The sequence below is a fragment of the Lysinibacillus sp. FW301-JW8 genome, assembly GCF_058788755.1.
Genome location: NZ_JBYTBB010000033.1, coordinates 1 through 56,450 on the forward strand (window position 1 = coordinate 1; position 56,450 = coordinate 56,450).

The 56,450-nt window shown below is 36.2% G+C and carries 50 protein-coding genes and 1 riboswitch; of the genes, 38 read left to right on the top strand and 12 right to left on the bottom strand.

Annotated elements, in window-relative coordinates; translation table 11 throughout:
• The first annotated feature begins 236 nt into the window (after positions 1 to 236).
• The gene (locus AC3WOM_RS14185; protein ID WP_427549340.1) at positions 237 to 1,592 is read left to right on the top strand and encodes a TrkH family potassium uptake protein; all 1,356 of its coding nucleotides are present in this window, start codon (positions 237 to 239) and stop codon (positions 1,590 to 1,592) included.
• 394 nt (positions 1,593 to 1,986) lie between these two features.
• Here AC3WOM_RS14185 and AC3WOM_RS14190 read toward each other — a convergent pair whose 3' ends face one another.
• A complete protein-coding gene (locus tag AC3WOM_RS14190) occupies positions 1,987 to 3,726 on the bottom strand; it encodes a B12-binding domain-containing radical SAM protein (protein ID WP_492447317.1) in 1,740 nt (579 codons plus the stop codon).
• A 211-nt stretch (positions 3,727 to 3,937) separates the two neighbouring features.
• On the opposite strand from AC3WOM_RS14190, the gene AC3WOM_RS14195 reads away from it, so the two are divergent.
• Both AC3WOM_RS14195 and AC3WOM_RS14200 read left to right on the top strand, forming a co-directional pair.
• Positions 3,938 to 5,401: a PAS domain-containing sensor histidine kinase gene (locus AC3WOM_RS14195; RefSeq protein WP_427545009.1), complete on the top strand. Its 1,464-nt coding sequence runs from the start codon at positions 3,938 to 3,940 to the stop codon at positions 5,399 to 5,401.
• A 120-nt stretch (positions 5,402 to 5,521) separates the two neighbouring features.
• Positions 5,522 to 5,968, top strand: a complete 447-nt coding sequence (locus AC3WOM_RS14200) for a MarR family winged helix-turn-helix transcriptional regulator (protein ID WP_427544995.1) — start codon at positions 5,522 to 5,524, stop codon at positions 5,966 to 5,968.
• A 122-nt stretch (positions 5,969 to 6,090) separates the two neighbouring features.
• Here the strand turns inward: AC3WOM_RS14200 and AC3WOM_RS14205 are convergent, their stop codons facing one another.
• From AC3WOM_RS14205 to AC3WOM_RS14215, 3 genes are all read right to left on the bottom strand, one after another.
• Positions 6,091 to 6,768: a DUF8580 domain-containing lipoprotein gene (locus tag AC3WOM_RS14205; RefSeq protein WP_492447318.1), complete on the bottom strand. Its 678-nt coding sequence runs from the start codon at positions 6,766 to 6,768 to the stop codon at positions 6,091 to 6,093.
• A gap of 61 nt (positions 6,769 to 6,829) precedes the next feature.
• Positions 6,830 to 7,447, bottom strand: a complete 618-nt coding sequence (locus tag AC3WOM_RS14210; protein WP_492447319.1) for a CPBP family intramembrane glutamic endopeptidase — start codon at positions 7,445 to 7,447, stop codon at positions 6,830 to 6,832.
• A gap of 80 nt (positions 7,448 to 7,527) precedes the next feature.
• On the bottom strand, positions 7,528 to 7,716 hold the full coding sequence (locus AC3WOM_RS14215) for a YkvS family protein (protein ID WP_427544989.1): 189 nt from the start codon (positions 7,714 to 7,716) through the stop codon (positions 7,528 to 7,530).
• Between the two features lie 125 nt (positions 7,717 to 7,841).
• Between AC3WOM_RS14215 and ykzS the strand changes: the two genes are divergently transcribed.
• From ykzS to AC3WOM_RS14230, 3 genes are all read left to right on the top strand, one after another.
• Complete coding sequence (ykzS, locus tag AC3WOM_RS14220) at positions 7,842 to 8,030, top strand: protein YkzS (RefSeq protein ID WP_427544987.1); 189 nt, start codon at positions 7,842 to 7,844, stop codon at positions 8,028 to 8,030.
• Positions 8,031 to 8,122: 92 nt separating this feature from the next.
• The gene (locus AC3WOM_RS14225; protein ID WP_427544985.1) at positions 8,123 to 8,299 is read left to right on the top strand and encodes an aspartyl-phosphate phosphatase Spo0E family protein; all 177 of its coding nucleotides are present in this window, start codon (positions 8,123 to 8,125) and stop codon (positions 8,297 to 8,299) included.
• A gap of 298 nt (positions 8,300 to 8,597) precedes the next feature.
• Complete coding sequence (locus AC3WOM_RS14230) at positions 8,598 to 9,464, top strand: NAD(P)-dependent oxidoreductase (protein WP_492447320.1); 867 nt, start codon at positions 8,598 to 8,600, stop codon at positions 9,462 to 9,464.
• A gap of 100 nt (positions 9,465 to 9,564) precedes the next feature.
• Here the strand turns inward: AC3WOM_RS14230 and AC3WOM_RS14235 are convergent, their stop codons facing one another.
• Positions 9,565 to 9,957 (bottom strand): DoxX family protein, encoded by a 393-nt coding sequence (locus tag AC3WOM_RS14235; RefSeq protein ID WP_492447321.1) that lies wholly within the window; start codon positions 9,955 to 9,957, stop codon positions 9,565 to 9,567.
• Between the two features lie 150 nt (positions 9,958 to 10,107).
• Between AC3WOM_RS14235 and AC3WOM_RS14240 the strand changes: the two genes are divergently transcribed.
• The 8 genes from AC3WOM_RS14240 (at position 10,108) to AC3WOM_RS14275 (ending at position 19,620) form a co-directional block, all read left to right on the top strand.
• Positions 10,108 to 10,425, top strand: coding sequence for a winged helix-turn-helix transcriptional regulator (locus AC3WOM_RS14240; protein ID WP_427544979.1), 318 nt, complete (start codon positions 10,108 to 10,110; stop codon positions 10,423 to 10,425).
• Between the two features lie 114 nt (positions 10,426 to 10,539).
• Positions 10,540 to 10,707, top strand: a complete 168-nt coding sequence (locus tag AC3WOM_RS14245) for a hypothetical protein (RefSeq protein ID WP_492447322.1) — start codon at positions 10,540 to 10,542, stop codon at positions 10,705 to 10,707.
• 365 nt (positions 10,708 to 11,072) lie between these two features.
• Positions 11,073 to 12,395: an MFS transporter gene (locus AC3WOM_RS14250; protein WP_492447323.1), complete on the top strand. Its 1,323-nt coding sequence runs from the start codon at positions 11,073 to 11,075 to the stop codon at positions 12,393 to 12,395.
• Between the two features lie 68 nt (positions 12,396 to 12,463).
• Positions 12,464 to 13,366, top strand: a complete 903-nt coding sequence (locus AC3WOM_RS14255; RefSeq protein ID WP_427544975.1) for a chemotaxis protein — start codon at positions 12,464 to 12,466, stop codon at positions 13,364 to 13,366.
• Between the two features lie 189 nt (positions 13,367 to 13,555).
• On the top strand, positions 13,556 to 15,109 hold the full coding sequence (locus AC3WOM_RS14260) for a Ppx/GppA phosphatase family protein (RefSeq protein ID WP_492447324.1): 1,554 nt from the start codon (positions 13,556 to 13,558) through the stop codon (positions 15,107 to 15,109).
• A complete protein-coding gene (locus AC3WOM_RS14265; protein WP_427545007.1) occupies positions 15,099 to 17,252 on the top strand; it encodes an RNA degradosome polyphosphate kinase in 2,154 nt (717 codons plus the stop codon). The genes AC3WOM_RS14260 and AC3WOM_RS14265 overlap by 11 nt, the downstream gene beginning before the upstream one ends.
• Before the next feature lie 29 nt (positions 17,253 to 17,281).
• Positions 17,282 to 19,288 carry a putative bifunctional diguanylate cyclase/phosphodiesterase gene (locus tag AC3WOM_RS14270; RefSeq protein WP_492447325.1) on the top strand — a complete coding sequence of 669 codons (2,007 nt, stop codon included), beginning with the start codon at positions 17,282 to 17,284 and terminating at the stop codon, positions 19,286 to 19,288.
• A gap of 161 nt (positions 19,289 to 19,449) precedes the next feature.
• Complete coding sequence (locus tag AC3WOM_RS14275) at positions 19,450 to 19,620, top strand: hypothetical protein (RefSeq protein ID WP_492447326.1); 171 nt, start codon at positions 19,450 to 19,452, stop codon at positions 19,618 to 19,620.
• Between the two features lie 44 nt (positions 19,621 to 19,664).
• Here the strand turns inward: AC3WOM_RS14275 and AC3WOM_RS14280 are convergent, their stop codons facing one another.
• Positions 19,665 to 20,279, bottom strand: a complete 615-nt coding sequence (locus tag AC3WOM_RS14280) for a TetR/AcrR family transcriptional regulator (protein WP_427544969.1) — start codon at positions 20,277 to 20,279, stop codon at positions 19,665 to 19,667.
• Between the two features lie 428 nt (positions 20,280 to 20,707).
• Here AC3WOM_RS14280 and AC3WOM_RS14285 point away from each other — a divergent pair, with 428 nt between their 5' ends.
• The 6 genes from AC3WOM_RS14285 to cbpB all read left to right on the top strand — a co-directional run bounded on the left by AC3WOM_RS14285 (position 20,708) and on the right by cbpB (position 26,204).
• Positions 20,708 to 22,228 (top strand): CoA-acylating methylmalonate-semialdehyde dehydrogenase, encoded by a 1,521-nt coding sequence (locus tag AC3WOM_RS14285; RefSeq protein ID WP_492447327.1) that lies wholly within the window; start codon positions 20,708 to 20,710, stop codon positions 22,226 to 22,228.
• A gap of 23 nt (positions 22,229 to 22,251) precedes the next feature.
• Complete coding sequence (locus AC3WOM_RS14290) at positions 22,252 to 23,013, top strand: 3-hydroxybutyrate dehydrogenase (RefSeq protein ID WP_492447328.1); 762 nt, start codon at positions 22,252 to 22,254, stop codon at positions 23,011 to 23,013.
• Positions 23,014 to 23,030: 17 nt separating this feature from the next.
• Positions 23,031 to 24,215: an iron-containing alcohol dehydrogenase gene (locus tag AC3WOM_RS14295; RefSeq protein ID WP_492447329.1), complete on the top strand. Its 1,185-nt coding sequence runs from the start codon at positions 23,031 to 23,033 to the stop codon at positions 24,213 to 24,215.
• A 253-nt stretch (positions 24,216 to 24,468) separates the two neighbouring features.
• Positions 24,469 to 25,236 (top strand): 2,4-dienoyl-CoA reductase, encoded by a 768-nt coding sequence (gene fadH / locus AC3WOM_RS14300; RefSeq protein WP_427544961.1) that lies wholly within the window; start codon positions 24,469 to 24,471, stop codon positions 25,234 to 25,236.
• 67 nt (positions 25,237 to 25,303) lie between these two features.
• On the top strand, positions 25,304 to 25,543 hold the full coding sequence (locus tag AC3WOM_RS14305; protein WP_492447330.1) for a short-chain dehydrogenase: 240 nt from the start codon (positions 25,304 to 25,306) through the stop codon (positions 25,541 to 25,543).
• 220 nt (positions 25,544 to 25,763) lie between these two features.
• The gene (gene cbpB / locus AC3WOM_RS14310) at positions 25,764 to 26,204 is read left to right on the top strand and encodes a cyclic-di-AMP-binding protein CbpB (RefSeq protein ID WP_427544957.1); all 441 of its coding nucleotides are present in this window, start codon (positions 25,764 to 25,766) and stop codon (positions 26,202 to 26,204) included.
• 183 nt (positions 26,205 to 26,387) lie between these two features.
• On the opposite strand, the gene AC3WOM_RS14315 is transcribed toward cbpB, so the two are convergent.
• Positions 26,388 to 27,623, bottom strand: a complete 1,236-nt coding sequence (locus AC3WOM_RS14315; protein ID WP_492447331.1) for an IS110 family RNA-guided transposase — start codon at positions 27,621 to 27,623, stop codon at positions 26,388 to 26,390.
• A gap of 646 nt (positions 27,624 to 28,269) precedes the next feature.
• Here AC3WOM_RS14315 and ccpC point away from each other — a divergent pair.
• The 9 genes from ccpC (at position 28,270) to AC3WOM_RS14360 (ending at position 41,124) form a co-directional block, all read left to right on the top strand.
• The gene (gene ccpC / locus AC3WOM_RS14320; RefSeq protein ID WP_427545005.1) at positions 28,270 to 29,157 is read left to right on the top strand and encodes a transcriptional regulator CcpC; all 888 of its coding nucleotides are present in this window, start codon (positions 28,270 to 28,272) and stop codon (positions 29,155 to 29,157) included.
• 169 nt (positions 29,158 to 29,326) lie between these two features.
• Positions 29,327 to 31,720 (top strand): DUF8725 domain-containing protein, encoded by a 2,394-nt coding sequence (locus AC3WOM_RS14325; RefSeq protein WP_492447332.1) that lies wholly within the window; start codon positions 29,327 to 29,329, stop codon positions 31,718 to 31,720.
• Positions 31,720 to 32,655 (top strand): ABC transporter ATP-binding protein, encoded by a 936-nt coding sequence (locus tag AC3WOM_RS14330; RefSeq protein ID WP_427544953.1) that lies wholly within the window; start codon positions 31,720 to 31,722, stop codon positions 32,653 to 32,655. The genes AC3WOM_RS14325 and AC3WOM_RS14330 overlap by 1 nt, the downstream gene beginning before the upstream one ends.
• Positions 32,652 to 33,497, top strand: coding sequence for an ABC transporter permease (locus AC3WOM_RS14335; protein ID WP_427544951.1), 846 nt, complete (start codon positions 32,652 to 32,654; stop codon positions 33,495 to 33,497). The genes AC3WOM_RS14330 and AC3WOM_RS14335 overlap by 4 nt, the downstream gene beginning before the upstream one ends.
• 12 nt (positions 33,498 to 33,509) lie before the next feature.
• Positions 33,510 to 34,910 carry a DUF8809 domain-containing protein gene (locus tag AC3WOM_RS14340; RefSeq protein WP_492447333.1) on the top strand — a complete coding sequence of 467 codons (1,401 nt, stop codon included), beginning with the start codon at positions 33,510 to 33,512 and terminating at the stop codon, positions 34,908 to 34,910.
• 11 nt (positions 34,911 to 34,921) lie between these two features.
• Complete coding sequence (locus tag AC3WOM_RS14345) at positions 34,922 to 35,917, top strand: AAA family ATPase (RefSeq protein WP_492447334.1); 996 nt, start codon at positions 34,922 to 34,924, stop codon at positions 35,915 to 35,917.
• Positions 35,914 to 36,789 carry a DUF58 domain-containing protein gene (locus AC3WOM_RS14350; RefSeq protein WP_427544945.1) on the top strand — a complete coding sequence of 292 codons (876 nt, stop codon included), beginning with the start codon at positions 35,914 to 35,916 and terminating at the stop codon, positions 36,787 to 36,789. Before AC3WOM_RS14345 ends, AC3WOM_RS14350 begins: the two co-directional genes overlap by 4 nt.
• Before the next feature lie 11 nt (positions 36,790 to 36,800).
• Positions 36,801 to 38,546, top strand: a complete 1,746-nt coding sequence (locus AC3WOM_RS14355) for a vWA domain-containing protein (RefSeq protein WP_492447335.1) — start codon at positions 36,801 to 36,803, stop codon at positions 38,544 to 38,546.
• Positions 38,530 to 41,124, top strand: coding sequence for a VWA domain-containing protein (locus AC3WOM_RS14360; protein ID WP_492447336.1), 2,595 nt, complete (start codon positions 38,530 to 38,532; stop codon positions 41,122 to 41,124). The genes AC3WOM_RS14355 and AC3WOM_RS14360 overlap by 17 nt, the downstream gene beginning before the upstream one ends.
• A gap of 164 nt (positions 41,125 to 41,288) precedes the next feature.
• Here AC3WOM_RS14360 and thiW read toward each other — a convergent pair whose 3' ends face one another.
• The gene (gene thiW / locus AC3WOM_RS14365; RefSeq protein WP_492447337.1) at positions 41,289 to 41,777 is read right to left on the bottom strand and encodes an energy coupling factor transporter S component ThiW; all 489 of its coding nucleotides are present in this window, start codon (positions 41,775 to 41,777) and stop codon (positions 41,289 to 41,291) included.
• A gap of 114 nt (positions 41,778 to 41,891) precedes the next feature.
• A riboswitch (TPP riboswitch) is annotated at positions 41,892 to 41,999 on the bottom strand.
• A gap of 75 nt (positions 42,000 to 42,074) precedes the next feature.
• Positions 42,075 to 43,271: an MFS transporter gene (locus tag AC3WOM_RS14370; protein ID WP_427544937.1), complete on the bottom strand. Its 1,197-nt coding sequence runs from the start codon at positions 43,269 to 43,271 to the stop codon at positions 42,075 to 42,077.
• 400 nt (positions 43,272 to 43,671) lie between these two features.
• Here AC3WOM_RS14370 and AC3WOM_RS14375 point away from each other — a divergent pair, with 400 nt between their 5' ends.
• The 8 genes from AC3WOM_RS14375 (at position 43,672) to AC3WOM_RS14410 (ending at position 52,060) form a co-directional block, all read left to right on the top strand.
• Positions 43,672 to 44,850, top strand: a complete 1,179-nt coding sequence (locus tag AC3WOM_RS14375) for a LuxE/PaaK family acyltransferase (protein ID WP_427544935.1) — start codon at positions 43,672 to 43,674, stop codon at positions 44,848 to 44,850.
• 15 nt (positions 44,851 to 44,865) lie between these two features.
• On the top strand, positions 44,866 to 45,219 hold the full coding sequence (locus tag AC3WOM_RS14380) for an iron-sulfur cluster assembly scaffold protein (protein ID WP_427544933.1): 354 nt from the start codon (positions 44,866 to 44,868) through the stop codon (positions 45,217 to 45,219).
• Between the two features lie 9 nt (positions 45,220 to 45,228).
• Complete coding sequence (locus tag AC3WOM_RS14385) at positions 45,229 to 46,398, top strand: cysteine desulfurase family protein (protein ID WP_427544931.1); 1,170 nt, start codon at positions 45,229 to 45,231, stop codon at positions 46,396 to 46,398.
• Positions 46,399 to 46,413: 15 nt separating this feature from the next.
• Positions 46,414 to 47,370, top strand: a complete 957-nt coding sequence (locus AC3WOM_RS14390; protein ID WP_492447338.1) for a peptidase U32 family protein — start codon at positions 46,414 to 46,416, stop codon at positions 47,368 to 47,370.
• Between the two features lie 11 nt (positions 47,371 to 47,381).
• Positions 47,382 to 48,257, top strand: a complete 876-nt coding sequence (locus AC3WOM_RS14395) for a hypothetical protein (protein ID WP_492447339.1) — start codon at positions 47,382 to 47,384, stop codon at positions 48,255 to 48,257.
• Complete coding sequence (locus AC3WOM_RS14400) at positions 48,254 to 49,414, top strand: acyl-CoA dehydrogenase family protein (protein WP_492447340.1); 1,161 nt, start codon at positions 48,254 to 48,256, stop codon at positions 49,412 to 49,414. The genes AC3WOM_RS14395 and AC3WOM_RS14400 overlap by 4 nt, the downstream gene beginning before the upstream one ends.
• Before the next feature lie 30 nt (positions 49,415 to 49,444).
• Complete coding sequence (locus AC3WOM_RS14405) at positions 49,445 to 51,160, top strand: MFS transporter (RefSeq protein ID WP_492447341.1); 1,716 nt, start codon at positions 49,445 to 49,447, stop codon at positions 51,158 to 51,160.
• A 204-nt stretch (positions 51,161 to 51,364) separates the two neighbouring features.
• The gene (locus AC3WOM_RS14410) at positions 51,365 to 52,060 is read left to right on the top strand and encodes a transglutaminase-like domain-containing protein (protein ID WP_427544921.1); all 696 of its coding nucleotides are present in this window, start codon (positions 51,365 to 51,367) and stop codon (positions 52,058 to 52,060) included.
• 49 nt (positions 52,061 to 52,109) lie between these two features.
• Here AC3WOM_RS14410 and AC3WOM_RS14415 read toward each other — a convergent pair whose 3' ends face one another.
• From AC3WOM_RS14415 to AC3WOM_RS14425, 3 genes are read right to left on the bottom strand one after another with little or no spacing between them, the layout of a single operon-like run.
• Positions 52,110 to 53,051 (bottom strand): polyprenyl synthetase family protein, encoded by a 942-nt coding sequence (locus tag AC3WOM_RS14415; RefSeq protein ID WP_492447342.1) that lies wholly within the window; start codon positions 53,049 to 53,051, stop codon positions 52,110 to 52,112.
• Positions 53,052 to 53,087: 36 nt separating this feature from the next.
• A complete protein-coding gene (locus AC3WOM_RS14420; RefSeq protein ID WP_492447343.1) occupies positions 53,088 to 53,726 on the bottom strand; it encodes a response regulator in 639 nt (212 codons plus the stop codon).
• Between the two features lie 5 nt (positions 53,727 to 53,731).
• Entirely contained in the window at positions 53,732 to 56,035 is a 2,304-nt protein-coding gene (locus AC3WOM_RS14425; RefSeq protein WP_492447344.1) for a sensor histidine kinase, read from the bottom strand.
• A 110-nt stretch (positions 56,036 to 56,145) separates the two neighbouring features.
• On the opposite strand from AC3WOM_RS14425, the gene AC3WOM_RS14430 reads away from it, so the two are divergent.
• Positions 56,146 to 56,325, top strand: coding sequence for a hypothetical protein (locus AC3WOM_RS14430; RefSeq protein WP_427544913.1), 180 nt, complete (start codon positions 56,146 to 56,148; stop codon positions 56,323 to 56,325).
• Positions 56,326 to 56,450 lie beyond the last annotated feature (125 nt).

Genomic DNA, 56,450 nt, shown 5'->3' on the forward strand with positions numbered 1-56,450 from the left:
CTCGTCGCTCGCCCACTGGAAGCCTTGCTCTGCGCGAAAGCGAAGCGTCAGCGGCAAAGCGAGTAGCCTGGAACGGAGATCATCTTCATTTGACTTAGGAGTGTTCACAAAGAGTACCTTGACCATTTAGTTTTTCAACACTATGAGGAATAGTCATATCTATTCCTCTTTCTTTTTTGACGTATTTTTTCTATACTAATATCTATCGAGTTTAGAGTATGGAAGGAGTTATGAAAGTGCCTTGGAAAAAAACTTCGAATAGGCTTGTAACGCCGTTTCAGGTACTAGTATCTTATTATTTTATAGCCATAGCGATTTCCTTCCTGTTACTACGACTTCCGGGCGTTCATCAAGAAGGTGTGAAAGTTTCGTTATTAGATAGCTTGTTTACAGCAGTAAGTGCAGTAAGTGTAACGGGTTTAACAACATTTAATATATCAGAGACATATACAACCTTTGGGCTCGTGATGGTGCTTGTAATTCTGCAGCTAGGAGCCATTGGCATTATGTCACTCGGTACCTTTGTTTGGTTACTGGTTGGGAAAAAAATAGGGATGCGTGAGCGTCAATTAATTATGATAGACCATAACCAATATAATTTATCTGGCGTTGTTCAATTAATACGAGAAATACTAAAAATCTTAATTGGTATTGAAGTTGTAGGTGCATTTATACTAACATTACACTTTACTAATTATTTCGATACGTTAGAGGAAGCGTTTCTACATGGTGTCTTTGCTTCTATTTCTGCGACTACTAATGGTGGTTTCGATATTACAGGAATGAGCTTGCTCCCGTTTCATAATGATTATTTTGTCCAATTGATAACGATGGTACTAATTGTCCTTGGCGCTATAGGCTTCCCAGTACTAATAGAAGTAAAAACTTTTTTGATGAATCGCCATGCAAATTTCCGATTCAGTTTATTTACAAAAATTACTACCTCCACATATGCAATTTTATTTGTAGTTGGTGCAATCGTAATTTTTCTACTTGAATCATTTCATTCCTTTAAGGGAATGGTTTGGCATGAGGCGCTATTTTCTGCCATGTTTCATTCAGTTTCGACACGCTCAGCTGGACTTACAACATATGATGTAACAACATTTAGTGAAGCAACAGATATTTTTATGAGTTTCCTCATGTTTATTGGTTCTTCACCTAGCTCAGTTGGTGGTGGGATACGTACAACAACATTCGCCATGGCTATCCTATTTTTAATTACCTTCGCACGAGGAAGAGAGGATATTCAAGTATTTGGACGAGAAATACATTTAATTGATGTCTTCCGCTCGTTTGTTGTAATTTTACTGGCTTTCTTTATGGTCTTAGTTGCGACAATTATTTTACTCATTACTGAACCGCATGCATCACTAATACAAATCATTTTTGAAATTACTTCAGCATTCGGTACATGTGGAATGTCATTAGGAATCACTTCTGATTTATCAATCGTTGGCAAAATCATTATTATTATTCTGATGTTTGTTGGTCGTGTCGGCTTAATTTCCTTCCTGTACACCCTTGGCGGCGGGGGAAGAGGCAAAAAGTCAAGCTATCACTATCCGAAGGAACGTGTAATTATAGGGTAATAAAAGCGCTTTAGCATTTTTATCATAACCTGACTATACGTTAAACTAAGTTTTACCGTATAGTCAGGTTTCTTTCAACTAGGCAAAAACAATAGGAAATACACTTTTTCATTAAATTGTCAAAAAATTTAAAATTATTTGTCCCGAATTATACAACATTGAAATGGGTATTATTTACAAGATAAAGATAGTTTTATGTTAAGAGTTTAGCACTAAGAATTCTTGGGTTATTTATGCTACCATAACTAAAATAATTACAGTAGTGAACTTCTAGGTTTGACACTAATTAGAGATAAATATTGTAGCTTTTAAAGATGTTAGTTAGATTCAAGAATTCTTTAAGAGTAGAAAAACGCCAATCCTATTTTTGATTTTATAGGATTAGCGTTTTCAATTATATGGAATGGATTGACGCAAAGTATGGGGCTTGTCCTTGACGGAAATATGTGAATAGATACCCGTTTTTTTGTACAATTTTGCCTTTTGTGAAATTTTGGAAATCTATATTATGTGGAACAACAAGTGTATGCTTAAACAATTCTTTTTCAGATAAATTGAAATTAGCGAATTCTTCTCCCGCTATTGAAGGGTTTTCACGCAAAGCATTGTAAATTGCTTTTAGTTGCTCTTCTGTTGGACGTTCCTTCCACCATAGCTTGCGTGGTTGGAATTGCTGTACCATCAAATAATCTAGCTGCATTAAGCTTTTAACAATATTTATATTAACACCCTCAATCGTTTCTAAAAACATTAATAAACGACGGAATAAATCCTCAAGTTGATGGCCAATTCGGGACCATCCCTCTGTTTCCCAATAAGTTCCGAAACTTTGGAAGAAATCGAAAGGTGTTTCAAAAACTTCTGTTACTAGATATTCAACTGTATGGTCCATACGATGATCATTCCAATATTTTTCAAGTACATCCTCTGCGTGTTTAATACGGACAATATCATCGAAATTTAAGACATTATTAGAGAAAATCTCATAGGGTGCTAAATCCACATAAGTATAGCCGAATTTTTCAGCTTCAAGACGAAGCCCTGTTCCGCGCAACAGCTTAAGGAATCCAAGCTGTAATTCCTCAGGTCTCATTGCAAAAACATCATTAAAAGTTTGTCTGAAGCTGCCATAATCCTCTTCAGGCAGACCGGCAATTAAATCTAAATGCTGATCAATTTTTCGACCATCTTTAACCATCGTTACCGTACGCTTTAGCTTTTCAAAATTTTGACGGCGTTGAACCAGTGTATTTGTTAAATCGTTTGTAGATTGTACGCCTATTTCAAAACGGAATAAACCTTTTGGTGCGTTATCATTTAAAAATTGGATGACCTCAGGACGCATAATATCTGCGGTAATCTCAAATTGAAATACAACGCCCGGCTTATGCTCATCGATTAAAAATTGAAACATTTCCATAGCATAGCTACGACTAATATTAAAAGTACGGTCTACAAATTTAATTGTACGCGCACCATTATTCATTAGGAATCGAATGTCTTCTTTTATTTTTTCCCGGTTAAAATAACGGACCCCTACTTCAATTGAAGATAAGCAAAATTGACAGCTAAACGGACATCCTCTACTTGTTTCAATATACTGAATTCGTTTGCTCAGATGTGAGATATCCTCCTCAAAACGAAATGGGCTCGGTAATTCTCGTAAGTCTATTTTAGGTGGCTGAGCATGAATTCTTACTTTACCATCCTCTAGATAACATATCCCTGGTACATCATCTAACGAAATTTCTCCATGTAAATAGTGCAGTAATTGTTTGAAAGATGTCTCGCCTTCGCCCATAATAATAAAATCAATTTCCTCAACTCTACGTAACCAATAGTGGGCATCATAAGAAACTTCAGGTCCTCCCAGCAAAATTTTAACATCGGGACAGACAGTTTTTAACATTTTAATAACGTGAATAGTTTCTTCAATATTCCAAATGTAGCAACTAAATCCTACAATATCAGGTTTTTTTTGAAATAAATCTGATACAATATTAAAAGCAGGATCTTTAATTGTGTATTCTGCAATAATTGAATTAAACTCTGGTAAAGCAGCTCCTTTTAAATAACGCAATGCTAAATTTGTGTGAATATACTTTGCGTTTAAAGTAGTTAAAATAGTATTCATACAATAATCTTCCTTTCAACATCTAATTGTAACAGTCAAGTAGCTATCATACAATATAATCCTTTTTACCTATTTATTTTGTGAACGGTTCGTGAAATAATTTTAAATACTTAAATTTACTAAATTTTGTAATAATAGAATCGTACAGTCATAAAGTATAGTAAAGACTCAAAATTCAATTTAGAGGTTTTTTACTCTTTTGAAAGGTTCGGTGAGAAAGTTGAAGCAAAATGATATTAATCAATGTTTTGGAAATCTTATGAAAAGTACTTCGTCACCAACACTTATTCTGAATAAAGCAGGAAAAATTTTAAACGTTAATGAAGCTGCTATAAAACTTTTTAACCTGAATTTAACGTATATTGGCTATTTAGCAATGGACGAGCCATCCAATTTAAAATGGGCGAAGTTTGTCAAACAACTACAAAACGACCTGAGATCTGAAGAAATCTTTAATATTCGTATTGTTGGTAACGAATTTGAGATGATGTCCTTCAAATGCTTTTATGATTCAAACACGGAGGAAATCGTTGCCCAAATTTCAACATTAAATAATGATGTTGCCCATAAGTTATATGTTAGTCAGGAGCAGGAAAGATCACAGTCTTTCAATGCGTACGATCACTTACCATATGCTGTCATAGTAAGTGATGCTAGCGGGATAATTCTTGGGCTCAATAAGTATGCAGAAATGTATTTAAAAATAGAAAAAGCGCAGCTTCTTCATAAAGCACATCAGCATATCTTTGACTCATTTACAATGAAAAAAGGGCAAATTACATCCTATCTTTCAAAATTGATGGGTGAGAAACATGCAAGTATTCATGTTGTTGATGAAACGCAAGTAAGCAGAACTTGTTATTATGAAATCTCTAGTGTTTTTGACGAATACAACAATATTATTATCACAGTTATTAATGATGAAACAGAAAAGAAACAACTTCAACATAAAGTTGAGCATCAGCAGGCATTAAATGTTGTTGGTCAAATGGCTGCAAGCATTGCCCATGAAATTCGTAATCCATTGACTTCACTCAAAGGCTTTACGGAATTATTAAAGCTGAACGCTGATGAAGAATCAAGAATGTATTTATCTGTCATTGATAGTGAGCTACAACGGATGGAACAAATTTTATCCGAACTTTTAGTATTGTCCAAGCCAACAAGTATGAAGGTGGAATTATTAGATTTAGACAATATTGTAAAGCAAGTGATTGAATTTATGCTTCCAGATGCATTGATGAAAAATATTATGATTCAATATATTTCTTCTGCTAATCAAGCATATATTGGCGGCAATGAAAATCGTTTAAAGCAAGTTTTCATGAATCTCATCAAAAATGCGATGGAGTCCATGAATAATGGTGGAACGATCACGATAGAAATGAATGTCATTGACTGTACGATTGAACTAATGATTAAAGACGAAGGCGTCGGTATGGATAATAGTACCCTTCAAAACTTATTCCAGCCTTTTTACACGACCAAATCAACAGGGACAGGACTAGGCCTTGCTTTCGTGAAAAAAGTGATAGAAGAGCATGAAGGGCTAATAGGTGTGAATAGTGAATTACAGAAGGGGACATGCTTCCACATGCAATTCCCAATTTACACATTTAATCAAATGGATGCAGTAGATGTATCGACGAAGGACTCTGCGTATTTAGTAACATAAGGAAAGTAAAAATGGTTGCATAAATGTTTTAAGTGCATAAATATAGATATTGCTTTTGACAATGCTTTTCTAAAATCGCTATAATGGCATGTATAAAGAGCGAATTGAGAGGAAAAGGATATGACGTCAGAAGATTTAAAGCAATCTTTAAAATTATATATTGTATTATCACGTGCACATAAAGCGATTAATGAGACAACCCATTCATTTTTCCAAGAGAATGGATTAAATCCTACTGAATTTGCTGTACTAGAACTTCTTTATCATAAAGGAAGACAACCCTTACAGCAAATTGGCAATAAAATTTTGCTAGCCAGTGGGTCTATTACGTATGTCATTGACAAACTTGAAAAAAGAGGATATTTATTGCGAGTCTCTTGTCCAGCAGATCGCCGGGTTACCTATGCAGAAATTACTGATAAGGGTGAGGCGTTTATGAGTGAGCTATTTCCAAAGCATGAGCGTCATTTACATGAGCTAGTGAGTGTGTTATCTGTGGAAGAAAAAGATCAAGCTATCACTTTGTTGAAAAAGTTAGGGTTGTCCATTAAAGATTTGTCTTATTAAAAAGAGAAACAAGCTGTACCCCTAAAGTTAGAGTGAATTATCTAACTTTAGGGGGTGTTTTTTATAGACAAAAAAGACTGTAGGCAAACATTTTAGTTTGACTACAGTCTTTTTTTCAATATTTATTGTTTTGAAATTGTTGCTGCCATATTAAGCATAGCATCTGTTAAATCTAATTCATCATTATCATGGATTATTAGTTTTGTAATTAAGCCATCTTTTTCAAAAACAACCCCAACTACTTTTTCCGTATCGAAATCAACTACATAGCCTTCGATGTTTGTTACATTCTTAAATGCAGCAAGCTCCTCAGAAGTTAACGCTACTGGTTCTCCAACAGCATTCATATGATCTTGCAGAGAAGTTTTAACATCATTATAGTTTGCTTGAGAAGCATCTACAGTTTCAATACGCATAAATACTTCATCATTTTCATTTGAGACTAACATGTCTTTACCTGGTTCTTCTTGAGTAAGTGTGAATCCAGGTAGCTGTTGCATTTTATAGCCCTGTTCAGCACTTTTAGATTCACTTGCCTTTTCAGTTTTATCTACACCTTTTTGAATGTATTTAACCTCTTGCTGTGGACTAGTAGAGGTATCTGTGTTTGAATCATTTGATGTAGGCGTTTCTTGCACTTCACCTGCAGTGTTATCCTCAGATGGTTTTTGTTCATTGGAAGTATTTGATGGCTCATTATTTTGAGCATCAGAATTCTCTGATTTGTCAGTAGTATTACATCCTACAACTAAAACAGCTGTTAGTAATAATGCAAGTAATGGGAATAATTTTTTTTGCATGAAAAGCCCTCCTTTTCTAAATTAAACGTTGGTAAAGATAAAATGTTTCCAATTTTTAATGTTATGATGTTAAAGGTAACACTAAAAATAATAATAGTACAAAAACTACATGGGCTACAATAACAAGTGGCATACTTTTACGCCATTCATATAAAAAGCCCCAAATAAGGCTTGCTATGAGTGCAGCAACCATACCAAGCATAAAGCCACTTAATGCAATGGAGATGGCGCATAAAATAGCTGTTACAATAACAGCAACAGCAGGGCGCATAAAGCGTTTTAACTGTTGTTGAATATATCCGCGCCAAAATAGTTCTTCACCAATAGCTATAATGAATACAAGTAAAATATAGTGCCAAATATTTTGTGGTCCATAGTTTGTTAAAAAATTTTGAACAGATTGTACTAACGAATCATTGATGTATGGTGCAAGCCAATAACCAAAGCGAATGATACCATATGTGATTGTACCGTATCCAATACCAAAGAGTAGAAATTGCCATGTAGGTAATTGATCTTCGATTTTACCAGCCAAGATGGAGATTGCAATACATACAAGCAAAATAAATGCATACAAGTACCAAAATACAGCTTGATTAGCAAAGGTAAAAGCTAGCATGCCATAAACGAATAATAAAGAAAGGAGAAATAATATTGTTTGTTTCGAATTTGTAAGCATAATTCGACCTCCATGCTTTAATTTTATCAAAAAAAAAGTCCCATATCATCTATAAAGACAAATAGGGACTATTCAGACTATTAAGCTTCATTAGTATATAAAATTTTGTATCGTTTATGATTGACAACTGTTTTCTCTTCAATCTCTAAAGTATCGAAGTTCTCCATGTATGTTAAATCTACAATTACCGAATTTTCATTAACCTTTTCAACAATACCTTGCAGACCATTTTTAAACTCGATAATATTTCCAACTTCAGCTATTTTCACAGACAGTCAGCTCCTTCATCGACTAATAATATACAGTTTGCATTAAAAAAAGGGAAACGTAAAGCTTTTTTTGAATAATTCATAATTTAATACACAAAATGATTAAGAAGAAAGGAATGTAATAAATGGAAAAATACGAAAATATGCTTAAACAATTACAGAATGGGGAAATTAACAGTATAGAAATTGATAAGGAACAATTTTATGAATTTCGAGAAGTGCTGGTAAAACATCCTTTATTCAAACATTTTCGTGGTGAGGCCAAACAAAATGGGCTAGTGATTTATACTTATCAGGAAATTCCTAGAAGTTAATTTGTCGAACATTGTCGGAAGTTAATGCTGTAAGAAATGAAATATAAATGTATAATAATGGTATGATTATTTGTATGTGGAGGGTTGTATGAATGGTCAATCTACTCTTGAAACAAATGGAACAAACTCGTGAGATGATGATTCGCTCAGGTGTAGAAAACGGGTTACAAAATGCAAAAACCATTCAACTGAGTCGCAGATTAGATCAGTTAATGAACACTTATTATAGACAGACAGTATTTGAGGAAGAAGAAGATCAAGAAGAATAAAAGAATGTTCTAGTATTCAGAGTATAAACTTTAAAAATGATGTTTAAAAAACATTTACTGGGGAATACTTAAATTGAACACAGCAACATTCTCATTTCCCCCTTTAGAGCAGTGATACCCCATCACTTGCTCTCTTTTTTATTTATTCGTATATATGCTCAACCATGACTTTTTAGTACAAGTCATAAGAAGAGTTTGAATTATTGAACTTATTCCACTACACTGAAAAGATAATAATAAGTGCTAATCATTGGTTTTCAATTGGTGACTAGCATAGATAATAAAGGAGTCGCTATATATGGGAAAAGAACGTATTGCATTTATTGGTACAGGCGTTATGGGCGCTAGTATTGTTAAGCATTTATTACACAATGGTCATGAAGTAACGGTTTACACTCGAACTAAAGAAAAAGCTGAACCACTTGTAGCATTGGGCGCAACTTGGGCAAGCTCTCCAACAGAGGCATTTAAAAATAAGGATATAGCTTTCACAATGGTTGGATATCCTTCAGATGTAGAGGAAGTTTATTTTGGAGACAATGGATTATTTCAATCTGCTGAAACAGGCAATATCTTGATTGATATGACTACTTCAGAGCCCACTTTAGCCAAGAAGATTTTTAATCATGCCCAAGGTCTTGGGGTAGAAGCGTTAGATGCACCTGTTTCTGGAGGAGATATCGGTGCTCAAAATGGTACACTATCCATTATGGTTGGCGGAAGCAAGGTTACATTCGATAAAGTATTAGCAGTTATGAAACATTTTGGTGAGAATATTGTTTATCAAGGTGAAGCAGGTGCAGGACAGCATGCTAAAATGTGTAATCAGATCGTTATTGCTTCAGGGATGATTGGGGTGTGTGAGTCATTAGCTTACGGTTTAAAAGCTGGACTTGATTTACCAACAGTATTACAATCGATTGCGTCTGGTGCTGCTGGATCTTGGTCTTTAAGTAATTTAGCACCACGTATGATTAAAGACGATTATGCACCAGGTTTTTATATTAAACATTTTGTCAAAGACATGAAAATTGCTTTAGATGAATCTAAAAAAATGGGGATATCCTTACCAGGTTTAACACTTGCCTTTGAAATGTATGAGAAGCTTATTGAAGAGGGCTATGGCGAGAATGGTACGCAAGCGCTTTTAAAAGCTTATCTATAATATAGAACCCGAAGTATAACCTTATAGTAAGGAATACTTCGGGTTTTCTTCTTATAATGCTGCTCACTACCACACAGAAAATAGAAAGCTGCGGATAACATTACTCTTTTTCAAAAAGCTTTGCATCTAAAGAGAAGCTAGAAGCCCCAGCAAGAGCAAAGTATAAAGCAATGGCACCTAAAGCTAAGTCTAATTCATAACCTGCCAATCCATTCTCTCCGATAAAACCAACACTAAGCTTCGCTGTAAAAATAGCAACTACCATTGTTGCAGTCAATAAAGCTCCAAAAAGTCTTGTACCCAAGCCTAAAATAATCGCAGCACCACCAACTAATTCGATGATAGCTACAACATAAGCCATAAAGCCAGGGATTCCAAGAGAACTAAAATAATCAGCTGTAAAGCTAATACCACCCTGAAATTTTTGATATCCATGAACTGCAAAAATAATACCAAGTACGACACGTAAAATAGTTGATCCAATATTTTGCATTTTTAATTATCTCCTTTCGCTTACATTTCGTAACTTAGTTTATTTTTAAAAATAACTTTTGTCAAGTAACTAAGTTTTATTTTTTATAACTGATTTTTGAAAAAATGATATACTGTTAAATAAGAAATAATGACGATGGAGGCAGGTAGATTGGAGCAAAAAAAAATTTGTCCACGCTTTGAAAAAGCGCTAACCATATTGAATCATCGCTGGAACACCTTGCTTATTTATCAGTTATTAGAAGGTCCTAAAAGGTACTCAGCTATCAAAAATCAGCTGGGCATTAGCAGTAGGGTGTTAACAGAACGATTAAAAGAATTAGAGATTGAACAAATTGTGACACGGACAGTTATTCCTTCAACACCAGTAGTTATTGAGTATGAGTTAACGGAAAAAGGACATGCACTTGCGCCTGTTCTTCAGGCAATTGAACAATGGTCTTCCATGTGGGTTAATATCGAAGAATAGTGAAAAGAATTATCCAAGCGAGGGGGCTTGGATATTTTTTTGCTAGTTGATAGGATTTTGCATGTGATTTGTAAATCATATTTTATGAGAGTACGAGGGAGGAGGTAATCGTATATGAAACAAACTATTATAGTGATTACTACTCATGTTATTGTGCAACTTTTAATTTATGGAACGTTATCGTACTTTCATTTATTGTTATTCCTAATTACACGTGTAATTCGAACTCCACCAAACACGCTAGAAATGGTATGTATGCATAGTGCAAGGTGTTATAGCTAATCTGGTAATAGCAGGGCTTTTTAGTGTTTTTTGGCGTCACACATGGCGCTTGAATATGGTTTGTGTTATCGTGAATTTAATGTTTATTATCATTTATAGTGTTGTAATTTGGCATATGTACTATAGTTAGAAAAGTCACTTGGATGGGAATTGCACCGAGTTTCGACTCTCAATCTTTATGGAAGTCCTTACAGATATTGACTATTTTCTAGCTTTACATGAAAAGAAGTCATCTCAAAAAGCTTATGAGGTGATTTTTTTTGTAAATGGTATGTAAAGACGTGTTATTTTTCTTTAAAAAAAAGGTATTTTTTATCGCAAAGGGGAATTAATTTACTAATATAAGAGAGAAGAGGAGGGGTTTTATGAGACAAAGCCAACAGGGTGAAACACAGCATCGAAATCAACTGGCATTGTACCTATCACTACCCATTTTATCTTGGGCATTTTATGACTTTGCTAATACGATTTTTTCCTCCAATATAAACACTGTATTTTTTCCATTCTACATGGATGAAGTCTTAGGAACTAATGAAGTGAGGCAGCAAGTGGCGAGTACTTTTATTTCATATGCAAATGCCGTCGCCAGTTTTTTCCTTGTTGTCTTTTCGCCATTATTTGGTGTATGGATTGATCAAACAGGTTATAAAAAACGATTTATCGTCTGGTTTGCATCCATATCAATTTTCTTTACTTTTATGATGGGCATTTTTGCGGATTTGCAAACAACAATGACTTTTTCAGGTGTACCTTTGAGCTTGTTTTTAGTGGTGGTTAGCTTCGTTATTGCTAAATTCTTCTTTAATTCAAGTCTTGTATTTTATGATTCTATGATGGGTGATTTAGGGACAAAAGAGGAAATGCCCCTTATTTCTGGATATGGTGTAGCGATTGGCTATTTAGGTACCATTTTTGGCTTATTGGTTTATTTATATGTTGGAAATTCTGATTTTCATCGCGCATTTATACCAACAGCTATTTTATACTTACTGTTTTCATTGCCATTATTTTTTATTAATAAAGATACACCAATCCCTAAGGCACAGCGTAAATCAATGAAATTCTTAGATGGCTATAAAGAAATAGCTCAAACATTTAAGGATATGAAGCAATACAAAACCATTTTTACTTTTATGATTGCGTATTTCTTTTTAAATGATGCCATTGCTACAACCATTGCGATGATGGCGGTTTATGCCAAAACAATTGTAGGATTTACATCAGGTCAATTTATTATCCTTTATTTAGTATCTACTGTGTCGACAATTATTGGTTCACTTGCATTTGGCTACATAACAAAAGCAGTTGGTGCTAAGCGAGCAATTACATTAGTGGCATTATTAATGATTATTGCTCTAACATTTGCTGTCTTTGCGTCAGAGCAATGGATGTTCTGGATTGCAGGAAGCATGTTTGGCATTTCACTAGGTTCCATGTGGGTAACTTCAAGAACCTATATTATCGAACTTTCACCAGATGAAAAGCGTGGACAATTTTTTGGGTTGTTTGCATTTTCAGGTAAAGTATCCTCCATCATTGGACCAGCAGTCTATGGGACAGTTACATTATGGATGAAAGATTATGGCACTTTAGCAAGTAGGGTGGCTCTATCCACATTAATTGTAATGACGGTAATTGGTCTATTTGTCCATTTAAAAGTTCATGATAAAAATGGAAATAGCAAGTAGGAGAAATGTATTGCCTATGATACAATTGAATTATAAAAAGAAGTTGAACAGAAAGGAGCGGGGTTGCTTTGGAACAAAAAGGTATATTATTAGAAAGTGGCACAAATGAGCTAGAAATCGTTGAATTTGAAGTGGCTACCAATAAATTTGGTATTAACGTTATTAAAGTAAAAGAAATTATTCAACCGATTCCAGTAACATTTATTCCACACGCGCACCCGCATGTAGAGGGGATTATTCAATTACGAGGTGAGGTCTTACCAGTAGTTGATATGCTTCGTGTTTTAGGTATTCAGCATTCAGAGCGTAATCCTCAACAAAAATATATAGTTGCTGAATTTAATAAACAACGCGTTGTATTCCATGTCGATAATGTTACACAGATTCATCGAATTTCATGGAATCAAATTGAAAAGCCGTCAGATATGTATCAAGGGGGTACCTCACAAGTAATCGGTGTTATTAAGCAAAATGAGCAAATGATTCTGCTGCTAGATTTCGAGAAAATTATGGTGGACATTAATCCAGATTCAGGTATTAGTGTAGAATCTGTTAAAAAGCTTGGTAAACGTGACCGCTCTGAAAAACGTATTTTGATTGCTGAAGACTCACCATTATTACGTAAACTATTATTTGATACGATGAGTGAAGCAGGCTATGTTAATGTCGAATTTTTCGAAAATGGCCGTGATGCCTACGAATACTTAGAATCCATTGTTAAAGGTGGAAGCGATGTATCCGAGCATGTTCAATTAGTAGTGACTGATATTGAAATGCCACAAATGGATGGGCATCATCTAACACGAAAAATCAAGGAACATCCAGACCTTCAAAAGCTCCCTGTCATTATCTTCTCAAGCTTAATTACGGATGATCTTCGTCATAAAGGTGATAAAGTAGGAGCGGAGGATCAAATCAGTAAACCTGAAATTGCTGAGCTTATTTTACGCGTAGACCAGCTGATTTTATAGATTTACTGTCAATATTGGATAGAGTTGAAAAGGTACTTCACAATATTAATAATGGGTATCCTGAACGTATCATTAATAACTAAAAGAAAGTCGGATGCCTAGCAAGGGAGTCCGACTTTTTTGTATAGATAAATATGCCAAGAACAAAATAAGACTATGCATTTGCTGAAGCATTAAGGAAGTGATTATTTGAATGAATTAAAAACGGCGATTATCGATATTGGTTCTAACACCATTCGATTAGTATTGTATCTATACGATAAAGAAGAGGGGCTTCGTGAACTTGGAAATATTAAAACAGTTGCACGTTTACGTACATTTTTACAACCCTCTGGAGAAATGTCTGAGGAAGGCATACAAGTATTGACTGAAACATTATTAACGTTTAAAGCAATGCTTGATGATTTTGAAGTAATTGATGTTAAAGCTGCTGCAACAGCTGCTATACGTCAAGCTACTAACAGAGCTGAAATTATTGAACGAATGAAGGCAATAACAGGCATACAAATAGACCTTTTATCTGAGGAAGAAGAGGCTTACTTTGGCTTTGTTGCAGTAGCTCATTCAATGGGTACTAAATCTGCTGTAACCATTGACATTGGCGGTGGGAGTACTGAAATTACACTATTTGAAAACAAAGAACTTCAGAAATCTTACAGTTTTCCATTCGGTACAGTGTCTTTAAAGCAGCGCTTTGTTAAGGGTGACATTATTAATAGCAGTGAAAAAAAAGAGCTCATTGAATTTATCAGAGGTCAATTTAAAACACTTCCCTGGCTTCAAAACGTTGGATTACCGATTATCGCTATTGGAGGAAGTGCACGAAATATTGCTCAAATTCATCAACAAAAATGCGACTATCCGATTGCAAGTGTCCATGGCTATGAAATGTCGAAGGGAAATTTAGATGACCTTAGTGTATTTTTAGGAGATTTGAGCTTTAATGATCTGAAGCAATTGGATGGACTTTCTGCGGATCGAGCCGATATTATTGTCCCTGCTTTAGAAGTTTTTCGCGTTCTAATGGAGGTTGTGGGAAGTGAAGTGTTCCAACTAACGAAAAAAGGCTTACGTGAGGGGCTTATTATTCAACGTATATTACAGACGGATCCTAGTGCCTATGATAAATACAATGTATTTGAGGGAAACGCTAGAAGATTAGCCCGTCAGTATGGTCGAACTGAAGACGAGGTCGACTATTTAATGCATTTAGCTGACCAATTATATCGTGAGTGCTGTCATTCGAATTATTTACAATATAATCCAAAAGATTTGCAATTATTAACGAAAGCGGCGAAAGTATTTAATATTGGAGAATATATTGAGTTAAGCTCTGCAAGTCAGCATACTTTCTATTTACTAGCAAATCAATCAATAGACGGATTAAATCACAAGGAGCGAGTGAAATTAGCACTGCTAGCTTCTTATAAAAATCGAGATTATTACCAACGATTTGCAGCTCCATTTGAAGACTGGCTAGGGCGTGAAGAATACCGAAAAATACGAGACTTTGGAGCACTTTTAAAATTTATTTATGCTTTAAATGTCTCTAAAAGAAGAATTGTACATGCTATTGAAATGCACAATGAAGAGGATTATGTACAGCTTGGTATATACGTAAAAAATCATGCTGCTGCTGAAAAATATCAAGCAAATCGGCAAAAAAAGCATCTTGAACGCGCATTAAAGATACCGATAAAAATAAACTTTATTGAAGAAGGGTTGATTAATGATGACAACTGAATTGACGAATAATCAGCTAGAAGAGGAAGTTTCAGAAACACAAAGTCGATTATTAGAGGAAATTGCCAAACCTCAATATTATAATAATCGTGAGTTAAGCTGGCTTGCCTTCAATGAACGGGTTTTAGAGGAAGCAGAGGATGTTAATAATCCTCTGCTAGAACGTCTAAAGTTTTTAGCAATTTTTAGCTCGAATTTAGATGAGTTTTTCATGGTTCGTGTAGCAGGTTTACAGGATCAGGTACGTGCAGGATTTCATAAGGCGGAAAATAAGTCTGGTTTAACACCGAAAGAGCAGCTTGCCAAAATTGCAGAGCGTACCCAGGCATTAGTGCGTCGCCAAACGGAGGTATACAGACATTTAATCTATGATTTATTACCCCAACATAATGTACATATAGCAGACATCAAAGATTTAAATAGTACACAAAAAGCATTTATCAATGAAATGTTTACAGAAACAATCTTCCCTGTGCTGACACCTGTTGCAGTAGATGCCTATCGTCCTTTCCCGACATTGCTCGGTAAAACATTAAATTTACTCGTATTATTAGAGCAAGACGAGACAGACTTAGAAAGTCGTGAAAGAGTAGCGATTGTACAGGTACCATCTGTATTAGATCGTTATATTAAAGTCCCTTCGGCAGAAGGAGAAACAGTAGTTGCTCTTCTAGAAGATGTGATCGTAGCCCATATAGATAAGCTCTTTTACGGCTATAGTGTTAAATCAGCACAGGCTTTCCGTTTAACACGTAATGCCGATTTAACCATCCATGAAGAAGGGGCAAGGGATTTACTGGTTGAAATTGAGAAAGAGTTGAAAAAACGTAAATGGGGCGTTGGAAGTCGTCTTGAAGTACGTGAGGGTGAAATGAATGAGGAAGTTCTCAATTATCTACTAGATGAATTTGAAATCGAGGAATCGGATGTCTTTCATATTGACGGACCATTAGATTTAACATTTATGTTCTCCTTTGTAAAGGGCATATCAGTTGGCAGAGAGCATTTAGAATATGAAAGCTTTATCCCGCAGCCGCCTTTAGATATACAATCTGATGAAAATATTTTTGAAAAGGCTTTACAGCAGGATATCTTTTTCCACCATCCGTATGAGTCCTTTGCTCCTATCGTCGATTTTATCTCAGAAGCGGCACTAAATCCGAATGTATTGGCTATTAAACAAACATTGTATCGAGTAAGTGGGAATTCCCCGATTATACAGGCATTAAAGCTGGCAGCTGAAAATGGCAAGCAGGTAACGGTTTTAGTTGAATTAAAGGCTCGCTTTGATGAGGAAAATAATGTGCATTGGGCAAAGCAACTTGAACAGGCTGGTTGTCTTGTTATATATGGTATGAACAACTTAAAAACACACTCTAAAATAACGCTTGTTGTAAGTCGCAGTAACGGAAAAATTGAACGTTTCGTACATCTAGGTACAGGGAATTATAATGATGCCACTGCAAAAATCTACACAGATATGGGCATAATAACGTCAGATAAGGAATTTGGTATTGACGCCACTAACTTCTTTAATTATTTAAGCGGTTATACAGAGAAACCTACATTTAATCATTTAGTTGTAGCACCGTTCGATATTCGAGATGAATTTATTCGTTTAATGGATGAGGAAATAGCGTGTCATAAGAAGTATGGGAATGGTTTTATTCGTGCAAAAATGAATTCACTAACAGATAAAGATTTAATGATGAAGCTATATGAGGCATCCATTGCAGGTGTTAAAGTGGAGCTGATTATTCGTGGCATTTGTTGTATTAGACCAGGTATTCCTGGCATTAGTGACAATATCACTGTAACTAGTATTGTTGGCCGTTTCCTTGAACATTCTCGTATTTATTGGTTCCATCATAATGGGGAAAACAAAGTCTATTTATCTTCAGCAGACATGATGACACGCAATATGATTAAACGTGTAGAAATTTTATTCCCTGTATATGCAAGTGAAGCAAAAGCTCGTATTATAAACATCATGAATGCACAACTTGAGGATACAGCCAAAGCTCGTATTCAAGATTCTAATGGCAAATATCACTACAAAGAGTTTGATCGAAGCGAAGATCCTATTAATAGTCAAGAAATGTTCTTAAAGGATGCACTAAAGCCTACGCTAGACGAAGAATAAAGCAAACACGCTACTTAGTGAGGGATATAATGGAAAAATATAAAGAGAGTGTAGCGCCATTTGCAGACTATCACCAAGTCATACAGCTTAACCCATTTGATGCAGTTGTATGTTTGAGAAAAGTTGATACAAAAGCGTTTGAAGTCGTTAATTTTAACGATAAACTACCGTCATTTATTGAGCTACAGGATGTGGATGCCACCAATGCCGAGCAATTTTTTCCAGAGCAATGCTGGCTGCAGATATTGAAAATATTACAGCAAGAACTAAATATGGATCGAAAACTAGAGATTTGTACAGGGAACAAAGTAAAAAAAATTATTGTCAATGTACAGCATCTAGAAAAATCAGTTGTTGCAGTTATTTTACGTGAGACACATAATGATGTGGCGCCTTATTTGCAATTTGTGGAACAATATGTAAGCCCTGTGTTAACAACTGATATTCAAGGTCGTATTATACACCAAAACTTTGCTGCCACTACTCTATTATCAAGTGAACATCACAACCTGGTAGGACGAAATATTTTTTCATTATTAGAAAGTAAGTATATCGATGAATTCAAATTATTATTTGCAAAAACTGTTGAGGGTTCTGCTTTTGGTATGCCTAAATGTTTGCTTAAAGACCAATTGCTAAGTAATGAACCTTTCTACTTAACGACTCATCCAACCTACTTTAATGGAGAAATTATTGGTGTACATTTATTTGTAAAAGATGCCAATAGCTTTATGAATGATCAAGAATCTTTTTATTACCTAGCATTAATGGATGAATTGACGGGTATTTGGAACCGTAAAGCATTTAAAGAGCACTGGTTGCATCATTTAAATGATAAAAAGCATGAAAATAAACAAGCTGCACTTATTTTAGTTGATATTGACCGCTTTAAAAAATTTAATGAATCTCTTGGTGAGAGTAAGGGAGATGAGCTAATGCGCATGTTTAGTCATAGACTTCGTGAACTGTGCTACTCAAAATGCTCCCTCTATCGCTATAATAGTGATGAGTTTATTTTTGTCCTAAAAGATGCAACCATCAATAAAATAGAAAAAAAAGCAAACGCTATATTAGATGCTCTCAAACAGCCGTTTATGATCGATGGGCAAGAATATTTTATTAGTGTATCGATTGGGATTTCTCTTAGCCCAGCGGATGGCAAGGACTTGGAGACTCTAGTGCGTAAAGCGGATAAAGCCTTATTTTCTGTTAAGGAACATGGACGTTCACATTATCGCTACTACCGAGAAGATATGATAACTGTTTTTCCTAACGAGGCATTAATGGAGGCACATTTAAGACGTGCTATCGAATTTAATGAGCTAAGTATTCATTTACAGCCACAAATGGATTTAACGAATAATAGTATCAATAGTTTTGAGGCATTGTTACGGTGGAATAATCGTAAATTTGGCTTTGTATCACCTGCACAATTTATACCCATTGCAGAGGCATCAGGCTTAATCATTGAGATTGGCGATTGGATAATTGATGAGGTATGCCGCTATCAAAAGGAGTGGCAAATGAAAGGCTATCGTCCTGTACGAATTGCTGTGAATATCTCACCAAAGCAATTTAGAAAAGAAAATTTTGCTCGAAAGATTGAGGAAGCCTTAAAAAAATATAATGTCCCGCCTAAATTACTCGAAGTAGAAATTACCGAAAGCTCCATGACCAATGTTCATGAAACATTTTCCATTTTAACGGAATTGAAGCAATTAGGTGTCTATGTATCAGTTGATGATTTTGGTACTGGCTATTCCTCTTTAAGTTATTTAAAGCGCTATCCGATTGATATTATAAAGATTGACCAATCATTTATTGCAGACATTGCTAAGGATGATAAAAACGAGGCCATTATCAAGGCCATTATTTCAATGTCTCATAATTTAGGCTTAGAGGTCGTTGCAGAAGGAATCGAGGAAGCGTCACAAGTCGATTTTCTCAAGCGCCATCGATGCCAAAAAGGTCAAGGCTATTTATATAACAAGCCCTTACCTGTAGAAACCATAGTTGAACAATATTTTGTAAGTTAATAATTAAGTAGCACTTCATGAATTGTGAAGTGCTACTATTTTTTTGGGAAGAGGAAAATTTGGCGAACTGAATAAAAAGGGATGAGGCTGAGCAAAAAAGATGTGTGGCTGAGCGGAAAAAGAGTGTGGCCGAGCGGAAATGAATGGAAGCCGAGCGGAAAATGAATGAAGTTGAGCGAAAAAGATGTGTGGCCGAGCGGAAAATGAATGAAGCCGAGCGAAAAAGATATGTAGCCGAGCGGAAAAAGGATGAAGCCGAGCAGAAAAGCGGGCAAGCCGAGCGAAAATGCATTGAAACTGAGCGAAAAGGTGGGAAGCCCGAGCGAAACTGATGTCCAGAGAAGCTCGAGCATTAACTAAGTAAGCTATGTAATGACTAGTTATTTTTTAATTTCATTCCATCCAATACGATAGCTGTGAATTGTGCCATTTGGGTAGCTAAATCAAAATCTTCATTATGAATTAACCAATCGTAGACATTTGCTCGCATACAGCGCTGAATAATAGTTTGCATTTGTGTTACTTGTAAATCTTGTCGGAATTCCCCTTGTTGAATTCCTTCCACAATATATGAATTGATAATTTGGAAAATTTTCCGCTGTGGACTGATTAAATAATGATCTTGTTCCACTTGATTTGTCATCGCAGCAGTATATACCGTCCGTAGTAAATCTTTTCCTACCACATTTGTTAAATAGTTCATTTGTTCTTGGTACAGTATCAATATTTTTTCACTTGCTGGTAAGGAGTGGTTAATGGTCTTCTCTACAGTACTATAAAAACTATCGAGTTCTTTAAATTTTTCTAAAATCACATCATATTTAGATGGGAAGTGTGTGTAAAATGTCCCTTTTGATACATGGCATGCCTTTGTTATTTGATCAATGGAGACATGCTCAAATCCATGTCTATTAAAGAGCTCTAAAGAAGTTTTTAATAATTTCTCTCTTGTTTCCAATGCCTTTTTTTGTCTATTAGTTAGTGTTTCCATAGCTTCTTGCACATCCTCCGAAAAAAAAATTCGTTCTAAAAAGTCAGAAATATTAAAATTATAATTGACGAAATGGGATTTATTTGATTATGATTTAATTGACTGCGGTCAATGACTTCGGTCATTCAATATATCTAATTATTCATGTTACGATAAATCTCTGGAATTGACTAGTGCTCAATATATGAACAATAAAATATATTGTAGAAAGAGTAGAGTTTCCGATTGTGTAGATAGTCTATCAATCTGCGAATTGATATAGGAGGCGAGATTATTAGCGGTAGTTATTCAAAAATACTCACGGCTATTTAATTTTCGAAATAATTGGAAAGCATCCGCAGTAGGGACGGCTACAAAATAATTGGAAAAAGGAAAAAAGCCTGCTATTGAAGCATGTGAAATTAAACAAATTAAAGGAGGACAACAATATGACAACAGTACAAGAGGTTAAAACATTAACGCATTTTATTGGTGGGGAGCTAGTTGAAGGGAAAAGTGGTCGTTTTGGTTCAGTATTCAATCCAACTACTGGTGATGTAATCGCTAAGGTACCACTAGCGACAGCTGAGGAAACGCGAGAGGCTATTGAAAAGGCACAGATAGCATTTCCACATTGGCGAGATACGTCAGTGTCTAAACGTGCTGAAATTGTGCTAAAGTTCCGCAACCTTATTACAGAAAATATCGAGGAACTGTTGCAAATTATTTGTACAGAGAGTGGTAAAACCTTAGAGGATGCCAAGGGGGAAATCACACGTGGTTTAGAGTCCGTTGATTTAGCAATTGGTGCACCACACCTAATGAAGGGGGAGTATTCCGTAAATGTTGGTGGTCAAATAAATGCTTATTCAGCTAAGTTCCCTTTAGGTGTAGTGGCGGCTATTTCACCTTTTAACTTTCCAATTATGGTGCCTTTAGCACAAACAAGTATGGCGGTTGCTGTTGGGAATGCTGTTGTATTAAAAGCATCCGAACGTGTTCCGATGACGGCCTTATATGTTAGTGAGCTATGGAAAAAAGCTGGATTACCTGATGGGATATGGACTGTGATAAATGGCGATAAAGATGCAGTTAATGAACTATTAGAAAATCCAGCTGTACAGGCAATCTCTTTTGTTGGATCAACACCAGTTGCTAAGTACATCTATGAAACGGGTGCCAAATATGGAAAAAGAGTGACAGCACTAGGTGGTGGTAAAAATAATATGGTTGTAATGCCAGATGCTGATCTTGAGCAGGTTGCCAACGCCTTTATCGGCGCAGCATATGGAGCAGCTTCTCAACGCTGTATGGCTATCTCAACGATTATGCCTGTTGGAAAGGATACAGCAGATAAACTTGTCGAAATTCTAAAGAAGAAAATTGCTAACTTAAAAGTTGGATCTTATACAAACCCAGAGACAGATTTCGGTCCAGTTATTTCACAGCAATCAAAAGAAGCAATAATTGCTGCCATTAATCGGGGAGAAGCTGAGGGGGCAACAGTTGTTTGTGATGGTCGAGATCTTGATATTGTAAAAGAATCAAAAGGGTTTTTCATTGGACCAACATTGTTCGATAATGTAAAACCAGGGATGGAAATTTATGAACAAGAAATATTCGGCCCAGCTCGTAATGTTGTACGTGTTGATTCTTTAGAGGAAGCTATTCAACTTATTAATCGACATGAGCTTGGCAACGGTGTAACGATTTTTACGAATGATGGACTTGCAGCACGTAAGTTTACAACAGAAATAGATGTTGGAATGGTTGGTGTGAATGTACCTATTCCAATCCCGGTTGGCTATCATAATTTTGCTGGATTTAAAGGTTCTCGTTTTGGCGAAGGACATATGTTTGGACCAGATCAAGCACGTTTCTTTACAAAAACAAAAACAATTTCAGAGCGTTGGATGACTGTTCATACAACATCAGCTTCTACATTTGCGTTTCCAAGCAATAATGATTAGGACAAGAATGGGAGGGGCTATATTTGAAAGAAAAAACTGTCTTTATTACAGGTGCAGCTCGTGGCATTGGTCTTGCCATTGCTCAAGCATTTGCTGAACAAGGTGCGCATGTGGTCATTACTGATAAGAATGAAGAACTTTTACAAGAGGCAATCCAACAAAATCCTCAATTAACAGCCTACACTTGTGATGTAATAGATGAACAGTCAATTTGCGATGCGATTGCTTTTACTGTTAAAAAATTTGAGACTATAGATATTTTAGTGAATAATGCTGGGTTTCAACATGTTTCTCTAATAGAGGATTTCTCAACAGAAATTTTCGAATCCATGCAGAAAGTAATGCTAGTCGCACCTTTTGTAGCCATGAAGTACGCATTACCACATATGAAGAAAAATAATTATGGACGTATTATTAATATGGCCTCTATTAATGGTGTTATTGGTTTTGCAGGTAAGGCTGGATATAATGCAGCAAAACATGGTGTTATTGGTCTAACAAAAGTGGCAGCGCTAGAAGTGGCCACTAACGGAATAACAGTGAATGCGATTTGTCCAGGATATGTGGATACAGATTTAGTACGACATCAATTTTCAGATTTAGCCAAAATAAGAGGAATGGCAGTAGGAGAGGTATTGGAGCAAGTGCTTTATCCCCTAGTCCCTCAAAAACGTCTGCTTGATGTAACTGAAATTACGGGTCTTGCCCTTTATTTAGCGAGTGATATGGCAAAGGGTATCACTGGGCAAGCACTAATCTTAGATGGTGGATATACAGCACAATAGCTTAGGAGGGAGAAATAATGATTCAAACAAAAACAATCTTTACCGTTCATTCACCAGCAACTATTGTCTATGGCCGAGATGCATTTGAGGAGGTTGGGGTGTATGCAAAAAAGTTGGGGAACAAGGTACTTATTATAAGTGATCCTATTATGGACAGTTTAGGCTTTGTCAACCAATGCTGCAGTTATTTAAAGACACAAGGATTAGAAGCGGTATCATACTTGGGTGTAGCAACAGAGCCGGTGGATACGTATGTCGCTGAAGGATTGGATGTTTTACAGGCTGAAGGCTGTGATGTCATTATTTCGGTTGGTGGTGGAAGCTGTATCGACACAGGGAAAGCAATTGCTGTGGTGTCAACAAATGGTGGCTATATAGGAGATTATATGAAAATGCTAAAAATCGCAGAGCAGGCACCTATTCCTCATATTGCAATCCCGACGACAGCAGGCACTGGCTCTGAGGCGACAGATGCAACAGTTATAACTAACACACAGAATGATGTGAAAATGATGATTAAGCAACCTGCTTTTATGCCAACCATTGCTATTGTTGATCCCTTATTAACGGTTACCTCTCCTCCTGCTATTACAGCAGCGACAGGTATTGATGCATTGAGCCATGCGATTGAGAGCTATTTATCTCGCTTAGCTCATCCCTATTCGAATGTCCTGGCATTATCAGCTATGGAATTAATCGTCAATAATATAGTAAAGGTTTATGAACATGGTGATGATCTTGATGCACGAGAAGCCATGTCTCTCGGTTCCATGCAGGCGGGCCTATCATTCTCTAATGCGTCTGTTGCTTTAGTGCATGGTATGTCTCGGCCAATTGGAGCTTTATTCCATGTACCGCATGGCATATCAAATGCTATGCTTTTACCAGTAGTTTTGGAGTTTTCTAAGGATGCCTGTATTAATCTGCTCGCAGATCTCGGTGAATTTTTTAATAAAGATGGGAAATTATTAACGAAGGAAGAGCTTGCTGATTTAGCGATTATTTCTATTAAAGAGATGTGTAAAAAAATGAATATCGGTAATTTAAAACAATGGGGAATTGAGGAAGAAGCCTTTTATGCCGCTATCCCAAAAATGACCATTGATGCAATTGCTAGCGGAAGTCCAAGAAATAATCCTAAAATACCTACAGAAGAAGAGCTAAGAGAGCTTTATAAAAAGGCCTATCATTATGAGTTTTAAGTAATCAAGTAACCAAGTAACCAAGTAACCAAGGAAATTTCAAATAGATAAATGGTAAATATTGAACTGCCCACTAAATTAGAAAGAACTATTCAAAAGTCTTGAATGGTTCTTTTTTATGTAGGAATAAGTAGAGCTATGGTAAATAGTGTATCGATTTTTTTGACTCTTTACAGAATTAATATGACATATACGAGAAAATATAGTAATATTTATATGAATCATCATTCATTTTTGTGAAGGGGGAAATGGTATGTTGCAGGGGAAAACAATTATTATTACGGGTGGATCAAGTGGAATGGGACTTTATATGGCTAAGACCTTTGTTGCTGAAGGAGCGAATGTTGTTATTACAGGTCGTAATGAAGAACGCTTAGCTGAGGCAAAGGATTTTATTTTAGGGGCTGGAACTTCAATTGAGACCTTCCAAATGGATGTACGAGTGCCAGAGCATGCAGAGGCGATGCTAGCATTTGCTGTTGAAAAATTTGGACAGGTTGATGGACTTGTGAATAATGCTGCTGGCAATTTTATCGTACGTGCGGAAGACTTATCACCGAATGGCTGGAGGGCTGTTGTTGATATTGTGTTAAATGGTACATTCTTCTGTTCTTCTGTTGTTGGTAAGTATTGGATTCAACATAATATTAAAGGAGCCATTTTGAATATGGTTGCAACTTATGCGTGGAATGCTGGTGCTGGCGTTATTCATTCAGCAGCAGCTAAAGCGGGTGTATTATCATTAACGAGAACACTAGCTGTTGAATGGGGGAAACAGTACGGGATTCGGGTGAATGCAATTGCACCAGGTCCAATTGAGCGAACAGGGGGTGCAGAAAGGCTTTGGGAATCAGAGGCTGCGGCTGCTCGTACATTAGATTCTGTACCATTAGGGCGTACGGGAACTCCTGAGGAAATTGCTGACTTAGCAACATTCATGCTGTCTGATAAGGCTAGCTATATGAATGGTGAATGTGTGACACTTGACGGTGGACAATGGCTTAATCAGTATCCATTCTAAATAAAATAAATTGCATAATGAAGAGTCGGATTGACGCATACTAGGGGTAAAGAAAGGAGTTTTGCCAATGGGTATGTGGTTAATACCGGCTCTTATTGCCATTACAATCATTTCCGTTATTTCTTTTGTGTCAACACTAAAGATTGCGAAAATGACCTCTGAACGAAAGTCTGAAAACGATACACCGATTTCAGAAACGGTTGAAGAGTATGCAACAATGCTAAACCCCATAGTATGGGTCTATATCATTTTTTTACTTTTCTTAGGGATCATGATTTTTTATTACTGGAGTCAGGCAGGCTATTAAAACTGTTATCTTCATTCAGATGTATGTCTGAATGAAGGTCCTTTTTATGATTTTTTCTTTCCAACTTACGTCTTAGTTTAGTTCAAAGCAATTAAATCATTCGTGGTTCTTTAAAAAAACTCTTCTCTACCTTGTCGTGGTCATAAAAGGAATAGTTATGATATGATAAAAAGGAAGCACCCTGTTCTGTATAGTAAGGACAGTAAAGGAGAAGAAGTTCATGATTTCAACTAACAGCAAAGACTTATTAGCAATGCCAATTAGTGATTTTATTATTTCATCTGAAAAGGTAGCACATGTACAAAGTGGGAATAGTGCGGAGCATGCACTCCTTGTACTTACACGTACAGGGTATTCGTCGATACCTGTTTTAGATTTGAAATACCGACTTCAAGGGTTACTAAGCATGAAGATGATTACAGAATCCATTCTTGGACTCGAACATATTGAATATGAAAAGCTGCCTGATATTAAAGTGGATACAATTATGGACAAAAATATTGCTGTATTAAAGTTAACAGATACTTTTCAGCGAGCTCTCGATTTAGTGATTAATCATGCCTTTTTATGTGTTGTGGATGAAGAAGGTACATTTGCAGGGATTTTAACAAGACGTGTGATTTTAAAGCAATTGAAAAAATATATTTATCTAAAAGAGTAGTAGGTTAAGAGCCCAGTGGTAATATGTCAACCATAAAAAACATCGAAATTGGAAACTCTTAAGCTACTGAACATTAAAAAGGCTGTTTTTAAGCGTACTCAAATAAACCTCACATTTTTCGTACAAAAAAATGGACGTAAATGGAAGCGAATCAAAGGTTTGAAAGAAAGAGAATGGGTAAATTTACTCTCTCCTTTCGGTTGGTATGTACAGCTGATTCGTGCGTAGTAGCGAATGCACGAGGCGTACAAGTTTTCTAGCGGTTAAGACGAGAGCGCGTTTGTGTTGATTCTTCGTCACTTCATTGAATTTCTTTTGATAAAAGGCTTTATATTCGGTGTCATGTTTTCGTATGGCATCGGCGGCTTGAACGAGATAGTAGCGTAAGTACTTATTTCCGGTTCGCACACGATGAGTGTTTTCTGATTCATACTCACCTGATTGATATTGTGACCATACAAGTCCTGCGTATTTCGCTAAAGCGTGATGATCAACAAAACGCTTAATGTCACCAATTTCAGAGAGTAATCCCGCTGCGTATACGGGTCCGATGCCTTTTACCGATGTTAATGTTTGGGTGAACCCCTTCATCATAAGCTCAATTTCTTTATCTAAGCGCTTGACCTGGGCTTCCATATGGCGAATCGTACTTAAAATCACAGATAGAGATAAATTAACGGGATCTGCCATCATTTTGTCTAGACGATAGGAGTTGCGTGCCAGCTTTTGAAGATATTTTGCGATTTCTTCTGGTTCCGCAAAACGATTCTTGCCCTTTTCTTGTAAGAACTCTACTAGCTCTTCTAATGGCATTTCTGCAATCATTTCAGGGTCGAGCTCTTCGATGACTGCTAAACTCGTTGTACCAAATGTGTTAGAGAAGGGGTTATCTTGGCGTAAGCCACTAAATTTTAAAAACAATTGATTCATCATGTACGTTTTATTACGTGCAATTTCATGCATCATGTGAAATCGTGTACGTGTTAAACGACGAAGCGCCTCGTGTTGAAGGGTTTCTTGCATTTCATATGGCAAGCGTCCAAAGCGTAAATGATCCGCAATAACCCAGGCATCTATTCGGTCGTTTTTCGGTAACGTATCGTAGCCTTTTTTAAAGCGTGCTACTTTTCGAGCATTGAGCATAAACACCGCTGTTTGAAACAAGGGTGCATAGCCCTGTAATTGATTTTTCAAATAATGGGCTAGGTGCCAACTATATTGGTCCGTTGACTCCATCCCAATTTTTAATTGTGTAAGCTGATTCTTTTCCGCTGTTTTCAAAAGCTTTTGAATCAAGGTGTTCGCACCTTCTACATCATTAGAAACAGAAAAATCAGCAAGCGAATGACCCTCGCCATGCATGAATTGGACATGATGGGAGCGCATACTCACGTCGATACCGACTAGCATTTGTGACATGCCAATCACCTCCTATGGGGAAATAATCAAGATTGTCTCAGACCTGGGTGCCCAGTCGAATCATCGATGTCTGCCTCGTGATGAGCAATCAAAGTAAAGAAGACCATAATGAGCGCTACACTCTCTTCTCCAACAACGTCGCAGCCAGTGGTAAGACCTTCCATAATGAACGATGGGTAGCAGGCTATTTAAGCAGTGCACAAAAAGTGCCCGCAAGGGGGAATAGCTATTTCCTGCGTCAACCTTGTCCGTTCCATTGTCTCATGGGCACAGTCTGAGTGAAATAAAAGGTGAAACAAAAAAGGACGAAGTACAAAAATGGAGCCTCCTCCATCCTTCGCCCAAACGATATAAAATTGGCTAACACAAATAAGCAGGTAAGCACCTGTTATCTATACTATTTTGAATAGTTAAAATGGAAGTTTCCTTTTGGTCCCTCGTGTAAACCAGGGTCAAACAGGTAAAACAATAAAAAAGAGTGAGGGAGCCAAAAGGCGACTATCTCCTATAGGAAATCCAACAGCTCTCCCAGCTGTCCGGATCAACTGGAAATTCTATCGGAAAGAGCTCTTACTACTAATATACGAGGGGGACTCAGATGAAAATCATGAGACCCTCTTTGCTTGTATTGGAGGTTTACTGATTGATGGCGACAGAAGCTGAAATCTTAAAAGTATTAGCTGAGGAACGCAATATGCGAAAGGCAGCAGAACGTCTATTTTTATCCCAACCGGCTCTTTCTCAACGTTTGCAAACGATTGAAAAGGAATGGGGAGCCCAGCTATTTATCCGTTCGCAAAAGGGACTGACAGCAACACCTGCTGGAGAAATGGTGATTGGCTATGCCACAGAAATGCTAAGCAAAAAAGAGGAGATTTTTGAAACAATCCAATCATTGACAACAAAAGTGAATGGGACATTGAAAATAGCATGTGCTTCGATTGTTGGTCAAAACTGGCTCCCTAAAATATTGAAAGATTTTGTAACGAAATATCCTGAGGCGAAAATCTCACTTATGACTGGTTGGAGCTCTGAAATTGTGAAAGCATTGTATGAAGGAGAGGCTCATGTGGGAATTGTTCGTGGACAGGTTGATTGGAGGGGAGAAAAAATTCATCTTTTTCGGGACACCCTTTATTTAGTTGATAAGGAATTAAAAACAATTGAAGATGTACTGTCAACAGAGCGACCTTTTATTCAATTTAAAAGTGATTCCAATTATTATCAGGAAATTCAACAATGGTGGCAGCAACATTTTGCTTCAAATCCAAGACGACAGATTTTGGTTGATCAAATTGAAATCTGTAAACAAATGGCATTAGACGGAATTGGTTATGCTATCTTACCTTCCATTACTTTAAATGATCATGATGGTATTAATAAAATAGCCCTTACAAATAATGAAAAAGAGTTCGGTTTAACGAGGGATACATGGTTAATAGGGTATGAATCTTCATTTGAATTACGGCAAGTAGAGGCTTTCGTCGAAGTGATACAAGATCATGCACGGTGCTTGTTTGATTACTTGAAATAGAAAATCTGAAGGCAGTCCAGAGTAAAAAAAATTACTTTCTGGACTGCTTTTTAATTCTTAAGAGTTTATGAATATTCATGAAGATGTCATAAGAAATGGAACAAAATTCAATTTTAAACGTATAATTATGTAACCATTAATATTTATAGAGAAAAAAGGGGTTGAGCTTTTGAAAAAAACGAATATCACGGCACTCGTATTCATATTTATGCTTGTTATTAGCTTTCTTCTGCCTGTGGAGCAGGCAAGAGCAGCTGCAACTTTAGAGGTACAAGCTAAGGTAGGAATTACAGGGAAAGCAAAATATCAATCATTGGTGCCACTTCAAGTAACAGTAAAAAATAATGGTGCAGATTTTTCGGGAGATATGGCCATTAATGCCTCTAGCTCCTATGTAGCTGCATCCGCTCTAGTGCTGCCGATTGATATTGCAGCAGGAGAAGAAAAAACATTTGATTTCTATTTAGATGGTTTAGCTGATTATAGTTATTCAGATGCAGATTTATTTGCCTTCTATGAAGGAAGCATTGAAAAGGGGAAAAAGGTTGATTATAAAGGGACAAAACAAATACAAGGTAACTTTTTAGATCCCTCTTCTGTATTTATCTATACGCTAACAGATAAGAGTGATCGCCTATCAGGATTTTTACGTCTTTCTCAATTTGCTGCTCAAAACAATGTTGAGGTTTTTAATTTAAAGCAAATAAAAGATTTTACATTGCCTGAAGATGCGCAAGGCTTTGCGATGGCGAACATCATAGTCATCGATGAAATTGCCATAGCCGATTTATCGCAAAAACAACAACAGGCTTTATTTAAATGGGTACAGGATGGCGGTACATTATTAGTGGGAGCTGGTGATCAAGTAAATGCAACAGCCGGCATTTTTAAGGATGATTTACCACTTACATTATCACAGCAATTGACAACTGTTTCCGCAGATAGCTTATCTAAAATAGCAGGCGGGGGTACTTTTTCACAGCCAATATCTGTTTTTGCGGCAACTGGAAATCAAGGAAGTTTACCTGTATTAACAGACAATAATACCCTCCTAGCATCCAAGAAAAAGGTTGGCAGTGGAGAAATTATTCAAACCGCCTTTTCATTAGGAGATCAGCCGCTTGCATCTATGGATGGCTATGCAACATTAGCAGCAAAATTATTGGATATTCAAAGCCTTTCCCAGCAAGGTATGATGGGGCGCGGGCAGTCAACAATGGATCAATTGTCTTATGAACTGCGTGATGTAAATGAATTATTCCCATCCTTTGAAGTATCAGTTAGCTATATGTTAATCGTTATCATATTATATATTTTAATTATTGGACCGATTTTATATTTTATCCTAAAGAAATTAGACAAGCGTGAACAGGCATGGTGGATAATTCCGATTATGTCAGTTGCATTATCGATTGTTTTGTTTATTTTCGGTGCCAAGGATCGAATTGTACAGCCTCAAATTCAGCAATCAGCATTTTTTAAAGTGAATGAAGATAGTAGTTTAAATGGCTATTATGTGGAATCCCTACTGACAAACCGTAGTGGTGATTTTGTTGTGAATACAGATAAGGATACTAGTGCATTTGCGCTTCGTCGAAATAATAATTTCACTGGAACAAGTGGAAATTTACATGAAACATCTTATATTAAAGAAAATGCAAATGGCTCTACATTAACTTTACGTGATTTAAGCTATTGGTCTGTACAGTCCTTCGCAGGGAAAACAGCGGCGCAAAATATTGGCAATATGGATATCGATATAACATTAAAAAATGAAAAATTAATAGGGACAATTAAGAATAATTTCCCGTTTGCTTTAAAGGATGTTACCTTAATCTCTGGTGTTAAAGAAGTTAAGCTTGGCGATATAGAAGCGAATGGAACTCTTAAAGTAGATAAAGAGTTAACGGCGACTGTTCTTCAAAAGCCGTCTACATTTACGAACTACAATTATAATTATCCATCGAAGAAGGAAGAAGTAAATCCACTTCGAATTGAGCGGATGCAATCTTTAGCACTTCCACTTGTAGAAAATGATAAGAAACCTGTTATAACTGCATGGGCAGAACAAGCCATTGCTGGTGTGGAACTTGAAACAAGTGCCAAAATGTCACCTATTTCTTATTTTATTCAGCCATTTGATGGCAAAGTAGAGCTATCAGGACCATTTACGATGAAACGTAACAACTTTTCGTATTCAGTAAATCCCCAATCCGCTAATGCGTATTACGATAAAATAGATGAGCAGTTAAATAACTGGTATATGTCAGTTGGTTTATATGAGGTATCCATTGCAATGCCAGATAATTTTATGAGTTCAGTTCAAACTTTAAATGAACTAACGGTTTCAAATAAGGATGTTACGCGTATGCAACTATCGATTTGGAATAATAAAACGAAAAATTATGAGCCATTAGTAGATACCAAACAGGTGTTTACAGATAACATTTCAAAGTACTTCAACGAAAATGGCGAGTTGCTGATTGAGATTAAATTTGGACCAGATCAAACAGGTGAGCAAACAAAATTACCAGAAGTAGAGCTGAAGGGAGTGGCGAAATAATGATTGAAATTCGTGATTTGACGAAAAGATATGGCTCCTTTACAGCATTAGATCATCTAAACTTAACATTAGAGGAAGGCGTTGTATTTGGATTTGTAGGTGCCAATGGAGCAGGAAAATCCACTACTTTCTCGATATTGGCGACCCTGTTGTCACCAACTTCCGGTGATGCTCTTATTAATGGAAAAAGCGTTATTAAGGAGCCCAAGGAGGTTCGAAAGCAAATTGGCTATATGCCAGATTTCTTTGGTGTGTACGATCAATTAAAAGTGGATGAGTACTTAGACTTCTATGGTGCTAGCTATGGTATAGGTGTAGCTGAACGAAAAGTCCTTATTCCACAGCTGCTTGAGCTTGTGAATTTAACAAGCAAACGTTATGAATATGTAGATTTACTGTCGCGAGGGATGAAGCAGCGTTTATGTTTAGCGCGTGCTCTTATTCATGACCCAAAGGTATTAATATTGGATGAGCCTGCCTCAGGATTAGATCCACGTGCACGTGTAGAAATGCGAGATATTCTACGAAATCTAAAATCAATGGGCAAAACGATATTAATTTCCTCACATATTTTGCCTGAGCTCGCAGAAATGTGTGATGAAATTGGCGTTATTGATAATGGCAAGCTTATTGCTCATGGTAATGTCTCTTCCATTCAGGCACAGCTACAAGGTGAGAAGCGTATTGTTATAAGGGTTACAGATCGAGTAAATGAGGTACGTGCATTCTTAGAGGAGGACCCTTTAATCTCCTCGATAGATGTGATAGATAATCGCCTAGAAATAGCCTTTAACTATCGTGGAACGGATGCTGATCAAGTAGCACTCTTGAAAAAGGCAATGCTAGCAAATTTACCTATCTATGCATTAAGTGAAGAGGAAAAAGATTTAGAGGATGTCTTTATGGCGATTACGAAGGGGGCGGACAAACAATGATGGAACGATTTTATAATCCAGTACTCGTAAAAGAATTGAAGTTACGCTTCCGTTCTTTTAAAAGCTTTTCAGGATTGATGTTTTATTTAGCAGTCCTTTGTATTTTCATAGCGGGATTCCTTCTATTAACAACTGAATTCACAGGCAGAGGCTTTTTTAGACCCGATACGAGCTTTATGATGTTTGCTGTATTAACTATTTTACAGATGGCTCTTGTACTATTTATTACACCGAGCTTGACTGCTGGTGCCATTAGCAGTGAAAGGGAAAAGCAAACATTAAATATTTTATTAACAACAACACAAAGCTCTACACAAATCATTATTGGCAAACTACTCTCTTCGGTAGCATTTTTAGTATTAATGCTAATCGCAGGGCTGCCATTATATAGTTTAGTATTTTTATTTGGTGGGGTATCACCATCTCAGTTAATTTCAATATTTTTATTTTACCTAGTAACAGTAGTTGCAATAGGTAGTATCGGTGTAATGTTTTCAACCATTACAAAAAGAACAATCGTTGCCATGATTGCAACATATGGTTCAATTATCTTTTTAGGTGGCATTACGGCATTTTTCTTCTTTTTAACAATGGCCTTCCATCAAATGGGGAACAACATTGGCACTAATACATCCTATATGACTTATTTCTGGGCGTCCATTAACCCCGGCGCATTGATGTTAACACTTATTTCACCCGAAATGGGAGATGCGCTTAGCGAGCTTTCAGGTGTGAAATTACCTGTTTGGATTACTTATTTAATAGCGTATATCTTGATTATCGTTTTATGCCTAACAATCGCTATTAAAAAATTACGTGCCAACATGAAAAGTAACCGATGAGGAGGAATTCTTATGGAGCGTCGTAAGCAATTACGAAAATATATTCAACGTGCAAAGACGAGTTTAACAGTAGAAAGAAGTATTCCCATTGCACAATATGGTCTGTTTTTTGCTTTGCTTTCGAGTGCTTCACTTGTCCTCGTCTCCAGATTATTTGTCTGGCCATTTTACAGACAAGCTGCACTAATTGTCTTTATAGTTATTGTACTAGCGGCAGTAATATTTATGTGGTGGAAGCGTGCGAAAGAAAAAGACGCATTGCATAGATTGGATGATTATTTTTTACACAATGAATTAGTGACAGCCTTATCTTTCCAGGATGATAAGGACCCGCTAATACAATCACTGCTCATAAAAGCTGTACAAAACGCCGAAACATCCTTTACAAATTTTAAAGCGAGAAAGAAGCATTTATTTCGTCCAAAGGCACTAAGTGGGATATTTGCATTTACAGTTGTACTGGCAATTCTATACTTATATCCATCAGCCACACAAATGGAAGCCATTGAGGTAGAGCAAGAAAAGGCTGTTATCGAGGACGTTAAGAAGGAAGTTGCCAAGCTAGAGAAAAAGGCTCAAACAAAAGACGTGAAAGAGCAATTAAAGGAATTACAAAATACGTTAAAAGAGGCAGAAACGGCTGAAGAAGCATTACGTGAGGTCGTGAAAAAACAAAAGGAGCTTGCCTTAAAGGAGCAGCAATTAAAGGACAAGCAAACGACTAGCCAGGATGGTGCCACAGAAGGTAATGGTTTATCGAAGGAAGAAGTGGAGCAGCTGAAGGAGCTTGCTCAAATGCAGCAAGAGCTGACACAAAACGCTAATGCTACTCAGACAGCGATGAGCAAGCTTGGAAAGCCAGCAAGCAATACATTACAAAATGCTATTGCGAGTGCCAATAATGCTAATAACAATCAGCAAAACAATTCTAATTCGAGCCAAAATCCATCAGGTAATTCGCAGTCAAGCAATCAACAAGGGCAGGCAGGCCAGCAAAGCCAAAGTAATTCTCAAAAAAGTTCCCAACAGTCTTCAAGTAATAGTCAAGGTCAAGCTCAAGGAAAAGGACAGGGACAAGGGCAAGGTCAGGGGCAAGGACAAGGTCAGGGAAATGGTTCTGGACAAGGTGGACAAGGTGCAGGATCGGGCCAGGGCAGTCGCTCTTTATTAACAACGCCGAATCGAATTGGAGGCTCAAGTGAGACATCAGTGGACGGTGGTGCACTAGGAGATGGCTCACATGTATCTGAGCAGCAAGGAAATGGTCCAATAACTAAGGGAACCATCCGCCCATATGACGAAGTAATAGGGTCATATAAGGATAGCTATATTGAGAGCTCAGAACGATTACAATTACCAAAAGATTTACAAAATGTCGTGCAATCTTATTTCACGTCAATAGAGTCGCAGTAGGAGGAAAAGAAATGGCATTTACAGAGCAGCAGTATGTTGAAATGAGTATGAAATTGCAGCAGGTGAAAGAGGAAATTCATCGCTTTATTGTCGGTCAAGAGGAGGCAATCGATTATACATTGTACGCAGTTTTAGCCGATGGTCACGCATTATTAGAGGGGCTGCCGGGTTTAGGCAAAACGATGTTAATTCGTACAATTTCTGAGGTACTTGATTTATCGTTTTCACGTATTCAATTTACACCTGATCTTATGCCGGCAGATATTACTGGAACAAGTATGATTGAGCGTACAGTAGACGGTAAACAGCAGTTTACATTCCAGCCTGGTCCGATTTTTAGTCAGATGGTGTTAGCGGACGAAATTAATCGTGCAACACCTAAAACGCAAAGTGCATTGCTAGAGGCTATGGGAGAAAAGACAGTTACGATTTTAGGGGATACAAAAAGGATGGCTAAGCCCTTTTTTGTGCTAGCTACACAAAACCCGATTGAGATGGAGGGAACCTATCCATTACCTGAGGCGCAAATGGACCGTTTCCTATGTAAAATACTTGTACCATATCCTGAGAAAAGTGAGCTAATGGAAATTATGAAGCGTACAACGGGCGTTCAGGAAATTGGCTTGCAAAAAATAATGGACACAGAGGTACTTATAGAGGCACAGCAAATGGTAAAGGAAATACTAGTTGCAGATGAAATGCTTGAATTTGCAACGGACCTAGTTGTCGCTACACATCCTGAAAGAGTTGATGCTATAGACGAGGTCAAGCAATATGCGATGTATGGTAGTGGTCCACGTGGTTTGCAAAGCTTAATAAAGTTAGCAAAGGCGAGGGCACTTATGAATGGGCGTTTCCATGTTTCTGTAGCAGACATTAAATCTGTAGCGAAACCAGTATTACGTCATCGTATGCTGTTGAATTATGAAGGGGAGGCTTCAGGAAAAACAGCGGATGATGTGATTGATGTTATTTTAGAAAGAGTACAGCAAGGTGTTAGCAAGTGACACAAAAAATAATATTGCCCGAAGATTGGTTAGCGAAAATTAGTCGCTTTCAATTGGCAACGGCCTCCAAATTGCGAGGGCAGCATAAAGGCTCGCACCGTTCGCAGCGCTTCGGGGCATCACTCGATTTCTCAGATTTTCGTGAATATCATTTAGGTGATGATGTACGGCAGGTCGATTGGAACGTTTTTGCAAGAACTGATAAATACTTTATTAAAAGATTTTTAGATGAGCAAGAGATGCGTGTACACATTTTGCTAGATACCACTAAATCCATGGATGATGATATTAAATGGACATTTGCTCGTCAAATTGTTGCTTCTCTTGGTTTAATGGTGCTTGGTCGTGACGATCGGTTATCTTTTTCTTTTGTGCAAGATGAGATGAAGCCGCCATTTCGTCGTAAAGGCGCTATGTATCGACGCGCTTTTTTACAAATTATCACAGAAATAGAAAAAGCAGATTATACGGGAAGCTTTGCACAGGGAGCTTTAAAAGCATTACCGAAGGATAGTACAGTGCTATTTATCGTTACAGATGGGCTAGAGCCAATCGAGGAATGGGAGCAACTTTTAAAAAGATTACCACGTTATGCAGGGGATGTACGTTTATTACAAATTGTCACGGAAGAGGAGTTATCTCCTAATTATACTGGTGATGTCCGCCTATTAGATCGTGAGACTGGCAAAGATGTCAACGTTACAATGTCCTCTAAAGTTTTAGACGCATATATGGCACGACGTTTATTACATGAAGAGGAATTTGAAGCTATTTGTCGACGCTTCGGTGTTAGAAAATTACAGCTTAAAGTGGAGGATGGATTACAGCATGCCATCTTTCAGCAATTATTAAAAGCACATTGGATTAGGTGAGGTGAGCCGTATTGGGCTTTAGTCAAATACTTTTTAGCTGGACGGCCATCATCCCGGTCATTGTCCTACTATATTATTTCTTTCGAAAAAAATATATCGATCAAACCGTATCTTCTACACTTTTTTGGTCGGAAATTATGCAGGAAACGCGTGTATCACCATACTTAAAGCAACTACAAAAAAATGCTCTGCTCTTTTTGCAACTCCTAGCACTTCTTTTATTAGTACTAGCCCTAATGAACCCTTATATTAAAAAGTCAACAATTGTAGGAGCACAGACAATTTTTATTGTGGACACGTCCGCAACAATGCTTGCTGGGAAAGGGCAGTCAACATTCGATACACATAAGAAGGAATTGCTGTCTTTGGTGAATCAACTTAACGGTAGACCTGTGACACTCATTACAACAGGCAATACACCGAAAGCTGTGCTACAGCAGGTGACAAACACCAAAGATATTGAAAAGGCGATTCAAGAGCTGGAAGTAACCTATGAAACAGCACAAATGAATAAGGCACTTGATGTGGCACAGGCTTTTGTTGGTGATATACCAACATCCATTTATGTATTTACAGATGCGCTGGATAAAAAGCACTTACCGATGGAAAAAGATACAGTGAAATGGATTGTAAAAGGCTCTGCTAAAGATTTAACGAATATCGCAATCACACGTTTTGCTGCAACTACAGATGGTCAATCGACTATGGCATTGGTACAGCTACAAAATGATACTGATTTGGAGCAAAAGATCACTTTATTGTTACAAAATGCAGAGAATAATAAGGTAGTGTCGGAAGATTTAACATTACCTCCTAATGAAGCTGTGACGAAAACTTTTAAAGATTTACCACTAGAGGCTACATTGGCGGCTACGATTGATGCAAATGATGATTATACAGTCGATAATTCACAAACTGTTTTACTACAAACGACTACCTCAAAAATAGTGGTCGATCAAAGTATGCATCAACTCATTCAAAAAGGCTTTCAAACAATTAATAACAGTGTCAAGATTATTCCGTCTTTACAGATAGCTGATAATCAAGAAACGACTGTAGTAACTAACCAAACAGCACTGCTCGAAAAGATGGACAAACCTATAGTATTATTTGGTCGTGATGATGCCAAAAAAATTGAAGCAAAGGGCGAAGTAAATACAACAAGTGATGCATTGTTTGCATTTAGTGAGCTAAAAGATATTTATGTTAGCACTGTATATCCTGGTTTTGATGGCTACAAAACAATTGCATCGGTTGGAGATCATCCCTTTATACAACGTTCTCCTAAAGGTGATCTTGTCATATTAGCTGATATTGCAGATACAGATTGGCCTCTGCACCCTTCATTTCCATTATTTTTGTGGAGTGCGGAACAGCAGCTTTCAGAATCGATTGGTTCACTTGGTATTTTTACGCCGAACGAGCAGCGCGCAGTTGCTTTGAAACAGGGCGATTGGAGTGTATATTCGCAGGACGATCAGTTTTTATCGTCCATAACGAATGGCTTATTAACAGCTCCAATGAAGCCAGGTATTTATACAGCACGCTCAGAAGATGAAGAAAAGCGCTTAATTGTCCAGCTTCAGGCACAGGAGCGTGTCATCCAAAAAGGAACAAGCTATACACTAGGAGAGCTCCAAGAGAATGGCAAAGAAGAGATAGCAAAAGCTTCACTTGTACCTTGGCTTATTCTTCTTATTTTATTAGTACTTGTTACAGAGTGGGAGGTGCAACGACGACGTGGATTTACGAATTGATATGCCATTAGCATTGTTGCTTTTACTCCCATTATTGATGTATTTTGGCTGGACCTATTGGCGAGAACGTCAGCGCTTGAAAAAGAGCCATATAACAGTGCTAGGACTTCGTATTCTAGCAGTTAGCTGCTTAGTTTTTGCGCTTGCAGGTCCTTATATTTTATTACCTATAAAGGAAGAACAAATATTATTTATGGTAGACCGTTCTGCTTCTATGAATGGCACAGATGGTGAGATGATTAAATTTATAGAGGAAAGTTTACAGTCGAAAAAGGATGAACAACTTGCAGGGATTTATTCTTTTTCATCAACACTGCAAACAGAAGCGATTTTATCGAAATCATTAAAGGAAGTGCCGAAGTTTACAAATATAGGAGCAACAGATCAAACAAATATTGAACAAAGTCTCCAGCTTGCTTCGGGGATTGTTAATTCAAAAAAGGCAACACGATTGGTACTTCTAACAGATGGCAATGAAACAAAAGGGAATGCTTTAGAGCTTGCATCGAAATTTAAAGGCTCCAATATAAGTGTTGATGTTGTTCCATTTCATCAACCAGTTTCTACAGATATATCACTGAAAAGCTTTGTAACCCCACAAGTTGCATATGTGGGTGAGCAGCAGCAATTAGTTACTGAAGTTCATGCGACAGCTGCTAGTCAAGGGGAGCTTCTATTATATGAAAACGACAAACTTGTTCACCGTGAGGCTGTAGAGCTTGCACAAGGCTCCAATGTATTTACGTATAAACATACTGCTACAGCAGAGGGTCTTGTAAAGTATGAAGCTGTTGTACAGGTTGAGCAGGATGCCATTTTTGAAAATAATAAACTAACAAGCGTAACAATGGTACAAAGTGAACCACATTTATTAATTGTTAACGGTTATGATAGTGCATCACCTATTGCAGCCGCTCTTGGTAGACAATCTATCTCCTTTGATGTTATAGATGCTCGAAGTTTGCCAAATGAGCTTTCTAGTTATCTACAGTATAATGCTATTATTTTTGATAATGTGCCAGGACATCTAGTGGGCGAGGCCAAAATGAATGTTATAGAGCAGGCAGTAAAAAACTTTGGCGTTGGCTTTACGATGGTTGGTGGTGAAAATAGCTTTGGCTTGGGTGGCTATTTTAAAACGCCAATCGAAACTTTACTACCTGTTGAAATGGAAATTAAAGGAAAGGAACAATTACCTTCATTAGGACTGGTTATCGTACTAGACCGCTCTGGCAGTATGTACGGAGCGAAGCTAGAGCTAGCTAAGGAGGCAGCAGCTCGTTCTGTTGAAATGTTACGAGATGAAGATACGCTTGGGTTCATTGCCTTCGATGATCGACCTTGGGAAATTATCGAAACAGGACCACTTGGCAATAAGGAAGAAGCAGTAGATACGATTTTATCAGTAACGCCAGGCGGTGGGACAGAGATTTATGGATCACTCGCTAAGGCCTATGAGAACTTAGCAGATTTAAAACTACAGCGAAAGCATATTATTCTATTAACGGATGGACAGTCACAGTCAGGGAATTATGAAGACTTAATTGCTGAAGGAAAAGAAAATGGCGTAACATTGTCAACTGTAGCGATTGGACAAGATGCAGATGCCAATTTACTTGAAGCACTTAGTGAAATGGGTAGCGGGCGATTTTATGATGTTGTTGATGAGCAGACCATACCTTCTATTTTATCCCGTGAAACGGCAATGATTTCACGCACATATATTGAGGATAACCCCTTCTATCCAGCCATCTATAACGCATCTGGTTGGAACAAGTTATTTGCAAATGGTGTACCTCAAATGAATGCTTATATCGGAACAACAGCGAAACAGGGTGCCTCTGTAATTGCGGAAAGTGAGAAAGAGGATCCGGTGCTGGCTCAATGGCAATATGGCCTTGGCAAGACATTTGCCTTTACTTCCGATTCGACAGGTAAATGGACAGGTGACTGGGCAAGATGGCAGGATTGGGGAACATTTTGGCAAACGCTTATATCTCAAATGCTACCAAGCTATAATGACATTGCCTACGATGTACGTTTAGAATCGGATGGTTCATTTATTATTACAGATCCTACCAACGAAGCAGCATTTTTAGATATTGTAGCTGTCAATGAAGCAGGGGAAGAACTTGAAACACAGCTTGAGGCCATTTCAGCCTCACAGGTTCGGGCAGTTGTGCAAGCAGAGCCAGGACTCATTTTCTTCCGTATTGCTGATGAAGATCAAGCTATTTATCAGGCAGGGATAAGTGTACCTTATAGTGCTGAATATGAGTTACAACCAGTAAATGATAAGCTGGTGGAAGAACTGACAAAGCAAACGGGTGGCTCTGTTTTGAAAGAACCGAAGGAGGTATTTCGTGAATTTACGAAGAAAGGGGCAGACCGGCAAAATATAGCAACGTGGCTTATATTAGCAGGTATGTTATTCTTCTTCATCGATATTACGATTCGCCGCTTTGGCTGGGGCATCTTTGCTAAGTCGAAGAAGAAAGAGTCGCTTGTAGAGAATAAAACCATACAGGCAGAGGATACGAATGTTGCTCAGTTATTAAAGGGCATGAAAAAACGATAAATTGGATTAAATGACAGTGCAAAATGATTGATTATTTTGCACTGTTTTTTTGTATATGATTGGGTGGTTCTTTGAAAAGGGGAGGTTCATCTCATAAATTAGGGGGAAGAAATCCCAAAAAGGAGATTTCCGCTCAAAATAGAGTGGAAGGAATCCCTGTTCATTTAATGGAAATTTTTAATAAGTACAGTATTTCGTAGACTACTAGCAACGGCCACACCTAAAATAGCACCAATAATACTAGAGCTCAAAAAAGCAGGCATGAAAAACATTGCTGCGACAGATGTTCCCATTAAGATATATGCATATGGTACTGCTATGAGGGATGCGATGATCCCAGTTCCTACTATTTCACCGACACCTGTTAGCCAAGGTTTGCCACTGTATTTATAAGCTAATGCTGCACAAAATGCGCCAATGACACTTCCAGGAATGGCTAATAGGGAGCCTGTCCCTGTTAGAATACGAATTATTGCCGTGACAAGGGCAATGATGATGGTTGGTACTGGACCGAGTAGAATGGCACCAATGACATTTATGGCATGCTGTATTGGATAAGCTCGCGCAATCCCTGTTGGAATTGAAACGAAGGTAGAACCTGCTACAGCAATTGCCACTAATAAGGCCATGATTGTTAATTTTCGAATTGACATAAGTAACACTCCCTTGAAATATTAAATGAATGGTTATCGCTGCTAAACTGGTTAAACACAAAAAGACCGCTTCCTGAAAACAATAGGAAGCGGCCTTGCATTTACATATTAAAAAGCAAGATGTCGCCACTTCCCTACGCTAGTATGAACTAGATCAGGTTCAAAGGGTCCATATATGACAATATATGTCTCAGCCTTTTAAAGACTCCCCTAGTGGTAAAAATTATTTAATTTGTGTATAACATCGTAACAAGATAAATGTAACATACTGCTAATAATAGTCAATGATTTTTCAGACTATTTAGAATCGGGCTGCATAAGATGTGGTGCTTTTTTCATTGTCCAAATAAGGGCAAGGAAGAAGCAAGCCATCAAAATAATAGCACCAAATATATAAGGGCTATTCATATTCCAATCGAATAAAATACCTGCCAATGCTGGACCAATCATATTCCCAAGGCTCATATAAGCATTATTTAAACCTGCTGCAAATCCTTGCTCATTTTCAGCAAGCTTGGAGATCAGTGTGTTGACAGCAGGACGAATTAATGTTGTAGCTGTAGAGAAGATTGTTGCAACAACTAAAATAAGGGCAAATCCAGAAACGAATAATATTAAGTAAATAGATACAGCTGCAATAAATAAATTGACCAATACGACCTTCATTTCACCGTAGCGATTAAAGAGTGGGGTAATGACAAACATTTGTACAACTACACCAAAAGCACCACCCACTACTAAAATAATAGCAATATCTCCGGGTGTATAATGAAACTTATCTGTAACAAATAATGATAAAGTCGTTTGGAAATTAGCAATTCCGAACGAGAATACCATCATAATAATAAGCATAACAAAGTAAGGCATATGTACTGAACGTACCATTTGTTTTGCGAGATTGTCTTGCTTATGCATTTTTTGTGCTGCATTTGGTTTGGTAGATGGTAATAAAAAGAACGATAAAATAGCAGCCAAAATAGCCGCAGCTCCAGCCGTATAGAATGGAAAATGTAAGCTGACTTGCGATAAGAATCCACCAATACCCGGTCCAATCATAAAGCCAAGAGACATGGCAGCACCAAGCATCCCCATCCCTTTGCCTCGTTCTTCATATGTTGTAACATCTGCCACAAATGCCATAATAGGAGGTGCAACAAAGGCTGATCCAAGGCCACCTAAAAAGCGTGCCAAGAAGAGCATCCAAACTTCTGTAGAGAGCCCAAAACCTATTTGTGCAAGTCCTGTTAGTATAAGCCCGAAAATTATAAGATTTTTTCGACCATACTGATCCGAAAGATTCCCAGCAATTGGAGAAAAAACGAATTGAGCTAAGGCGAACGTTGCAATAAGCATGCCTAAAACTTGTCCTGCAGCACCAAATATTCTTAAATACTCTGGCATGACAGGAATAATAATTCCAATACTCCCCATTGCGATAAACATATTAAACATTAAAATATACAAAGCCGCCTTATTAGACTTCTGCTGGGTCATCGAATACCCCCCTTTTCTAATCAAATATAGTACAGTCTATCACAAAGAAAAATGGTTTGCTAATAGTTAGGATTACACTAAATAGTGGACCAATGGTTTATTCTTAAACTAATAAATGATAAATATTTTGCAATAATAATTAAGTATTCAATTAGTAAATTCCACAAGTTTTTTTGTGGAATTTACTTTTTTTCTTGTAGTGAATTAGGGGTTACATCATTTGTTCTTATGTTAATCTTTTTATGTCAACTGTATGACAAAAATTGTAATAATTAGTGCCTTATATATGGTTGATATTCCCCTAATAATTCCTGTAATAACGGCTAATTACTGATCTACATGAAGAGGTCATGAGCTGAAAACCCGAGAGAAATTGATATTAAAAAGGAGAGGAAATGTAATGGTAACTATTCAAGCAGCAATGGAAAATTTAAAAGAATTAGGTATTAATCCAGTAACAGCAGTCATTGGGTCAACTCAACAGCTATTTCAATGGGATGAAGAAAAAGTCAATGAATTAAAGGGTTATTTAATCTCCCAAAATTTTAAACATCATTATGAAAACAATAGCTTTTATCGAATGCTATGCGAGGATAGCGGCGTTACACCTGCTGATATACAAAGTTTAGATGATATACAAAAAATTCCACTTATTCCGGTAACAAGTTTTAAAAGACCTGACTCTCATTTATTATTATCAACATCTTTAGAGAACATAGAATTTGAAATGCGAAGTACAGGAACAAGTGGTATCCCAAGTATATCGAGAAGGGATGCTGAAACATTAAACAATTGCGTATTTAGTATTTACGCAATGTATAGAGAGATGTTTGCCTTCTCTCGTGGAGCTGGTCTCTTTTTATTCCCTTCTCCAGAAGAAATGCCAGAGATGGGAATGGTAAAAGTATTAAATATGCTCTCAGGTTTGTTTGATGCAACAAGATGTCTTGTTAAGAGAGCATCCTTCAAGCCTAAAGAGGCAATAGAAACTTTAGAAAAATGGCAAAACATTCATACACGCCACATCGTAGGACCTCCATTTTTAATTTATAAACTGGTCAATTATTTAAAAACAAATAATATTCATTTGAAGTTAGATCAAAAGACGATGATTATCAATCTAGGAGGCTGGAAACGCTTTTCTGGTATGGAGATACCTAGAGAACAATACAATAAAGAATGTGCTGAATTTTTAGGTATTCCTGAAGAAAATATAAGGGATATGTATGGATTAGTTGAATCTAATATTTTAGCTATCGAGTGTGAGAAACAGTCTAAACATGTACCACCTTGGGTTCATTTTTCATTAAGAAATCCCAAAAATTTAGCGGAAGAAGTACCACAAGGAAAAAGGGGTGTTTTAGCAATATTTGACCCTACATCCTTGTCATATCCAGGATTTATTCAAACTGAGGATTTAGTGTATTTAAAGAAAGAAAATACATGTGAATGCGGAAGAAATGGTCAGAAGGTGGTATATCTTTCTAGAGTAGCGGGTGCAGAAATAGGTTGTTGTGCCATTAATTTAGAGAAGCATATGGATGCCGCAGAAGAAAAAAATGAAATGGCAGAAGTATAAGAGAGGATTCTAAGCATGTACAATTCTATCATTATTGATTATTTTAGTAACCCTCGACATTCTGGTGAACTGGCTGATGCAAATATGGAATTAAAAATTGGTAACTCTGTTTGTGGAGATACAATTTTTATGAGTGTAAAGGTAGAATCTGGAATGGTAAATAATGCAAAATATAAAGCATATGGTTGTGCTACATCCTTAGCAACGGCTGATATATTTGCAGAATATATCATTAATAAATCAATAGAAGAAATTAAGCAGCAACCGCAACATGAGATTGATAAAATGCTAGGGGAGTTGGAGCCTCCTCAAATGCATTGTTTGAATATTTTACATGAGTTATTTGAGCAAATACGTTCGGCAGCTTAGGAGGCTTTTATGATAGGAAGATATTTTGATTATAATGCCACTACCCCTCTTCGGGAGGAGGTGGCTTCGACTATGATAGAAAATATAACGCTATTTGGTAATCCCTCTAGCACGCACTCCTTTGGACAGTTAGCGAAATTAAAAATGGAAGAGGCACGCTCAAATGTTGCCACAGTAATCAATGCAGAAAAGACAGATATATTTTTTACTTCTGGCGGTACAGAGTCGATTAATACCGCATTGAAAGGATATTTCTTTTCAAATGAAATGCGCCCGTTTCATATCATCACTTCTAAAATCGAGCATGCTGCAACTTTAGAATTATGTAAATATTTAGCTACCCTTGGTGCTGAAATTACCTATTTACCTGTTGATACTAATGGATTCATAGCAATTGAAGATTTAAAAAACGCTATTCAAGAGAATACAGCGCTTATTTCAATCATGTATGCTAACAATGAAATCGGATCAATTCAACCAATTAAAGAAATGGTGAAAGTTGTTAAGAAGATCAATAGTAATATTATCTTTCATGTTGATGCTGTACAGGTGATAGGAAAAATCCAGATAGATGTTCAGGACTTAGGAGTGGACGCATTATCGATGGCCGCCCATAAAATATATGGTCCTAAGGGTACAGGTGCATTGTACTTGAAAAACGGTGATCGCAAATTAGAACAGCTTCTTCACGGCGGTGGGCAAGAAAAAGGTCTTCGTGGTGGTACAGAAAATCTCTTAGCTATTATTGGTTTTGGTAAAGCTTGCGAAATAGCAAAAAGAGAGCTAAAGCAAAATGCTAATAACATAATCGCATTAAGATCTTATTTACTAGATAAATTAGAGAATTCGATTGAATACTATGAAATTAATGGTCCTGTGTTAGGTGAGAATTTATTACCAAATACTATTAATATATCTTTTCTGAATATACGAGCAGAAGCATTGGCTGTTCTATTATGCCAAGCTTATGGTATTGCAGTATCTATTGGTTCTGCCTGTAGTGCCGATAAAGCTAATTTATCTCATGTATTATTAGCACTCGGTCTAACTGAAGATAGAATAAAATCGTCTATTCGTATTAGCTTTGGTTATTATACGGACTACAAGGATATTGATTTTTTTATTGAAAGTCTAAAAGCATCTGTTAACCGTCTACGAAGTATGCTCCCAGTTGGATAGAAAGGAGTCAATAAGATGGAGAATTTAAAAATTGTGGCACCTGTACGATCAAAATTTATGATGGAAGAAATGATAGAGGCTGGTGCAAATGAAATATATTTTGGCGTTTCAACTCCGCTTTTTCAACAACTATCATTTGATAATAAATTTCAAACAGTTGCAGATTATCCTGCCCACTTTTCAGATTGGGAGGAAATAGATGGCATAATAGCTTTAGCAAAAGCGAACAATCTTAAAGTCATATTCATGGCCAATACCTCATACGTCCCTACTAGCATTGAAAAAGATTATCAAAAGCATGTTTACAGAGCACTTGAAAAAGGTGTAGATGCTATTACAATATCCTCAATACAATCGTGCCATCTGCTTAATCATTTGGAAAAGGACATTCAAATAATTTCAGGCTCACAATTAGCACCAGTAAATAAATACGGAGCCGAGCTATTAAAGGATTTAGGTGTCAAAAGGATAACATTGTCCCAATCAATGACATTAGAAGAGATTCATGAACTTCGAGATTTAGAGATGGAACTTATGATTACTGGGAACTTTGGCACTGGTAGTATGGCTGGGAGCTGTCGTTTATGGGAAAGCCCAAATAATCTTGAAATTGGAGAAGGGATCAGAACTTTATATCGAGTTTTATCTTCACAAAACACATACAGTAACCAGCATCATTTTTTAGATAGTGCAACTGATTGTAGTTTATGTAATCTAGAAGATCTGGTTTCTGCTGGTGTTACAGCCATAAAATTTCTTGGAAGGGAAGCCCCTAATCCAGTGACATTAGCGATGGTTGTGAATATGTTTAATGAATGGCGAGAAATGGGACTTTCGGGCTTATCAATAGATCAAAAAATGAAAATAACAGAGCAGGAGCAGCTTATGTGGATTATGAAATGGGTGCCCCGCTTCTGTGAAAAATGTCGATGTACTTATAAACCAACTGCAATTACAAAAACATACATTTAGGTGATGCATAATTGAAAACACCAGTAAAAGAGCTTAGAATTCATCATGATTATTTATATACATTAGCAGATGAAGTATTCGATCAATATCAAGTTGTTTCTTTAGGGCATTCAGGCTGCCACTATAAAATGGTTGGTCTTGAGAATCAGCATATACAATTTTTATTGGAACGCAATAAAAAAGTGAAAATTGAAATTCCTATTTTATTTGAAGCATCGATGAAAAAGTTTATTGCTGAGATGACACGTTTTTTTCATTATGAGCTAAATTTAATTGTGAATGATTGGGGGACAATGCGTTATTTAGCTAAACAGCCATTACCCCCAAATATCTCTTTATCCTTAGGAAGGCAACTAATTTTTAGCTATGGAAACTGCCCATGGTATGAAGATATTTTGCAATATGAGGATCAAGCGACGAAGGAACAATTTTTACAATTAAATATTGCTAATCCACCTATGATTAGCTTTATGAAAGAAAATGGTGTAACGGAAATAGATGTAGATGTAAATATTTATCTAAAAAATTCTGTGCAATTGCTTAGAGATGAAGGAATTAAAGTAAATGCTTTTTTAAATTACCCATTAGTATCTACCTCTAGATCCTGTCATACACTTCGACTTCATGCAGAGCAAATTGGAAAATGTCAGCATTTATGTGATAGAGGTATCACAATTGAGCCAAGAGAACGATGGAATCGATTTGAGGATACAACCATTAAAATTTCAAGAGATGGTCGAGAGAAGATGGGGAATCTTATTATTTATGGAAATATGGTTGTTCAGGATATGAAGAAACTAAATGAAAGCATACCATTTGAAGTGGATTCATTATGTGATGATGCGAGATTTTCACCAATACTATTAAAAGAGGAGGCAATAAATTGAGTACTATACAAGAAAAAAATTTTACGCAAGATCTTTTGACGAAATTGGATGATATTATCGTTGATTTTGTTGCTCCTAATGCTGCACGAATTGATAGAGAACGAGAGTTTCCAAGAGAAAATATTACCGAGCTTGGACAAAGTGGTTTTTTAGGATTAATCATACCTCAGCAGTTGGGAGGATTGGAGGCACCTTTATCCCTCTATAAAGAAACGGTTATTAGGCTGGCTCAAGCTTGTGCTTCTACAGCACTTGTCTATGTGCAACATATGTCAGCGGTTTCTATTTTATTGTATGGAAGAGAAAATAACTATATAAAAAATATTTTAAGTAATATTGGTAAAGGTCAATGTCTTACTACAATTGCACTCAGTGAAGCTGGATCTGGCTGTTATTTTTTCTTACCAGTTAGTCAGGTAAATGAAACTGACAAAGGGCTTCGATTAAAGACCAATAAAATTATGGTGACCAGTGCAGGAGAGGCAGATGTGTATGTCATTAACTCAAAAGCAACATTTGCAAAGAACTCAATGCAAAGTAATTTTTTTGCTGTAGCTAGCGAATATAATGGCATTGAAGTTGGTGGAAAATGGGAAGGCATGGGATTAAGAGGGAACCAAAGTGCACCATTAAATATAGATACCTATTTAAATAAACAGATGCTTATTGGGGAAGAAGGCGAGGGTTTTAAAATTACTCGAGAGGCTCTGCTTCCAATGGGGCAAATTGGAATTTCAGCAGTCAATATTGGTATCGCAAAGGCAATATATAATGAATCAGTAAATTATGTGAAGAAACGATTTTATACACATATCAATACAAATCTTTCTGATTTTCAAAGTATTCAGCAAATGATCGGAGAAATAAAAGTACTATGCGATCAGGCAGAGACAGCGTTAAATGTATTTGTTCAACGGATGGAGAAAAAGGAAGTTGATATGGTCAGTACACTAGAGGTTAAGGTAATGGCCTGTCAAACAGTATTACAGGTGGCAGAATTAGGCTTAAAAGTTTGTGGAGGGCATGCCTATTCCGCTAATACACCGATTGAGAGGTATATTCGTGATAGTATGGCAGGAACAGTCATGGGGCCAACGCCAGATGTTCTAAAGGAATTGATTGGGAAAATTGTATTGGATGTCCCGACTCAATTATAAATTGATGGAACAGATGAAAGAGGGTTGACAATGACAAATCAAAATGAGCCTATATACGGGGGTATGAAGCAGGTATTAGCGGTAAGCCTTGGTTTATTTTTAGTTTTTTTAGACAGTACCGTAGTTAATATTTCACTCCCAAATATTATGAATGATTATGAAATAAATTTAAGTGTAGCTTCTTGGATTATCAATTCGTTTGTGCTAACGCTCGCTATTTTACTAATTACTTTAGGAAAAATTGCAGATTTTTTTGGCAGGAGAAAAATTTTTCTAATTGGCGTTATCGTATTTGCTGTAAGCTCATTATTATGTGGAATGGCCCCTACAGTAGAAGTTTTAATTGCAGCTAGAGTTTTACAAGGAATTGGTGGGGCAATGATTATTCCAACTAGTATGATGCTAGTGAGGACGGCTGTACCAGCAGAAAAAATGGGGCTTGCCATGGGGATATGGGGAGCCGTTGGTGCACTAGCTGTAGCTATTGGTCCTAGTCTTGGTGGTGTAGTGACAGATTTTATTAATTGGCGTTGGATCTTTTATATCAATGTTCCAATTATTATAGTAGCCTTTCCATTCATCCTACTAGCTTTTAAAGGATTTAAAGATATCAAATCCCCATTTAAATTAGATGTTCTAGGTATGCTAGTTGTTAGCATTGCGCTCTATTTTTTAACTTATGCGATATTACAGGGTGAAAAATTAGGATGGACTTCAACGACCATATATATTTATTTTTCAATTAGTATCATAGCCACTCTATTATTTATTTTTATAGAAAAACGGGCTAAGGTGCCATTAGTGGATTTTTCAATATTTAACAATAAACATTATTTAGGTGGCATTCTCTCGAATTTTTTAGGTGGCATTTTGTTAATGGGTACTTTAATTTTGTTACCTGTTTATCTGACACAGGTAAAGGATTTTACGACTCTTTATGCATCATTTCTTATTACACCTTTATCAGCAGTAATGTTAATCGTAGCACCGATTGTAGGAAGAATAATTGACAAAATTGGCTATCAAGTTCCAATGCTTTTTGGATATGTTTTTACTGTTTCAGGTTTTATTTTCCTCTTAAAATTAACACCGGATACTGAATTTCCAATGCTTATTACGATGATGTCCTTATTAGGAACTGGATTAGGTATCATAATGGTTACAAGTGTAACGGTGTGCACGGTTTCTGTTTCAGAAAAGCATGTCTCTTTGGGGTCAGGTATATTTGCGACAGCACGAAATCTTGGAGGTGCCATTGGTGTATCTTTATTTGTTTCTATTACTCTAAGTTTTTTAAATCAATATGCAAACGATATAGTGGATGATGGTGTGACACGCTTTGAAAATAGTGAAGTACCTGATGCTGTCAAGACGATAGCTATTGATAATTTAAAGGGAAAAAAAGATAGCTTTTTTGAAGGAGAGCAGAAGGTAGAGGATTTTAAGGTCTCCAAGGAAATGTCTGATCAATTTGTTGCGATGAAAATGGAGGAAGCATTAAAACAAATGCCTAAAACTGTGGAGGTCAATGCTTCACCAGATATAGAAAAGAAAATAACTGCTATGGTAAATGCTGAAATTGAAAATATAGAAAAGGAAGTTAAAGCTATTCAGAGCAATATCCGAAATGATGCGCAAGGATATATTGTTGAGGCAATGACAAAAGCATTTTGGTGTGGATTATTGTTAACATGCCTTTTTAGTTTATCCTTGATTTTTTTAAGAAAGAAGCATGTTGAAGGGTAAATTATGAACTAGTAATCGGTAGGGTAAAAAATCCCTACCGATTCAAATGTATATCTTCTCTTAATTACTACTCAATTTAATACATACTTTGCAATGATTAAAGAACAATAGACAATAGTCATACGACACTCTAGTAGAAATAGATAATTATAGATATAATAGTAATATAAGGTAATTAAGAGAAGGAGAAAAGGGTGAATACTGATGATGAAATATTTGGAACCGACAGCCATGCTAAATTTTCAAGACGAAGCTCTCCAGCAACTAGTTAAACAAAGAGGATGGAGTGACTTAGCCTATGAGGATCGAATTAAAGAAATTTATGATTTTGTAAGAAACGAAATTAAGTTTGGCTATAATCGGACAGATGATATTCCCGCTTCTGAAGTATTACGTGATGGATATGGGCAATGTAATACAAAAAGTACACTTTTAATGGCTTTCCTTAGGGCAGTTGGAATTCCTTGTAGAATACATGGATTCCTGATAGATAAAAAAATGCAAAAGGGAGCTTTGACTGGCATCACTTATCTATTAGCACCAAGTAAAATTGTTCACGCGTGGACGGAGGTTCAATTACATGATGACTGGATTGTGCTAGAAGGGGTGATTATAGATGATTCCTATTTAAAGCAAGTGAAAAATCGACTATGTAGCTTTAATGAAGGATTTATCGGTTATGGAATTTCAGTTAAGGATAAAGATAATATAAATCTCTGCTGGACTGGTGAAAGTGTATATGTCCAAAGCTTTTCTATAACAGATGATTTAGGAATATTTGATAATCCAGATGATTTATTTAAGAAATATAATAATACGGATAGTAAGCTGAAAGAGATGTTGTTTAATAAAAAAAGAAAGAAAATAAATAAAAAGTTAGATATGTTGAGGGATCAGTGAAAAGGATAAACTCGCTTTCAATTCGAAGCGAGTTTATCCTTTTCATGTTTTAAATATCTATATTTAATAGCTGCTCACGAGCTACACTAGTGAGAGTCATATCATTAATACAAGCTTGAAATTTGTGGTAGTATATTTTTTCTAGAATATGACAGTATGGAATAGCTCCACCATTACGAATGATGTCCATTAAATTTGCTTTTTCAGATTCTGTTAAATGCATATATTGGGTTTTGCTGTGATAGTAATTTTTAATCGGTTGAAAATTACTATCCTCTATGTACAAATAGTAGAGAATAGGTAAAGTGACCTTTTTAATATGTAAATCATTTATAGTATAATCTGTTAAAACATCATGTACATCGTTACGAATTTGAGCTACTATGCCTAAATAATTTGCATATGTTTTAATCGTTTGCAATGTTTCTGATAGAACATTCCCAGCTCCTAAAATACAAGCAAGTTGCATAAGAGAGCCAGATTTTAGGCTAACCATTTCCAAATATTCAGATTCATTAGAAATACGGTTATGCATATCCTTTTGTTGTCCATTGATTGACTTGAGTAGTAATAGTTGAATTTGTTGACTGATAAAATTTTTAGCTTCATCACTACAATTTAATAGTGTAACTTTATGGAGGGAGGTTAGTAAAAACCCGATAATAATATTTAAATTTTCCCCCAAATTAACGTTTGACCAAGGATAAATCAATACATCCTCGTCCTGTATATCATCTAATATATCTGCTGCTAATATGATGAATTCTACAATGACTTGTAATTCTCTTTTTTCTTCTAAATTCTGTTGCTCTCTAAAGATGGAATAATGAAGTTCAGTTAATAGGGCAAAATTTAAACTTTGTTGAAATTTAAAATTTACATAGCTTTGAGCAAGCTGTTGCAAATAGACATCGGAAAATGACTTTTCAATTATTTGATTTGCTAATGTGATTAATTCTTCCTGTAAATTCATGTCCTGATATGCCTTCAATATAATCCCTCCATCTCTTGAAACTAAAAGTCATTATTAAAATTGAGCACGACTATTATTTAAAATTTTTGCAACTGCCTCAGAACGAGAATTTACACATAACCTTTTATATATTTTAGTTAAATTGTATTCAACGGCACGAATGCTCATAAAAAGTTCATCTGCAATTTCTTTATTGCTGGCTCCTTTGGCTAAACTCTCTAAAATTTCCATCTCCTTTTGTGAAAATTCTTGTTGGTGCTTAGCGACTAATAAACCTTGGGATATGTTAGATGGTAACGAACGTATTAACATTTCCCTTGGAATCATTACATAACCATTTAGTACAGCTTGTATATTTATCACTAATTCCTGATAGGATGCAGATTTGCTTATAATACCGCAAATTCCCAACTCGATTAGAGTGTTCAACTGACAGGAATAATCAAATCCTGTATAAAGTATGATTTTAGCATCCGAATGAGTAAGTAAGATTTTTTTTGATAATTCGATGCCAGAGCAGTTAGGCATATTAATATCCAATAAATAAAGATCAAATGATTTTTTCTTTATGTCTTGTATGACCTGCTGCCAATTTGATAGATAAGTGATATGATAATCAGTTACTTCCTCTAGTATATTTTTAGTACCGAGACCAACCATTGGATGGTCGTCTACAATTAATAGCTGAATCAATGTTCTCACCTCGGAATTGTTATTAAAATTTGTAATCCTTGAGTAAGTTCTGTAATAAATTCAATTTCTCCATCTAAAATATGAATACGTTCTTTTATACCTATTAATCCAATATGATCCTCATTATACTGCTCACTTATATTGTCCATCCCTACACCATCATCCTTATAATCTAAGTAAATATAATGATCATCCTCCCACATTTCTATGGATACTAATGTGGCATCAGAATGCTTTTCAGCATTGGTCAGCAGTTCTTGAAGTACACGGTAGATAGAAATTGTTAAATTATGATTGTTCGCGTAATTAGAAAGTAGAAATTCATACCGTAGACTAAAACTAGCTTTCGCTTGTTTCTTTTTACAAAGATCCTCTAAAGATGCAGTAAAATTAGTATTTAGCAAAAAGTTGGGACGTAACTCACTACAGGTGTCTCTAATTTGTTTAATAACATCCAATAAACCGTTCTTGATTTTATTTAATGTTTCTAAGTCTTCCTTCTGTAAAGTGTTTGAATTTTGTATAAGAAGATTTAATTTCTGATACCAAATTGTTTGATCTTGTAAAGCAGAATCATGTAAATCTGAAGCCAATCGTTTACGTTCCTGTTCACTTAATTGCAATAAAAATCGAGTAAGGGTGTTTGATGATTGATGATTAGTTGTGTCTCTATTTTCGATAGTTGCAATAATATTTTTTACTATATTTAAATTTTCATAGACTAATCTTACGTATTTAACAATATTTATTAACCACATTTTTTCATGCAAATTGAACGTAGTATTATTTCTTTTTTTGCTAATCCAAATATACGTACCTATGTGATGATGTTCATAAAGCTGAATGCCAAGATAATTAGGATGGTCAATTAATATATCTGTATGATTGTTTTTGAGCTTAAGTTTAATAGAATCTGCAAGTATGCTTTCTGTATTATTTTGGGTGAAATCAAAGCATTGGTACTCGGTGGTTTCATAATTTATTCTTATCAATAGTAGAATTTGAGGATCTAATGTCTCTTTGATTTGATGCAGTAATAAATCTTCTAAATCATCTTCTTTCATAACAGAAGCTAGTTTTTGTGAAAATTCATTTAAATTTTTAGAAAAAAAGGACTGATGATAAAGTAAACTATCTTTTAATTGAAAATCTAATTTTTCTTTTAGAAATAATGTCACAATATTGATGGTAAGAATAGCTAGAAATAAAATTATAAAATATAAAATAATATTTCTAGAGTAGAATCTTTCACTGATAATGAAAATTGTCAAGATAAGAGTGGGGATAAAAGTCAAAAATACATAATATGGAATTTGTTTTAATATAAAATTAATATCTATTAAGCGATTAGTCAACACAATATAAGTGTAACCAATAGGAATAATAAATAACGTAAAAGCTGCAAGATCATCTTGTATATAAGGTAGTCTAAAGATAAATGGAACTGCATGTAAAAAAATAAAAGGTACAAATGCACAAACATGAATTAATATTAACCATTTTAAAAATACCTCATGATGAGAACCTTTAGTTGTTAAATAAAAATAAATTAGTAGCAAAATTGAAAAACAAATATTGAAACAGAAGTAGCTTATAACAAGAATGGTGTTGAAAGCATCTAAATTATTAATGAAGAAAAGAGTTAATAATTTTGAAATAATAATAGCCAAACAGATAAACCCATTTATTTTATAAAAAATATGCCCTTTGATTTTAATACCCTTTTCTAACAACAGCACTCGAATGAAATGTGTCAGAAAAAGAGAGCCTAAGGGAAAAAATACACTAATAATAATACTGGAAACAAAATCTCCTCTTCCAGATTCTGTCGAGGCAAAAAAACTAAGAGACACTGATAATAAAAATCCAGTTAAATAAAAAGCAACTTTACTATTTTGTTGATAGATAAAAAGAGTCAGAATGAATACTGTTAAGGAAAATATGCTAGGAATGATAATTTCCTGAAAGGTGTCTTTAACAGAATCAGGTGGTGCTTGTATGTACTGTATTTCATTGTTTCTTATAATTTTTATAGAGGAACCATGAACAAAGCAATTATTATGTTTGAGATGATTATTGATCGTAGTCATATTGATCTCATCTACCTCTAAGATAGTATCACCGATAGCGAAATTTGAATAGCGAGCCCAGCCATCGTTATCATAGATATTGGATATGATGATTTGGCCATTTTTATTATACTGTACATCTATACCTATATATGGTTTCAACATAGTGAATATTAAAAAGAAGTGGGCTAATAAAAATATTAATTGTAAAAATAGAATTTTTCTTTTATTACTCTTCATATAACTCTCCCCAAATAAAAAATTTGCGGTTATTACAAATAGATTTGCGGTTAATACACACTCCCTTTATATTATTATAACTGTAAACAAATTGAAAGGAAGGGAATACTATGATAATGAATATGGTTCATACATTACTTTCAAATTCTAATAAAGGTGAAATTGATTTACAACAATTACAGATAACGGGTGATCTTTCAGCTACTGAGCTAAATATTATCCAAGAGGCAGTACAGAATACTGATAAATCAGATGTAATCCAAAAATCATCAACATGGCTTCCTCGATAAAAAATGCTTCTTCTTTCCTTCAACAAAAAAACTAAATGGTCAAGGGATTCTTTGTGAACACTACTAAGTCAAATGAAGGTGATTTCCGTTCCAGGCTACTCGCTTTGCCGCTGACGCTTCGCTTT

Excerpts from the sequence above, each read along its gene's own strand:
- AC3WOM_RS14190 (WP_492447317.1), bottom strand. The coding sequence starts at position 3,726 with ATGAATACTATTTTAACTACTTTAAACGCAAAGTATATTCACACAAAT.
- AC3WOM_RS14200 (WP_427544995.1), top strand. The coding sequence starts at position 5,522 with ATGACGTCAGAAGATTTAAAGCAATCTTTAAAATTATATATTGTATTA.
- AC3WOM_RS14205 (WP_492447318.1), bottom strand. The coding sequence starts at position 6,768 with ATGCAAAAAAAATTATTCCCATTACTTGCATTATTACTAACAGCTGTT.
- AC3WOM_RS14210 (WP_492447319.1), bottom strand. The coding sequence starts at position 7,447 with ATGCTTACAAATTCGAAACAAACAATATTATTTCTCCTTTCTTTATTA.
- ykzS (WP_427544987.1), top strand. The coding sequence starts at position 7,842 with ATGGAAAAATACGAAAATATGCTTAAACAATTACAGAATGGGGAAATT.
- AC3WOM_RS14225 (WP_427544985.1), top strand. The coding sequence starts at position 8,123 with ATGGTCAATCTACTCTTGAAACAAATGGAACAAACTCGTGAGATGATG.
- AC3WOM_RS14230 (WP_492447320.1), top strand. The coding sequence starts at position 8,598 with ATGGGAAAAGAACGTATTGCATTTATTGGTACAGGCGTTATGGGCGCT.
- AC3WOM_RS14235 (WP_492447321.1), bottom strand. The coding sequence starts at position 9,957 with ATGCAAAATATTGGATCAACTATTTTACGTGTCGTACTTGGTATTATT.
- AC3WOM_RS14245 (WP_492447322.1), top strand. The coding sequence starts at position 10,540 with ATGAAACAAACTATTATAGTGATTACTACTCATGTTATTGTGCAACTT.
- AC3WOM_RS14250 (WP_492447323.1), top strand. The coding sequence starts at position 11,073 with ATGAGACAAAGCCAACAGGGTGAAACACAGCATCGAAATCAACTGGCA.
- AC3WOM_RS14265 (WP_427545007.1), top strand. The coding sequence starts at position 15,099 with ATGACAACTGAATTGACGAATAATCAGCTAGAAGAGGAAGTTTCAGAA.
- AC3WOM_RS14270 (WP_492447325.1), top strand. The coding sequence starts at position 17,282 with ATGGAAAAATATAAAGAGAGTGTAGCGCCATTTGCAGACTATCACCAA.
- AC3WOM_RS14275 (WP_492447326.1), top strand. The coding sequence starts at position 19,450 with ATGAATGAAGTTGAGCGAAAAAGATGTGTGGCCGAGCGGAAAATGAAT.
- AC3WOM_RS14280 (WP_427544969.1), bottom strand. The coding sequence starts at position 20,279 with ATGGAAACACTAACTAATAGACAAAAAAAGGCATTGGAAACAAGAGAG.
- AC3WOM_RS14285 (WP_492447327.1), top strand. The coding sequence starts at position 20,708 with ATGACAACAGTACAAGAGGTTAAAACATTAACGCATTTTATTGGTGGG.
- AC3WOM_RS14295 (WP_492447329.1), top strand. The coding sequence starts at position 23,031 with ATGATTCAAACAAAAACAATCTTTACCGTTCATTCACCAGCAACTATT.
- fadH (WP_427544961.1), top strand. The coding sequence starts at position 24,469 with ATGTTGCAGGGGAAAACAATTATTATTACGGGTGGATCAAGTGGAATG.
- AC3WOM_RS14305 (WP_492447330.1), top strand. The coding sequence starts at position 25,304 with ATGGGTATGTGGTTAATACCGGCTCTTATTGCCATTACAATCATTTCC.
- cbpB (WP_427544957.1), top strand. The coding sequence starts at position 25,764 with ATGATTTCAACTAACAGCAAAGACTTATTAGCAATGCCAATTAGTGAT.
- AC3WOM_RS14315 (WP_492447331.1), bottom strand. The coding sequence starts at position 27,623 with ATGTCACAAATGCTAGTCGGTATCGACGTGAGTATGCGCTCCCATCAT.
- ccpC (WP_427545005.1), top strand. The coding sequence starts at position 28,270 with ATGGCGACAGAAGCTGAAATCTTAAAAGTATTAGCTGAGGAACGCAAT.
- AC3WOM_RS14330 (WP_427544953.1), top strand. The coding sequence starts at position 31,720 with ATGATTGAAATTCGTGATTTGACGAAAAGATATGGCTCCTTTACAGCA.
- AC3WOM_RS14335 (WP_427544951.1), top strand. The coding sequence starts at position 32,652 with ATGATGGAACGATTTTATAATCCAGTACTCGTAAAAGAATTGAAGTTA.
- AC3WOM_RS14340 (WP_492447333.1), top strand. The coding sequence starts at position 33,510 with ATGGAGCGTCGTAAGCAATTACGAAAATATATTCAACGTGCAAAGACG.
- AC3WOM_RS14345 (WP_492447334.1), top strand. The coding sequence starts at position 34,922 with ATGGCATTTACAGAGCAGCAGTATGTTGAAATGAGTATGAAATTGCAG.
- thiW (WP_492447337.1), bottom strand. The coding sequence starts at position 41,777 with ATGTCAATTCGAAAATTAACAATCATGGCCTTATTAGTGGCAATTGCT.
- AC3WOM_RS14370 (WP_427544937.1), bottom strand. The coding sequence starts at position 43,271 with ATGACCCAGCAGAAGTCTAATAAGGCGGCTTTGTATATTTTAATGTTT.
- AC3WOM_RS14375 (WP_427544935.1), top strand. The coding sequence starts at position 43,672 with ATGGTAACTATTCAAGCAGCAATGGAAAATTTAAAAGAATTAGGTATT.
- AC3WOM_RS14380 (WP_427544933.1), top strand. The coding sequence starts at position 44,866 with ATGTACAATTCTATCATTATTGATTATTTTAGTAACCCTCGACATTCT.
- AC3WOM_RS14385 (WP_427544931.1), top strand. The coding sequence starts at position 45,229 with ATGATAGGAAGATATTTTGATTATAATGCCACTACCCCTCTTCGGGAG.
- AC3WOM_RS14390 (WP_492447338.1), top strand. The coding sequence starts at position 46,414 with ATGGAGAATTTAAAAATTGTGGCACCTGTACGATCAAAATTTATGATG.
- AC3WOM_RS14405 (WP_492447341.1), top strand. The coding sequence starts at position 49,445 with ATGACAAATCAAAATGAGCCTATATACGGGGGTATGAAGCAGGTATTA.
- AC3WOM_RS14410 (WP_427544921.1), top strand. The coding sequence starts at position 51,365 with ATGATGAAATATTTGGAACCGACAGCCATGCTAAATTTTCAAGACGAA.
- AC3WOM_RS14425 (WP_492447344.1), bottom strand. The coding sequence starts at position 56,035 with ATGAAGAGTAATAAAAGAAAAATTCTATTTTTACAATTAATATTTTTA.
- AC3WOM_RS14430 (WP_427544913.1), top strand. The coding sequence starts at position 56,146 with ATGATAATGAATATGGTTCATACATTACTTTCAAATTCTAATAAAGGT.